Below are 56,926 nucleotides of genomic sequence, written 5' to 3'. Positions count from 1 at the left end.
TCCCATCACCTTGCAGGCACGAGACACATTTCCAAGTTCTGCAGCAAGATTGAGCAGGCCGACCTTGTGCTTGATGACATTCTGAGGAACACTACGCATGGGGTTACTCCTTGGCGCTTACGCGCTGGTTTAATAAAGATTCGCACCTCTATCAAACCGGGTAACCCCACCCTTTGGCAAGGCCTTACTGTCCGATCAAATCGGAACTACTACATATAAATATGGTAAATAAAATTATTTAAGGTTTTTCCTCGCGATTATTTTTTATCGTGATATTAGGTTCCGCATTCGAGAATATTCGAGACATGAGAAGAATAGTTTCAAAATCTCGCGAGTCTTTTCGCGTGCCATAAGTTTGAAGGGATGCAGTTACTTCGTCGATTAATTTATCTGCATTTTTTTTATTTGAAGTATTGTGCAAAATGCGCCTAACTGCATCTCGCCAAAAACTTAATTCCTTCGAATAGTCTGTGATCCGAGCAGAAGCAAGGATTTTCATTTTTCTCCATGCGTTTTCATTTTCGGAGTAACGCTCTGATAGGTCCTCCATTCGCTGCTTAGCTTCCTCTAATTTTTCTTGCAACGTATCGAGGCGTACAAGTATAAAGAAACTTGCGAGACCGACTACCAGTGCACTGATTAGGGAGGGAACGATGTACTTATCCAATATTGCCGGAGGGTGCAGATCTGACGCCGGACTAAGGCTTAATTTTAGTTCATCTGCATTGATACTGCGTATGCTCGTGGCCTCTGCTTCGTTATTAATAGGGATGAGAAGTGTTACTGACTGATGAGGTGGAAAAAGCGATAAATCGATTCTGGTCACATCACCGGCGGATATGATACTAGGTATCGAGCTAATGCGAATTGGCGCCGACGTGGTGAATTGATCTGGCTTAATAGATTTTGGAACTTGCAATTGAAGGCCACTAATCTGTTTGCCTGAATAATTCTCCACTTCAAGTGGGAGAAAGAGTTTCTGATTAATCGATATCCAATGTCCTACTCTTACGTTTCCGTCCTTTACAGAGAAGTATTCGGAAAGTCCATTTAGCGTCATTGCCAAAAAAAAAGTTACGATTGAAGCGGCTACGGTCTCAGCAAGTTTCTTCATAGAGACTCCTCTATTGCGCTAACAAAGTATACGTCTCCAGCGTTGGGATCGAATGCCCCATACTCAATTAACGGACATCCTATAATAGTGATTTCTGTTTCGTCCGCTTTGAGATATGGCGATAGCTCGTCAAAGTCTTGTTTGGTATTAATGTGGAGAGAGAAGTCTCGTCCTGTTGTCTTGTTTGTGAATTTTCCGCTTCGGTGTGCGTATTGACTGCCCCTATCAAGCGAGCGTATTGAGCCGGTGTAGACAACAGGCTCGCCGAGCTCCTTGAGGGATACCACCTTATGAAACCTGTTTGCAAGATCTCGATTAAATGTGAATGTTGTGGAATTTTTCCCAAGAAAAATTAATTCAAAATAGCTGTCACCACTGGCTTTATTTCTAACAATCCCTAAGATTTGATCCAATTCTTTGACTATCGAGCGATCACCGTATCGCCGAATAGTAGCTTTATCTGGTTGATCTACTAAATCTTTGTAAGTTCTTACTTTCAGAATTGCTCTTTCAATTTGAGTTCGGCGCATGGCAAGCTGAAAAGAGATGTCTTTCGATATGGCAACGTCTGCTTTAGCTTGTGCCACCGCATCGTCGATTGGCGCGATAATCCGAGTTAAAATTTCAGCAGCGCGGAGAGTTTCTGATGCAAATTCGAGGATATATCCACCCTCACTGGGGTCCATTACTAAGAACTCAGCGTCTTTATAGTCGGTCTTTTTCAACCTTGCATGTTTATATACATTGCCATACTTTAAATCGAGATAGGCTCTGTCAATCATATTTTGAAGGCGATCCAACGTACTTCCCAAATTTCTTAGGGAAACCCGATGATTCTTCGTTATCGGGCCATCAAAATGAATTTTCATGCGCTCGGCCATAAAATCCCTATTCAGCAGTATTGATATTTATCAAAAATATCGTATTAAGGAGTTGCAAGAAAATTAAAATTTGTCCACAAAAAATAGATATTTCTAACTCTGTCAGATTTTTAGGTAATGGCGACGATTTACTATCTGTTTTTTTATTAATTTCCCGAGATTTCTCCGAATCCCTCTACTCGAGGATATAGTGTGTCGTTCGCAATTGTTGTGAATTAAAAGCCAAAAACAATAGTTTGTCGATTTGCCCCCTTGTCATTTAACCATGACGAGCTTGGAATCTTCTTCATCTGCCGCTGGGTCATTAATCGGCAGAATCAGTGCTTACTCAATAAGTGAACGAGCTCATGTAACTTTTTTGACTACTTCCCAGGTATAGGCCGGAATCAGATGATTGATAGAATTAACGATGTTTTCATTGCTTCCCAGGTAGTTGCCTTTGGCTATCGATCGGCTACATCAACAAACTAGCGAATTTCAATACTATTGATTTGGGCCAGCAGTGTCAGATTTTTCATTGCACCATCTCGTCCATGATGAATCTCGCGATGACAGTTTGGACAGATTGCTGCTATCCAAGATGGAATATCTAATCCGTCATCTGATAATTGGCGAATGTGGTGTGCTTCCAGATACCATTTTCCGTCTTTATTTAAGAATGGCGCCGCCTTCCCGCATGATTCGCAAATACCTTTAGCACGCGCTAAAATATAAGCTTTGACGTCTTCACTCCGCTTGTATACGTTCCTTTTTGAAACCGCCGGCGCAGTGCATACTTTGTTTTCAACGGCGGCGTAAGCACGCTTTCTCATCTCGTCCAGACCGACATTTTCATAGGCAGCGACTTCACTTGATTCATCTTGGAGATGCGCAGTTAGCGCTGATGATGGCGTTAAGTGAAATTGAATTAACTTCCTCGGATTGCCATTCGTATCTGGTCCGATCTTATCGTCGTTGCATCCTGCACACAAAAACGTTCCTTTGAATCTGTAGACTCCACCTTTCTTTGTGGAGGAAAAAAGAAGTAATTCTTTCCCATCTTTGATATGGTTGCGGATCGCACGATTTCCTCTGAGGAACTGCATGGGGCCGATCTGTCCTTCTCCTGTATAGATGAACAAGCCGTTCTCGTCATAGCCATCATGGTAGCCGTGCTGTTCGCCAGCTTCGCTTGTAAAAAGAAAGATATAAGCCGCGTTCGCCGGCGTCGAGATCCCGCCCTGCTGCTGTCCGCCGAATTTCTCGTGGATATCTTTACGGCGGCTATAGAGCTTTTCGAGTTCGAATCCCACGATCTTTTTTCATTCTTGATAATTTCCCATATATTATCTTAAGGCAATTGAATTTATGCAACATTTTGCCGGCAGGCATCAAGAAAGGTTGATGGATGACACAAATCCTTGTGTGTCATTAGATTGGTTTGGGCGATCTAAAGGAATTTAGATATTAAAAAGAAAGATGCGCATGTGAGTCCATAGGACCGTGAGTGATTAGATTCCAACTTACATAAAAGGGAGTTTCATGGAGTTTCTGGAAAATATCCGTAGCGTCACAAGTGTTCCTAATAGCTGGGGATTTATCCTGGCAATTGTTATAGCTCTGGTGCTTGCACTCTATATCTGGCGTCGCACGCAATCGACGTATAGCTTGATGGCTAGATTGTGGCAACTCTTTCATGGGAAGAAAGAGTGCAAAGAAGGGCCAGTACGTGATTTTCTGGACCAACAATCGGCATTGATGCAGTTTCGCTTTACAACAGGAGTTCCTGCGCGAACGTTAAAGCAGGCACGTGAGTTAATTGAGTGGGCGGAAAAAAATAATGAGGATATGGGTGACGTGGCGGCATGCGGCGGCTATTTCGATCTGGAGAGAATCCAACTTAAGGAAGAAGATCAGCTCGCCAAGCGTTGGTTGCTCATTCTCTTGTTCGCTGCAGCGGTAACGTTAGCAGTTGTAAGTGTTGCGTCTTTGATCGGTACTACGTACGACAAGGCGATCCTTCAGATGAAGCAAAGCCGAGTCTTTTTCACGCTTTCGGTCGAATATGCCAAACCAATAAACTCGGATGTAGGCTTAAGTCGCGAGCAGTGCACTGCGGAGAGTACTGTTGTTTCATCCGGATTTAGTCAAGCGGACGCATCCATTGTCTGCAAACTATTCAAAGAGAAATCTCTTGTTCCTTACGTCATTAAGACGGTGCGGGACCAACAGATCGTATTCGCTTTTACCGCTATTACATTCGCTTGGTACTTTTGGGGAACGTTTATGTGGCTTATGCAAGGAGCGAAATCGCGCGAAATGTTCAAGCGCTTACAAAAGCCCCCAGAGCATGAGCCGCTAGCACTGGTATCCAATAATTGATGTTCCTTAGCCGCGAAACACTATTCGGAAATACAGTCTTGAGCAGTATTCGGCGATATGAACGAAGTCAACTAGCGTTAGCGCGTTATGCGCGCAGCACGGACCGGCCGCCCGCCTCAGTTCGTAGTGGTCGCGGCGGTGCACCTACTCCATTTTGTGGCTATCACCAACTCGTTTCCGCTGACAAAGCGGCTGGCATCCAACACCATATAAAAGATCGCTGCTGCCTACTATTTGCAGCTCCGCTCTATCGGTCAAGATTTGGGGCAGAATTTGAGGTTTCGGATCAATGCAACCCGAGATGATTGCGGTGATTAGACGGACTGGATTGACGCGATTTGGTGGCGTTAAAGTCCGCTAAAAAGCTCTTCCACCGTGACACCCAATGCCATAGCCAAAGCTTCTATCGCAGATAGCGAAGGGTTGCGCACCCCTCTTTCAATACCGCTAATATACGTGCGGTCAAAGCCACACATGTCGGCAAATCCCTCCTGAGAAAGACCCTGTTCTTTTCTCAGTTCTCGTACTCGTTCACCGAAGCGTATTGATAAAGATTTCACATAAGCATTAACACATTTTGTTGACTAATCGAACACGGACTAATCGTCACATGCAATAATGTAGACAAATCGTCACATATGAATTTCCCGCGCTATGTAGTGCTGACGGTCATATACAACTCTTTAGTTATGGAACAAGAATAAAAATAAGCAAGACCTTGGCAGCGACCGCATTAACGGTCGCGTCTACTACGACCTGAACACACGAAGCGATAAGGAGCATGGAATGCCACTATTTGCCTTACCAGATCCCCAGGACCTCGCCGACATCATTGCCGATCGCCTGGATGTTTTGTGCGATGAACCTCTCTCGGCAGAGACCCGGGCGCAGGTGATCGACAACTGCATCGCACCAGCGACGCTAATGATCCGAGCTGGTGAAATGATGTGCGCCGCCGGCGAGTTGGAGCAGATGGTCTTCGTCAACCTCATCGGTTCGCTGGTGGCGCAGGCCGAAACCTCGACATGGTTGAACTGACATGAATCCACTCAACGCTTACTTCCCCCTCAAAAACAAAGTAGCGGTGATCACCGGCGCAGCACGCGGCATGGCTTTACACATCGCCGGCGCACTGTCCGCCGCTGAAGCTCGGTTGGCGATTCTGGACGTGCGCGCGCAGGAAGGACATGCCGTCGCCAGGATGCTTGGCGGCGCTCAGGACCGCGCCCGATTCTGGCAACTCGATGTCAGCGACAACAATGCAGTGCGGCGGACGATAGCGGCGGTCGAAGCTTATTTCGGCCGCATCGATATCCTGATCAACAGCGCCGGCGTCCATGCCGACAATGCGTCTGCGCAGGGACTATCGATAAAACAATGGGAAAAAGCGATGCAGGCGAACGTCAACGGCAGCATCTTGTGCAGCAAGCATGTGATCGCTGCGATGGCGCGGGCTGGTGGCGGCTCTATCGTCAATGTGCTGTCGTTATGCGGTATGGACGGTGAGCGGCAGGAAGCCGCTGATCATGCGGCAAAGGCGGCGCTGCGCATGGCGAACATGAATGCGATCCGCTACGCCGCGCATAACATCCGCGTCAATTCCATTTATCCCGGTGTAGCGCGGCCGCCGGCACTGGCGGCGGCCAAGCGTAAGCAAGGCGACCTGACGCAGGCGCTGACCGACACCGCTGAATTGCGGATGATGACGAACCGGGGCGCGGCCACGGATGTAGCTGCAGGGATTTTATATCTGGTGTCGGATGCGAGCCGCTTTGTCAGCGGCAGTGAGCTGGTGATTGATGCCGGGTACGGTGGGTGGTGATGCATCGGAATCCTGCCTACCCCTGGACTGTGCTGACGCTGTCTGCACAATTGCAGCCGGCTACGGTGTTTGGTTGGGAGCAACTTATGAGCAGTTACAGCGGAGCCTGAAAATTTCGGCCTCGATCGGCGAGACAAACTGCAACAGGCCAGTTCGATTTCCGGGCCTGACCTAAGTGGCTTCGATCCAGCTACTGTCATTGCTAAATCGATGGGGCCGCACTACGAGCGATAAACCAAAATCAGAAATATAGTCGGTTCCTTGTTTTTCTTCATGCAGCAGACGGATTCTTGCCTGGTTTGTTTAATGGTGTTTCAGTACACGCAATATCTTCATCCATGCGCCATTGCGTAAGTAACGTCGCGCCGGCGGAATCGTGCGAAAGGCAAAATATGCCGAAATAGTGATATCGGGCGCCAACGTCGACAAGATAAGGCATTCCGTATTGCAGGGGCTTTGGTTCTGCCAGTATCTTTCCAGCTTGCCAGGTCTCGCCGTATTTGACACATTGGTCTGCGCTGGCCGGCAGTGGCCGCGAACCACGATCTCCAGAAATATGCCAAGCGATTTTACCCTGCATGGGTACCACGGTAACGGATCGCTGCCTTGTTCCTTTATCTTCACCAGTCATTGCGGTCGAAAAGAAACAAGGAGCGTCGTCCTTCAGAATGACCTGTGTCGTTAATTCATAGATTGCTGGCGCATCATAACCGCCAGACATTGCACCAGATTGGCTTGACATAGCAGAACCAATGACAAGCAAAATACAGGCAATCTGACGTTGCAGAAAACTGCGAAAAGGCATTTTTCAATCCTCAATATGAGTTGTTGTCGGCAACAGCGAAGTAACCGCGCTATCGTAATCCTTCGTCAAACAGTGTTTTTGCAAGTGAGCTTAGTGGATGAACGTTGAGTTTTTATTTACCGAACATGCGTTGCCATATCGACGGCTTGTCTGCATCATTTAATGGTTTATCCGTACATTTATAGCCACCCTCAGCCCACGTCGTCAGTACCGGCTCACCCTGAGCGGTACGAGAGAGGCAAAACGTAACCCGGAAACGTGCAGTTGAACCGATGTCGGCAAAATACGGTACGCCATCCTGCAATGGCATAGGTTCTTTGACTGTCACGCCTGTGCGCCAAGCCGCGCCATATTTAACGCATCGATCAATATTGGACGGGACTTGTTCCGTGCCGTGATCTTCATCGATGTACCACACAGTCTGTCCCCGATTGATGCTGACCATAATGGTCTGTCCGAATTTCGGAGGTTTTTCGTTTGCCATTGTCGCAAAAAAACAGGGCACGCCATCTTTCATGACGACTTGAGCGTCGGCGTCGTAAGGCTTCGAAGTCGCGTCGGAATTACCTGAACAGCAAAGACCGATAAATAGCATGCAGGTCGTTAAGCTATGTCGGGTATGCAGGCGGCGAGACAGGTTCATGACGTTCAATCCGAGTAGTGGTGGGAAGCAAAGAAGCATCTGATGGGTTCCTCAGAAAATCGGCGAGAATAATTTGCAAGAATGGCAGATCTGCGACACGTTTACGATGTGCATCAACTCTCACTCTGGATAAATATACTGCGTCGAAATAGTGTGAAATCAAATCGCCTTGTTGCTCCATATTAAAATCCTGCAATGCTCTGTCAGGATTTGAGGTTGCCTCATATCGATATGCGCGTGCGGTGTCTTGGCCGGCGTCAAATTGATAGCCGCCCTTGAGTAGGATCTTGAAGCCAGCCCACTTTAACCAGTATCCCAACTGATACTGCCAAACATGCGTCATCTCATGAATGAACCAAATTTTGTAAATATCGCTTTCCGCTGAGTAATCGGATTTATAGTAGTCATTTGGGAAATACATCTCACCATTTGGCGTTATTGCGTTGGCGCCAGCGCCGGGTATGTATGCCCCGCTGTGTACTTTGACTTTTGAGTAATCAACCGAGTCGCGAAACATCAGTTGGGCCATGGCAATTTCACCTGTCGTCAGCGGTCGCACTTTTTCTTTAACGACATGTTCTGTCACGGAAGAACCGACATTGTCTGCGTTGGTCTGGATTCCTTCTAACTTCACGTCGATACTCTCTTCATGTAGATCGCCGGCATTGTCCGCTTGCTTTGCACAGCAAAATATTCGCCTTGGCGTCAAATGAGCGCTGGTAATGAAGCGGCGCTCGTCACTTTCGATACGCGCTGTTTTACCTTCCGCATCGGTAATGCCCTTAATCTTTTTACCGTCATCAAGTGTCAATGTATACGCCATGCCGTCAAGTGCAGCACCCGAGCCAAGCAGAAATTTAATCTGCTCATCGTAGCGCGTTGGGTTCATGGCCTGTCCGCCTGATGCAGGCGATCGGTCAGCACTCGCCGCGCCAAAACCCGCGCCGTTCAATCCTGGGCTTGCCTGGAAGCTGGAAACCAAAGCACACCCGCATTCACTGACATGCCCATCCAAAGCCACCGGCACACCCATCACCCGGTACGACGGACATCCTTCAATAATCTGATTGACCCCATGCAGCGGACAATCGACCAAGTCCCCAATGCGTGCAACCGCCCTGCCAAGCACCTTATTTGCAGGCGAGCCTGTCATCACTTGCCCGCCAAGTACGTTTTGGTCGCCGGCCCGTATGATTCCTTTTCCAAGCACCATCATTTGTCTCTCCTCATTCCTCTTCCCGCGCGGCGAAGTTCCATTGCCTGAATTCCGGGTCATAGATCGCGATCTGATTGATAGGCAAGTCGTCCGTATGCGCCACTGTTTCCGGAAGGCAGGCGGTGGCTTGTGCCAATTCTTGGTCTAGGCGGTGCTGGTCCCATTGGCGATTGATGACTTCCAGCGTGTCGGCAAAGGCAAACAGGCCGGCGTCTGCGCGTACCTGGAGATAGGTGTCGTAGATTTTTTCATCGACGGTCAGCTCAAACGGCAGGCGGCTGAAATCGGCGGCGACAGTTTGCTGGTGCGCGATCTTTACCGGAGCGCCTTTGCGCATGACCAGGCGATGATCGGCTGCGGCGTAGCCGGTCAGGAAGAGGAAGCGGAGTTCGCCGTCAATGGCGTGGGCGTCGCGAAAATCGAAGTCGTTGGCGTGTACATTGTGACAAATCCTGGCTGGCGGCGTGGAGGCATAGGCGCCTTCTATCATCGCGTCCAGGCGTGAAAAATAACCGCAAAACGCTTTCTCGTTGCCGGAAAGGTAGAGGCACAGCGCTTCGGCATGACCCGGCGAGCCTCGCCTGGGGGCATATGAGGCCGTAAGCCAAAAGGGAGGGCTGGCATGGATGATGTGGTGACAGCTGCGGTGCGGGTCGGTGTTCAGCATGGGTCTTCAATCAAGGAACTGCTTCAGACGAATGACGGGTATTGCTTGGCGGTCCGCCGAATACCTGGCGACGATGTGGTTTGTCAGCCCGTATAATATTGTTTTTTGATTAATGTTTCAATATTGGCACGTAACATTCCGAATGAAAGCAACTGTTGGCCAAAATCGATGCGGTGCGGACAAGTCTTCCAAATCCCTATTAAAACGTAGGGTACAAGGATACTTACTGTTGACCTCGAGGCATCAAGGGATTACACTAAGTCTGCCGATTCCCTACTTTAATATCGGGTTGGAGGGGACTTGATGAAGAAAATCGAACTGATCCGAAAACTCTCTGAGCTTGATCGCCGCGGAGTGCATGTCCTGGCCCGACGCGATATCGAGAAGCTCTTTCCCGACGAAGGCGAGAAGGCGATGGAGAAGTCGTTGCAGCGGATGGTCGCCGACGGCCTCCTGCAGCGGGTAGCCAAGGGGCTGTACCTGAACCCAGCCGCGATGAGCAAGAACCGCTGGATCGCCGAGGAGATCGCCAAGGCGCTGCGCCCTGGAAGCCTCTCATACGTCAGCTTGGAGTCGATCCTGTCCGAGTATGGGGCCATCTCGCAGATTCCGATCAACCGGATGACGGTGATGACGACGGGGAAGAGCGGCGTGGTCGACACTCCCTACGGGACGATCGAGTTCACGCACACCAAGCGACGCGCCGCAGAGATCATCAAGCGCACGATGCAGGCCAAGGGCCGGCCGCTGCGGATCGCCACCAAGCGGGCGGCGATCCGGGATCTCTTGCGCGTGGGGCGCAACGCCAACATGATCGATCGAAGCGAACTCGAGGACGAGCCACAAGGAGAAGACGCATGAGCGAGGACCAACAGGATTTCAACCAGCTAGTCGACTTGGCCATGGCCAACCCAGGGCTGTCAGCGATGCGGCCGGTGGTGGAGAAGGAGCTGCTGCACTACGAGATCTTCCAGGCGCTCGACGCCGAGGGCTTGCTCAAAGGGCTGGTGTTCCAAGGCGGCACCTCGCTGCGGCTATGCCGCGGATCGGATCGGTTCAGCGAGGATCTCGACTTCGCCGGCGGCAAGGACTTTTCGGCCGACAGCATGCAGAAGATCAAGGAGTGCGTGGAGAAGCGTATCGGCGAGCGCTTCGGCCTGAAAGTCGCGGTCAACAACAAGCCGGCCAAGGTCGGCGAAGACGGGATCAAGCATGTCCGCGTCGACAAATGGTGGATCTCGATCGAGACTTCACCGGAGAATCCCGCGATGCCAAGGCAGAAGATCAAGCTGGAGATCGCGAACATTCCTGCCCACACCCGCGAGCTGGTGCCGCTTCGGGCCAACTACGACTTTCTGGCCGGCATGCCCGCGGTGCTGGTCAACGCCGAATCGCTCGACGAGATCATGGCGGACAAGGTGCTGGCCTTCCCGACCTCGCTTTTGGACAACCAAGGCCAGCCGGTGGGGCCCGACTCGGCCAAGATCCGCCACCGCGACATCTGGGACCTGGCCTGGATGGCGACGCGCGGCGCCAAGCTCGTCCCGGAACTCGTGGTCGCTAAGATCGAGGACTACGGCGTGGTGGACTACCCCGGGCTGTTGGCGGCGGCTATCAAGCAGATTCCGCAGATCGTCAAAAGCCCCGAGTTCAAGGCTCAGATGACGCGCTTCGTCGATTCGTCGACGGTCGCCAAGACGCTGGCCACCGATGGTTACACCGACTACCTGGCGATCTCTGTCGGAGGCTTATTCACCCAGATGCAAGCTGCGCTTTTCAAGAGAGGCTAAATACATGTGTTTCAAGCTGTTATAAGAAACGTCCACCCGTGCCCACTCTACGGTCTGTGCTAGCGACTACTTTTGGCGCTTTCTGCCTGACGCTCTGAAGCAAGCGGCTGCCGACATCAAAGCCGAGGCAAATTTCGTATGCGGTCGCAGCGGTGACGGCTAGCATAGCCGCAGTGTGAACACCCACTGCAGCTAGCGCCAGCATCAGCGAACCAGATGCAGTGATTTCACGCGCAGGCGTGTTTGCCATGCACAGCGGAATGAACGCCGGCGCCAGCATCAATCCGGCGCCGTGCGCGGTGGACATCATGAAGGACCAGAGCGCCAGCCCGACATGGCCTGCCGGCGTCCTGATCCGCTTGGTTATGCGGCCCGCCAGGTGATGCGCCACGACTGCCACAAGCAGCACGCCCGCCAAGACTTGCAACGTCACACGATCCATAGCCAGCCCAAACACCACCGCACCTGCCACCAGCGCGACTGATGCAGCGTGCCCGACCGCAATCGGCGCCAAAGCCCGCAACGCCTTTACCCGATCGCCCGACCGCACGCCCCAGGCAGCGGCAAACATCCACCCGGTGGCGGGGTTCAGCCCATGCAGGGCGCCGACTCCCGCCACCGCCAGCCATGGCCAAAGGTTCGACATGATGCACTCTGATAGCTACTGCTTCAGGTATGCGCACAGCAAGAAGACCCAGCCGCCGGCCCCGGCTCATAGCGGTCATGATGACGCACCCACTCCATCTTGTGCGGCACATCCCGCTCGCCGCGCCCCTCGGGCGTGAGGTCCATCATGTTGTACGCACCCATCATCACCTCCACGCCGCGGCCGTAGGTCGAATAGGTGTGGAAGATTTGGCCCGCATCATCCTTGTAGAACACGCTGATGCCGGGCGCCTCCTCCTGCGGGAAGGACTGCATGACATAGTTGTAGCTGACTCCGCCCTTGGCCCGTTCTTCCGGCGTGAAGCTGACGTTGAAGTCGTAGTTGAAATCGCTGCCATGCGAGGACACCCACCGGAACCGCCAGCCCATGCGCTGGCGGAAGGGTTCGATTTCGGCCAGCGGCGCGCGTGAAATGGCCACCAGCGTGATATCGCGCTGCGCCAGGTGGACGTTCATGCCGTCGCTGTGGTCGGCCATGAACGAGCAGCTCGGACAACCCTGCTCCCACCCCGGGCCAAGCATGAAGTGCTGCACCAGCAGCTGGCGGCGGCCGTCGAACAGTTCGGACAGCGTGCGCCGGCCCTCGGCGGTGTCGAACGCGTAATCCTTCTCGACGCGCTCCCACGGCAGCGCGCGGCGCTCGCGGGCAACCTGGTCGTGCAGGCGCATCAGTTCCTTTTCGCGCGCCAGCAGCGTCTTGCGCTCGCTCAGCCAGCGCTCGCTGGAGACGACGGGATGGTTCTTTACTTCGGGAATAGCGGTGTTCATGATGTGCTCCTTGGCTAATGGCAAAGGGTCAGGCGGTTGCCGGTTGTTCGCGTCGCATCGCCGCTTGCACGGCGGGGCGGGAAGCGATGCGTTCCTGGAATGCCTGCAGGTGCGGGAACGGCGACAGGTCGAGGCTGACGAACGCCGACCAGCGCGTCACCACAAACAGATAGGCATCGGCGATGCTGAACTGTTCGCCCTGCAGGAATGGCGTGAAGCCAAGCGTGGCGTCGATCAGCGCATAGTGCTTGCGCAGATGGGCCATGCGTCCGGCGCGTACTTCATCGCTGGTCTCTGGGTAGAACAAGGGCAGGTAGCCCTGGTGCAGCTCCGAATTGATATAGCCCAGCATCTCCTGCAGGCGGTAGCGCGCCATGCTGCCGTTGGCGGGCGCCAGCTGCGCTTGGGGTTTCAGGTCGGCCAGGTATTGCACCACGGCCGGGCCTTCCGTCAGCACGCGGCCGTCGTCCAGCTGCAGTGCGGGCACATAGCCCTTGGGATTGATGGCGAGATAATCGTCGCCGTGTTCGGTGCGTTTGGTCTTGGGGTCGACCTTCACCAGTTCGATCGGCAGGCCAAGCTCGTTGGCAATGATGTGCGGCGACAACGAACAGGCGGATGGAATGTAGTACAGCTTCATGGTCTTGCTCCTTGGACTGAGGTTGATCAGGACAGCGTTTGAACCAGACCGGCGTGCAGCGTCCCTCGGCTGCGCCGAAGAGATGGCCCTGCTCGCCGTGCTCTTGGGGTGATTACGACCCGGCGCCTTTCGGACGCCGCACGGCGCGCACCTTGCCGCTTTCGCCGCCGCCGCAGTAAAACAGGCTGGCGCCGTCGGATTCGAGCCCGCTGACGCCGGTGCCGGCCGGCATTTCCAGCCGTTCGAGCACGGCGCCGCTGTCCGGGTCGATGCGGCGGATTTCGCTTTCGTCGCCTTCCCATGTGCCGTGCCACAGCTCGCCGTCGACCCAGGTCACGCCGGTGACGAAGCGGTTGCATTCTATGGAGCGGATGATGGCGCCGGTGGCTGGATTGATCTGGTGGATCTTGCGGTCGCGGTACTGGCCCACCCACAGGCTGCCTTCGGCCCAGGTGAGCCCTGAGTCGTAGCCGTTGCCGGGCGCCGGGATCGATGCCACCACGTTGCCGTTGGCGGGATCGATCTTGTCGATGCGCTGCTCGGCGATCTGGTACAGGTAGGCGCCATCGAAGGCGGTACCGGCGTCGCAGGGGAGGTTGAGCGTGCGCGTCGGCTCGCCGCTGTCGGGATCGAAGGCGATCAGTCTGGCGCCGGTGGCGGCCCAGACGCGCTGGCCGTCGTGGGTCACGCCGGCGATCTTGCTGGCGCCGGCGAAGGGTCCGTATTCGCGGACGATCTCGGCCGCGCGCGCCTTGGTCTGGGGTTTGTCTTTGCTTGTACTGGCATTGCGGGTCATCGCTGTCTCCTTGCGGTTGTCTTGCCGCGCGCCTCGAAGCGGCGCCGTAAGACAACTTTATTCCATCTGGAGCGCGGCGGGGAGTAACAAGATTGTCGTGAATCCCGCCAGCGGCGGCGACAGCCAGCGCTGCGTCCGCGCCCGCCCTATGGAGCGCACCCGCCCGCCGGCCTCCAGCTCGGCCAGCGCGCGCTGGACAGTGCGCTGGCTGGCGCCCAGGGCCAGCGCCAGGGCCGAGGTCGACCAGGCCGCGCCGTCGGCCAGCAGCGCCGCCAGCGATGCCTGGTCGCCGGCTATGGGCGGCGCCAGCACGACCACGGCGCGCTCGACTAGCGGCTTGAGCACGAAGCCGCGTGCGGTGGCTTCGATCTGCGTCAGTTCCTTGACGAGCGCCCGCAGGCGGCCGATTTCGACCCGCAGGCGCGCCCGGTGTGTGTCGTCGGGATGGCGTGTGTTGAATGCCGCCGCAATCAAGGTTTCCCGGTCGACATCGCCAGGCCACGCCTCGGCCAGCGCGCGCACCAGGGCGAACAGCACCGGCCGCCGCGCCAGCGGCTGCCAGGCATTACTGGTGCCGACCCCCAGCCCGCGACGGCAGGCATCGACCACCAGTGCATCGGAAGCCAGCAGCGCAGCAACCTCGTCAAGACGCAGCGCCTGCTCGCAGCCGGCAGAGAGGCGCCGGGCAGCGGGACGCTCGAGCGCGGCCAGCGCCTCCGCCACCTCGGCCAGCAGCGCCGGCACGCGCGCGCGACCGGCTGCCTCGTGCGCACGGGCCAGCGCTGCCCGTGCCGGGGCTACGCGCAGCGAGCGCAGCGCCAGTTCCGCCGCAGCCAGTTCGGCTACCGCCGCCAGCGACGGCGGCAGGCTATGTCCATTGAGTTGCGTCAGCGTCGCTTCAGCTTCGTCCAGGCGGCCAAGCAGCAACAGCCTGCGCGCCGCGATCAGCCGCGCCTGCAGCGCGTTGGCGTGATCGCCGTGCGCCTCCAGCGTGGCCAGGGCCGCCGCCAGCGCGCGCGGCGAACTGCCGAGATCGCGCACGGCCAGCGCCACCTCGGCTTCGGCGACCACACAGCGCGCGCGCGACAGCTCCTCATGGGCGCCGAAACCGCGGGCGGCACGCCGCAGCAGTTCACGGGCGCGCGGATGTTCGCCCAGCTGAGCCATGGCGATGCCGCGCAAGGCCAGCGCCGGCGGATCGTCGCGCAGGGCGACACGCTTGAGTGCGCCGAGCGCATCGCCGGCGGCGAGAGCCCGCGCAGAGGCGGCTATCAGGGAATCCATGGCGACAGGATACACTGCAACGCCGGTGGCGCGGCGCTTGTGGGCGGGAGAAACAGGTCAAGGATCTTGTTCTGGAATCCTGGGCGGAACCGGCTATTCTTCAAGGCCGAAACGCTGTACCAGCAGATCGATCACGCTGCGTAATTTTGCCGTTGGACGGCTATCCTGCGCGTAAATCAGATACATTGGCGTGGACCTGTATGACCAGGCCGGCAGTACCGGCATCAAACGGCCTGCTGCCAGGTCGTCGGCCAGCAGCACTTCAGGTTGGAGCACGATGCCGGCGCCATGCAGTGCAGCATTGCGTAAGGCGCCGCCTTGGTTTGCGCTGAACCGGCCTTTTACCGCCACGGCACACACTTCACCGCCAGGCCCCACCAAATGCCAGCGATCATGGTGGCGCCAGTACGACAGGCCGAGGCAACTGTGCGCGTTCAATTGTTCCGGATGTTCCGGCTGCCCATGCTGGGCCAGATAGCCTGGCGCTGCCGCCAGTATCCTGCGATAGGGACGTAGCGGCCGCGCAACCAGCCCGGCTGTGTCGATGTCGCCGATATGCAGGCCCAGCTCGTAACCTTCATTGATCAGGTCAGGCACGCGATTGTCCAGCGTCAGTTCTACGTTGACTTCAGGATGGCGGGCCAGGTAGTCGGCCAATACAGGAACCAGGCTCTGGCTGCCAAAGCTCACCGGAGCAACCAGCCTGACCAGCCCGCGCGGACTGGCCTGCAGCTCTGAAGCGCTAGCCTCGGCCAGCTCCACTTCGGACAGCACACGCTTGCAGCGTTCGTAATAGAGCCGGCCCACTTCAGTCAGTTGTTGCCGGCGCGTGGTGCGGTGGAGCAAACGCGCGCCGAGCCGTTGTTCAATCGTCCTGACATGTTTCGCAACCATGGTGGGAGAAACGCCGCTGGCGGCCGCCGCGACAGTGAAATTGCCGCTTTCCACCACGCGCACAAACATTGCCATGCCAGCCAGTTTGTCCATGATTAAGAACCTGTAGGTTTGAAATGACTGAAATTATTGCATATTTATCCTTGTCCAGAACTGAGTGACACTGAGGGTGTTGGCGCCCTATCCGGGGCGTCGCTCATAGAGGAACTGCCATGCCTATCTTACGTTTGGAAATGCACCCCGGCCGCACGCTGGAACAAAAGCGCGCCTTCGTTCTCGAAGCGACCCGCGTTGCCGTCGAAACTTTGGCTTGTCCGCCGGAAAGCGTGGATATCGTGATCAGCGAAGTGCCGCGTGAAAATTGGGCAAAGGCTGGCAAGCTGATCGCGGATAAGCAATAAACAATAAGCAAAGGGGCCTCAGCGAAAATCGTCCGTGCGCGATGGCTGAGGCCGTCTCAGATATCTGTTATATCTGTTCCGATGAATACTTGGACAATCGGATCAAGCTGATTTGAGATGAAATCATGCCGCTCAAAATCGGGTTGAGTCTGAGCTAGTACAGTTAGATCGCCGTCATTTGCATTTATTTTGTGAAACAGATCCACCCAAATCGTAACAAGGCGCCGGTTTAATGCGATCCAGATAGACGCGTCTTTCCTGTGCCGGAATATCTGATTGTCGTCTTTTCGTTTTTTCGTCTGCAAAATTGCCGCTGGTGAAAATTTGTTTTCCGGTTAGGTAGTTAACGCTGAGAGTCCTGTCAGTGTCGCGTGCGGCAAAGCTGGCATCGAGTCCGATCAGGCGAAACTGCCCATCTTGATAGCGAAAGACGAACTTGCTATCGCCGCCAGTGCCGCTGCCGCAGGCGAACTCATGGTGCAACGAGACTTGAAGCTGCTTGCGAAGCACCTGAACATCCTGGATGCTCCAAAACGTGCATTGATCGCCTTCCTGGTTCTGGCTGGGTAAGAAACGGTCCGTTTCTACAACCTTCCGGTATCCCGACGCGGTATGAAACAGGACCAGCAAGCGCCTGGCGTTGAGATTCGCTCCCCCGCCGGAATTGCCGACTGGATTTTCTGTGCGTTTCTTCGGGTTATCCTCTTCCAGAACGAGTGCGGCATCGTCCGAGCCGCCCTGATTTAACTCCCCTGTCGCGCCGGCGAGTATTTTCCATCCGGCTGGCACCCATGCTTGCCACTTGGTTTCATCGAATTTTTCCCCACCGAATGCGACGCCGCTAACTGACAGAAGCAGGCTAAGTGCGAGTATTGTCCTGAGCATGGTTTTATTAATGCTTAACAAGTTTAGCTGTTGATCTTTTGAAGCAGCCAGACAGTCTCGGTTGACGCAACTTTCCCCTTCAATCCGCCCGCCACGTCCTTGACCTCAACCGGCGTCAATTGGTAAGCGGCGCCATAGTGCTGCCTTACTTCATCCTCGATCACTGAAAACGGCGGGCCATCGATCTTCGATTGGTCGTACACGTAAGAAATCAGCAGCTGCGGCGCCGCGCCGGTTATTCGCATCAGGTGCGAGGCATATTGCTTTCGCATGTCTGCCGGCAGCGCGACCAAGGCGGCGCGATCGTATATTGCATTTATGGGGCCAAGATGCTCCGCAGACACGTCGAAAATATCGCCCACCCATATGTCGATATCGTCAGCGCTGTAGCGGGTCAATTTCCCCGCTTCGGATATTGTCGGCGCCAAGCCGAGCTCCTTGAACAATTCGTTAATTGCTTGTCCGCTCAACTCTGCGCCGGCAACGCGATAACCGCTGGCAAGCAGCCATGCAATATCGCGTGTCTTGCCGCACAACGGCAGGAACACACGGCTGCCCTTTGCCAGGTTTAATTTTTCAAAATGCACTGTCAGCAAGGGGTTTGCTTCGCTTTGATGGAAATTGATTTCGCCCCGTTTCCATTTTTCATGCCAAAAACTTGCTTCCATATCGGCTCCTTGAATTTTTCATATATAGCATCCGGGCAATTTAACGGATTAAGTCACGCGCTAAATTGTATGCAGCGCAAGGATACGAGTTAAAGCTTACTTTAAGTCAAGCCTTATTACTGCAGATGAAATAATGGATATCACTGAAGACACAACGAGAACAAGCAAGATAGACGATTTTCTTGCAGAAGATGCGACGCTGCACGAGATAACCGCCGTGGCCATTAAACGTGTGATTGCATGGCAAATTGCAAGTGAAATGAAAGGACAAAAAATAACCAAGACTGCACTGGCCAGCAAGATGCATACCAATCGCGCTGCTCTAAATCGCTTGCTCGATGAGAGCGACACAAGCTTGACCCTGACTACGCTGGCGGGCTTAGCGGCGGCATTAGGCAAGAAAATCAAGATAGAACTGGTTCCGGCCTGATTTCAAGCATGACTATGCCGGGGATAGCATGTAAAGCCCTCTTCTCCCCGGCAAACCACTCCTTCCGCTACCCCACCTTGGTGAACTTCCAGCTCTGGTTACCCCCGCCATTGTCATCCCACAGCGTAATCGCAGAGACATTGGTGGCGCCGTAGCTGGTAGGCGAGGTGCCCGAATTGTTATCGTCGATGACGCGCCCGCTTTGCACACCCTTGATCCCGTAGCTGACGCCATCCGGCCGCGGCACCAGCGCGAACTGCTGGTTGGCGCCGCCGTTGCCTTGCCAGATTTCCAGCGCGGTGCCGTTGTCGGTCTTCTGGCCGGTCACGTCCATCACCAGGCCGCTCTTGATGTTGGTCAGCTGCCAGTTGCCGCTGGAAATGGTCAGCCGCCATTGCTGTTCCTGGCCGCCGGTAGCGGCGGCGATGCCGAGCCGGGTGCCGGCCGCCGTGCCGCCCTGGTAGACACCCAGCAGCAGGCTGCTGATGGCGCTGGTGATGGTGTAGACGCCGTTGTTAACGATGGCCGGCAAGAAGCGCCACTGCTGGCTGAACGGCCATTGCTGGCTGGGGTTGTCGGCCGGGTTGATGACGATGTTGGCGGATGCGCTGGTGGCGGAGATCGACGTCGGCGCCTTGGATGCGCCGTTGATGTCGAGCAGCAGCTGGCTTTGCTTGCCGGCCAGGGTGTAGATGCCGGTGCTGACGCCGGCTGCTTTCCAGCTCTGGTTGGCGCCGCCGTTGGCCGCGTACAGGATCACCGAGGAACCCGCCGCCGTGCTGTTGTTGGCGACGTCGAGCGCCGCGCCGGTGCTGGCGTTGACGATCTTCAGGTTGCCGAAGCTGTCGGTGCTCACTGTCCACCCCTGCGTCGCGGCGGCGCTTAGCGGCTGCACGCCGGGATAGGTGTAGGCTGATCCCGCCACCGCCGGCATCACGTCCAGGTACAGGCCGCTGTTGACGTTCTGCAGGAAATAGGTGTTGGCGGCAGGCGGCGGCACCGCTGCCGTGCTGGCCGGGCCGGTGATATTCTGCGGCATGCCGCTCGCGCCGTAGAAAGCCAGGCTGCCTGCGCTGCCCTGGATGAACTCGAACACCACGATCGTATTGCTGCCGCTGGCCAGCCACACGCCGGGACAGTACAGCCGCTTCTGCGGACCGGCGGCAGTCCAGTAGCGGCCCAGGTTGTAGCCGTTGACGAAGACATAGCCGCTGCCCCAGGCGGACATGTCGATATACATGTCTTGCGGCGTGGCGATGTTGACCGTGGCTTTGGCGAAGAATGGCTGGCTGCCGGCAGGCGCCGCGGCGCTGAAGGTGAGCGCCGCGACCTGTGCCGCCGACAGGGGCGCGAGCGCCATGCTCCAGTTGACCAGCGCGGTACCGTTGGCGTAGACGTTCAGCGACAATCCCTTGCCCTCGGCATTCATGCCGCCGGCGCCGAAGTTGACCCGTCCGAACGGCATGCAGACGATCTGCAGCGTGGCGTTCGGCGCGGCGTTGCTGATCGTCAGCGATGTAGTCGGAGACAATGCACCGTTGGATGCCGTACTGAGCACCTGGCTGGAAGCGCGCACGCCGTTGACGAACACCAGCGCATAGTCGGGAGCGCGGTCAAAGGTAAGGGTGAAGTTGCCGCCGGATGCCGGCAGCGTGGTTTGGTAAACCGCCACGCCGGAGGGGTACACGCCAGCGCTGGCCGGCTGGCTCTTGTTCAGCGCCAGCGCCATCGCTTCCATGGTTTGCGGCAGCCGGTTCTGGATAGCCAGGTTGAGGCCGGGCAGCAAGCCGCAGTAAGTCAGTTGGCTGCTCGGCACCGCCGCGATATCGCCATCGTTGATATGCGGGATGCCGGCCGGCGTGGCGGCGAACGGCACGCTATACGACGCGTTGGCGACATAGGCGGCCTGGATCGGCGAGAAATTCGGATTGGCGCCGCCGGATTCCGAGACCGGCGCGCCGTAGTCGTAGGAGGTGATGGTGCCCTGGCTGCTGGAATCGCTGACGCCGTTGGAGCCGGCGGTGAACCCGAAGTTGGTGCCGCCATGCGCCACATACAGCACAAACGAACACTTCGACGTGGTCAGCGCCGTGACCTGGCTCACAAAATCCCCGACATGCAGGGTCTGGCTGGCGTCTCCCCAGTGGCAGATCCAGCCCGGATAACACTCCGCGCCGAACGCGCCTACGCCGTAATTGCCGGCGGCGGTCGCATAGTTGCCGGCCGATGCGCCGTCCGCGGTCATGCCATAGGCAGTGTTGGCTGGCAGGGTGATATGGTTGTTCTTGAAGCCGTTGGCGTAACCGTCGCACACGCAGAATTTTTCCGCATAACCGAGCGCCGTCCATTGCTGCGCGATCGCGTTCGGATAGGTGCCGTCATCGGGCGACCAGGAGGTGTATTCATTCTCCACCGCCACCAGCATGATAGGACCGCCGGCCGCCAGGGTCCGGCCCTTCACCACATTGTTGTAGAGCGCGGTGTTCCAGCTGTTGACGGCCGCCATGTAGCTGGCGAAATTGCCGCGGATCTGCAGGTTGCCGGCGCTGTCCCTGAACTGCGGATCGGCCAGCATGCGCGGCGGCAGGCCGCCGAAATCCCATTCGGCGCAGACGTAAGGGCCGGGACGCAGCAGCACCCACATGCCGTTCTGCGCGCACAGGTCGATGAAGTGGCCCATGTTCTTGTCGGGCGAGCTGAAGTCGAACGAGCCGTCGGACAGTTCGTGGAAATTCCACATGAGGTAGATCGAGATGGTGTTGCAGCCGAGCGCCTTGATCATCTTGATGCGATGGTCCCAGTATTGCGAAGGGACACGCGCCGGATGGATCTCGCCGCCGAAGAACTGGAACGCCGAACCGTCCATGAACCAGTTGCCGCTGCTGTTCCAGGAGAGCGCGTGGCTGCCGCCGCTGGCGAACACGGCGTTGGTGGTGTTGCCGGCAGCGGCAAACGATTTTGCGCTCGGGGTAACGGTTGCCGCGCCGTCCTCGCCGCCGACACCGCAAGCCGCCAGCAGCGGCGTCACTACTGCATAGCCCAGGAAGTCTCTTCTTTTCATGACCTGTCTCCTTTTTATTAATTTGTCGTGGTTTTTTTGAAGCTACGTCACCTGCTGTGAAAAATTTTGGGGATGGTTTTGTTGCGGCAGCACGTATCGGGAGGGTGGAATGGCGGTGCGCCGGATTAATGATGCGCCGATTGTATGAGGCACCACGGCAGATATCCAATGAAGTTTCGCATGGCATCGATACCGTATTGGGTATTGATTGCGTGGCTTGTGCGGCGTGTGTTCAGGCGGGATTGGCGGGGAATTGAGGATGGCGGATGTGAAAGGATATCTGCCGATGATGTGTGCGGGTTTGTGCACATTCGGTAGCCTGCATTGCAGGTATATTTAACATTTGACCTGTGGCGAATGTCAAATTACATGACGCCGGAAAAACAAGATGCAGGGCCACATGATCGAATATGTGATGCGCTATTTTCTGGAAATTCCTACGCTTATGCATGTTCCACTATTACACCAGACAGAAACGCATACTTTCTTTTGCTGCCATTCATATACCTCGTCGCCAAAGTCAAAGCTGCCATAGTCCGACGGAGTTCCAGCAATGGCCTTGATTTTTTCAATGGACATTCCCACAAAACGGTCGGGATCTGAAAATTGCGCTAAAAGAGTGGCCTCATCCTTCGCGCGCAGATGCCATGTGTCGTCGGTATCCATCCTGACGCATTTGTCATTGAAGAAGTAGGCAGTGACTGCAGGAATATTGGTTCCCCACATCATGCAGTAGTGCCCATCTATCCTCCAACTCGTATAAGACAGTCCGAGCTGGCTTCTTGCGTAACTGCGCGTTTTCCCCAAAAAATCATCCACATTAATCGCCCGCCGTGTGGGCTCGGGGAATTTTGTGAAGTCATCACCTTTTCGCCAAAGGAGCAGGCCAAGTAATGCCAGGCTGACGTTGCGCAGCAAAGAGATAAACAGGCTCAGCAGCAGGGCCAATATCGACTCCAAAGAAGGCACGGAACAGTCTCAAAGTTTATCTTTGCCATTAGCGATCTTCCTTGTAGGGGCCGTTTTCTTTTCGTATCAGTTTTCCGTCGTGCAGGACATAGAGTACGGACTGAGGCTGATCGCTACCCTTGTGGTATTCGAGGATTTCGTAACCGGTTTGTCCATTGCTATGAATCATTCTGTAGGAACCTGCCATTCATTTCGCTCGATCTTAGTGCCGTTCGACGTAAACCTTATTCCATATCGCATCCAGATATTTTTTGTACATTGCGTTTTCCGGTAACAGCAAAGATTTATCGTAGGTTTTTTCGCCACCGTACGGTTCCTGACCTTGAATGACGATTTGAGATTTGCCTCTGATCGCGAATTTCTCCTTGCCTTTCCGCATAATCACTTTAACAGTGCTAGGATCAATGCCGCCGCCGCAAAACATCTTGTACGGAACAGTAATTTCGGCGATTCCGTCGTTGTTCAAGTCGGAAAATTCCACATTCTTTACAAAAAAAGACGCGCTGAAATCCAGACCGGGACAATCAACAAAATCAGCAATAGACCATTCTTCAATCCAACCGGTAGTCTGCTTCGCATAAAAAAACGCTTGTAAATCGATGCGCTCATTTCTAGTACTGTTCTTTATTGTTTTCGACGGCCCAATTTTCTTTGTCAAAACCAGCACGTGTTGTCCAATTCGATCTTGTACTCCGAACACAGAGACTAAGTCTCCATTTAACTTGATATGTTCCTGTGCGAGAAATTCTTCATCAACTTTTGAAGTTCTTATTTCTGCAGAAAGAACGTTACCGAAAGCTGCAGAAATAAGAAAAACAACAGGAAGCATCACCTGTGAAATATTCACTTTCATAGCTTAGCGATCTTCCTTGTATGGGCCATTTTCTTTTCTTACTCTGAACGCGATGAGTTCCTTTGCTAGTTCCAACGCTCGGTATGAAGTATGTAAAACTGAAAGGATGCAATTAATATCGTGCGCAGCAAAGGTATTGCATTCAATAAGCCTGCGACCCGATATCCAACCCCACCTTTTTGATCTATCTGTCTCTTGAACTTATCCATGGCCGTTGCAGAAATTGGCAGTAGCGGCGAGGGTAATAGTATGTTGATAAATTTCATCACCAGCCAAGCAAGGTCTTGGCTGCCTTCCAGTTATCTTCGATAGCCTTGGTGCCGTCGTCAACCGCCTTGCCGACTACGTCGGATGCATGCTGAGCGCCCTGTTGCGCTTGTTTCGCAAGATCGGCAGCTTTATTTTTTGCAGCGTCGTACGCCGATGACGTTTCCTTCTTTGCTGTGTCATATGCCGAGGATGCTTCTTTCTTTGCCGTGTCATATGCCGATGACACTTCCTTTTTCGCAGCATCGTATGCTGAAGACGCTTCTTTTTTTGCCGTATCAATCGAAGTGACGATGAATTTTTCACCTTCTTCTATTTTTGTGATAACTACTTTTTTGCTGGTTTGATATACCTCCACCGCGTATTTTTCTCCAGCCTGGACGGTGTCGACCACGAATTTCTCTCCGACCTTATAGGTCTTGGTCGCAATCAGCTTGCCCGCCTGCCAGGTTTCGACAACGACGCCTTCGGCATTGTTGTAAATCTTGATGACTCCTTCCTTCGCCGCTTCTACATTCTGATCTAGCCACTGCATGCCTTGGGCCAATACATTGTGGCTGGATTCGGTCATCCCGCGTGGGCGGAAATAACTGAACGGCTCGATGCCATATATAAAGCCGTATTTTGAATCGTGTACGTAGTTGGCTACTAACGTCACTATTGCTGGGCTGGCAGTGCTGTCCCACGCCTGCAGACGCCAAGCTTCTGGACTCACAGTTTGTCCATATTCTGTTCCAACGAATTGCAAGGTTTCTGGCGAATTCGAAGTTTCGTGTTTCAATGAGCTACGTTTAGACATACGACTGCGCAAGGCTTTCACCTCATGTTCCATGCTCTCGTAGCCGGTCAATGCATGCCCTAGGTCCCATTTTTGATTGGGTGTTTTGATTCCTTTGCGTGCCATAGTTCCGTATGCCGAATACAAAGCTTTCATATGCGCAGTAACAACTTGTTCCGTCGTGCCGTTTGGGGCCACTGCGCCCATATAATCTTTATACGCAATTTCGGTTTTTGGTTCTATTGCGTAACGTTCGGAAAAAAGAGCTTTTACGCTCGCATCTTTTTCCAGATCGCTGTACGAACGCATACGCACTCCGGCTTTAACTGCTTCAGCCATCATGTCGCGCATCGGAATGCGGGCATAGTTGTTGGTTAGGCCCTGATCGACTGGCTCATAGCCGCCACCGACATCGGAATGCACGCCAGGATAGACAGTTTCCGTCCAATTCGACATTAGCTTCCCATGCTGGCGAATTAAGTCTGACGGAAAGGAAAAGCGTATTTCGTGTGCTGCTACGTAGTGCACGCAACGTTCCACTTGGCCGGGTACCTTGAGATTCTTTTCTGTGAACAGAGAATCCATGTTTCCAGCCGGTACACCGAACGATGCAACCGTGTCAAACAATCCCATAAAGTGAATGCGGATCGGAAAACCGTGATAAGTCAACTGACCGGACTTATCCGTCTCGCATTTCCCCAAAATATCGTTGCTGAATGCACGGCCCAACGCTGCCCCGCGAGAAAATCCAAAAATGGACAGATTTATCATCTTGATCAGGCGATGTTCAGATAGCGCTTTACTTAGTTCGCTAAAACTTTCGTTCTTGCTTTTGTCAGCATAGGCTTTCGTCGTCGAATTCAATTTTTTTGCGTTGTCGAGCAACACGCGCCGCAGCGTTTCGTTGACGTTACTTTGTCCGAATTCTGTACGGCGGGCTCCGCCTGCACCGCCAAAATTCCCCGGCACGGTATCTTCTGCTGGAAGCCATAACTTATCCAGCCAACCGGTTGCAGTACCGTTAAAAGGTGTGCCGACACCGGAAACATAAATAGGGTAATTGGGCTTTCCTTCACCAAATAAGAATTGGGCCGAACGCCACATCCGCGCCGGGTTGCTCCATTTTTTTGGTTTTTCATCGTCATCTTTGTTATTGCCAGTTCCATCAAAAAACACACTGATGTTGACAACATCCGAGCAATCTTGTTTTGAACTCGGCGGATCTGCTGGGACATCCCGATTACTGGATAGTGCCGATTCAAGTTGCTCATTTGCCATGGCGCTTACTCTCCTCGATGATGTGATGTCCTCGTGAGGTTGTCTCCGGCATATGTTCGCTGAAAGTGAATTCTGCGGTATGGTCCGGATAAATATGAACACCTAGATAGCGCGAGCCTGGTGTAATTTGATTTTGAGCAAGGTTTAAGGAATTCTTGACGGTGAATGCCTCTCCGGAACCCGCGTCGCGCCAAGTCAGAGTTTGCGATCCTAGGGGGACCGAGACGCTGGTGACGATACCCGTTCCGCCATAGGAATTTGCGACACCTAAATCAGTTCCGTTTAAATAGATGTCGAATATCGGACGATTCAAATAGCTGTAGAGAACGACATCCAAGACGATTTCTTTTTTCATAAATAAACTTCCCTTTTGTTTTCCTTCTCCGCAAGCGAAGAGTGGAACAAGCAATCCAAGTGCCAGCATGTTGCCAAGTATCTTGCGACGAGTGATGAGTTTCATTGTTAATTCCAGCGTGCGGTATGAAATATGTAAACCTGAAAGGACACGATTGATGTCGTGCACAGCAATGGTATGGCATTCAACAAGCCTGCGATCCAGTACCCCGTTTCACCTTTTTGATCCATTTGACGCTTGAATTTAATCCAGCTGACGACTGAAAGCATTACGCCAGCTGGGGCAAGCACAAACATCGGGATGACCTGGAACGTCAAGGCGACCGATAAAACACCAAGGGCGATTGCCACACCATGTTGCGCCTTATAGTCTTTGCCGAGTTTTTTGGATAAAAACCAGGTAAGGATGACCGACGGAGCGCACACTAGACACAAGACAGACAATATTCCCAGAGCCTGCCCTAATGTTCCGATTTCTTCGCAGGCCGTCAAAAAAAGCGCAGCGCCAAGCATCAAGGAATAAGTCCGAGCCTTCTTGCCAGGCCAGGATTTCATGGAAACTGCTCCAGTGCATCTGTCAAACTGATCTCCCCAGCCTTGACCTGCGCCAGTAATGCCTCAATGGCACCATCCTGCCGCAGCCGATCGCCGTAGATCAATGCCGCGCAAATATAATTGAGCATGTCTCTCATGCCGAATAAATGCAATTTACGCGCTTCCAGCAAATGTTTCTCAACGTGCGAGTATTGCTCCTGTTCCGGCACATCGATCAACAGCTCAGGTTTGTTTTCTTTGATATAGCCAAGAAGGTGATCCGGCACGCTGGCTTCTACCAGCATTTCCACCTGGGCTTCTATTAACCTGAGCGGCAGTTTGGTGTCATTCGGGGCAAACTCGCTGCCTGAACCTTTGATCTGATGCAGTCCGCCGTTGCGTCCCCAATACCACCACGCGCTTATGCCTTCCAGCAGCTTTGCGCATTGGCGCACAGTCAGTACCGGACCGGCTAGATGCAAAGTGGCGTCATCCTTCTGTCCTACCAAAGTGCCGAGAATTGCCGGATCCCAGAATGCGAAAATCATCTGATCCTTGTCTGGCAGGATGACTTCGGTAAATTGATGTAAATGCGCGTAAAGCGCATCGAAGTGCAGCGGACTGGCGATGATGCTGACGCTTGCAGGGTGCTGCGGCGCATAGCTGAACAGCAGTGGCCATATGCCTTCATCGTTCTCCTCAAACGGCGGCAGCGTCGCCAGATGGGGAGCGGCTGCCTCCAGATCCGGGCCTTGCACATGCGTCAACAGGCATTGACTACGCGTGTTCGGAGTTGTCTTATGAAACATCGCTGGCAGCTGCGGATCCTGTGCGGAATCGGCCAGCACATAAAAATGCAGATTTGGTGTAGCCGAAAAAGCGCGTAACTGCCTTTTAAAATCTTCCAAGCTCATGCTCAGCCTCCCTTATTAACCAAAGCCGAGCGATGCGTGGCTCTTTTTAATAAGCATTCGATGCAAACGTCTTTCGGGAAAAAGGGCACGGGAACCGGCAAATTTTTCTGCCCTGGCAAACTGTGTGTAGCTGCATGGGCGACATAAATGCCGTTGGTGCCATGCTCGATGCCAGCAGCGTTGTACTTGACGTAACTCCCGCCGCCGTTGATCAGCACTTCTTCCTTGGCAGTGATGGTGATGCGGTTGGCTGTGTGCGTGATATTCAGCTTGGCCAGTATATTCATGCTGCTCGCCAATGCCTGCATATCAATATCGCCTGCCGCTGCAATCATTTTCATGCCGGCTTTATGCACGAACAACCGGAATGTCTGGCTAATGCTGGCAAACAAGCTGTCGCCACTGGCGATGGACAAGCTCTTGCCGGTAGTGATCGCCGTATCTTCACCGCTCGCAATATGGGTCGATTGTGCAGTCGTGGTCTCAATACCCGCAGGACTGGCCAGAACAAGATGCGGTGCCGACAATTCCGGAAAACCGCCATCGCCGCCAGCACCGCTACCCTTGATAGCATCATTCTGCGCCTTCAGGATTTTTGCAATATCGACTTGCTGCCCTTGCTTTTCCTGCGCCCCCGCCTGCTGCGCCATGTCGGCCAGCGTTTCATGCTGGTCGCGCGCAGAGGTGAGGCGCTGCACGGTCTCGCCCATGTCTTTCATATGCGAAGCGGCGCTGCCGCGCGCTTCGGTGGTGATCAGCATGCCCTTGGCCGAGCGCACCACGCCGTGCCCGTCGGTCCGCAATTCCCACCCTTCGCCGCGCGCATCCTTGCGGCCCGCATTGTCTTCGATGCGGGTGATATGCCCCAGGCTCAATTGGCTATGCTGATGATCGCTCTTGAGCTGCGCCTGGATTTTTCCGTTGGAGTCGTCCAGGATCAGGTGATTGCTGCGGCCGCCTGGCTGGTTGCCGCCGTCGGGCGTCAGTTCGCGGCTCCTGAAGCCCATCAGCGGCTGCTGGGTCGCCAGTTTCCAGGGCGGCATGTTGCGCTGGTTGTACACGCTGCCGGTGACGATAGGCCGGTCCGGATTGCCGTCCAGCCACTGGACGACGCATTCCGATCCCACCCGCGGAATCGATTTGGCGCCGAGCTCGCCGCCGGCCCATGAGCTGGCGACGCGCACCCATGCCGAGCTCTTTTCATCGTTATTGCCGATGCGGTCCCAATGGAACTGTACGCGGATGCGGCCGTATTCATCGGTATGGATGCTGCCCTGTCCTGACGGGCCGACCACCGTGACGGTTTGCGGCGACAGGATCTTGGTGGCGGTGCTGTTGAAACCGCGGCCCGGCCGCCATGGGATGCTCTTGCGGATGCAGGTCAGGCGGTTGCTGTAGTCGGCTTTCTGGTCGGCCTGCTGCAGGTAATTGTTGCTGGCGATGTGATGGACGGACAGGATCAGGAATTCGCTCTTGCCTGCTTCTTCATTGCTGCCGAAAGGATTGAAGGCAAAGTGGCCGGTCAGCCGGTACCAGCGTCCAGGCAGGACCGAGCGGTTATTGCCCGCTGCTTCAAAGTGCTTGCCTGACGCTTCGATTTCTTCCATGCGCAAGCGCGACAGCTTGTCGGCATCCTGCGCGTTCTTGACGCCGTAGGCGCCGACATATTCATAGGATTCGATGTCGAGCACATTGCCTTGCTTGTTCAGCGTCGGCACGCCGGCGTTGATCGGCACCGGGCTCTTGAAATTGAATGCCGACAGCGATACCGAGCCGGGCACGATCTGCCGCACCGGCGAAAACTCGCCGATGCCGTCTTCCTCGATGGCGCCGCCGTGGCGCTGGAAGCGGATCTCGGGGCCGCCGTCGATCGCCGCTGCCTGCGTCGAGTCGTCGGTGACGATCAGCTTGTGGCCTTGCGCGGTGTGTTCGTAGTAATACAGCAGGCCGGCAGCTTCCAGGCGGCGATGCACGTAGTTGCTGTCGGATTCGTTGAACTGGAAGGCGTCGGTCATGGCCGGGTCTTCGCCGTTGACGCGGAAATCCCAGTCGGGCAGCGTGCCGTAGTCGCTGAAGATGCTGTCGAGCTGCTGGTGCAGGGTCTTGCCGTGGAAGATGTAGTTGTCCTTGCGCAGGTGCAGGTACTGCAGCCAAGGGCCGAGCCTGGCCTGGTAGAAGCTGATGCTGCCGTCGGTTTTCATCAAACGGAATTCAAAGCAGTAGCCGCTGAAGTAGCGCAGGCTGCCGTCGGCGCGCACCAGTTCCACGGTAAACAGCTTGCCCTGCAAATCCTTGAGCGCCAGGCTGGCATCGTCCGACAACAGTTCTACCGTGAATGCAAAATCGCGCGACAGGCTTTCCACGGCATCGAGCTTGTTGACCAGCAGCTGCGCCTGCGGACCGTCGTCGTGCGGGAAGGAGAGGCGCAATATACGGTCATGCTGCCGGCCTTGTATCAAGGCCGGCAGGGATTGAAGCAGGCTGCTCATGAGGGATTCCCCGAAATGAAATTGCTACCAGTGGAATATTATTTTAACAACATATCATGCTGGTATATCAATTGATAAATATCCCACAATCATACCTGTTGCCATGCTTAATTGCTAAGGGGAAATGTCTGGAGGCGGCCGATTTTGCAAGAGTTAACACTCTTGTTGCCTATCCGGCCGCGGGCGGCGCTTGCCTGGAAAGACTGGCATGTTGCTCTGCACACAGCTCCGGAAATATTATTCATTTTGCCTGGTAACGCTATCAGTTCCAGGGCTGCTAGAGCACCGGTTCAGTTTCCCGGCCAAAACCCGGTTACCTGTCAATACTGTCAGTTGATTTCACGTATTCCTGCTCATATGCTGCATTACAGCAATATTTTGTAGCAGACTACAGCCGCTCAATTTGGCGCCAACAGAACGGCATTCGCATCAATACCATCCCGGCCGGGCGGGACGTCTGGCTCAGCCGATACCGGACCAAACATCGATAGGACCAGGATTGTCCAGCCGTCATGCGGCCTGGCATGACTTGCTGACGCTGACGTATTGCCATTGGGAGCCAAGAAGAATGCAACATGCGACGCCGTGCCAGGCCATGGACAAGATGCCGAAGCCGTTTGTGCGCCGCGCGGCCGCAGGGCCCGGTCGCCCATGACCGGGCTGCATGTGCCGCCCTCTTTCCCATCACATTCAGACAAAGGATTCCGGCAGCTCCGTTTCCCGATTCCACGCAGGGGAGCGATCGCAACAGTTTTCGAACAGATGCAAAGAAAGGAGAAAAAATGAACCCCAGCCATCGCCAGGTAAGTGCGTTGACCTGCTCCACTACCTGGGTCAAGGGCGTGGCAGAGATGTTCAAGAATGTCGGCCTGGATGTCCCGGCGCTGTTCGCCGAAGCAGGCATGGATATCGCGATACTGAATGATCCTCACGCCAGTTATGCAACGGAAAAACTGTGCGCCCTGTGGAAAGTCGCCGCCCTGCGTTCGAATAACCCGGCGATCGGGTTGTCGGTTCCCGAGGTGACCACGCCTGCCATCTTCGACGTGGTCGGCTACGCCATGATGTCCAGCGAAAACCTGTACGCCAGCCTGGAGCGGCTTATCTGCTACCTGCGCCTGGTGACCGATGCCGCCACCATCGAGCTCGCTGAATCAGACGGCGGCTACTGGTTTACGCTGGCCATCAACGGCGACATGCAGAAAAACGTGCCGCGGCAGCGCTTTGATTTCAACCTGATCACGCTGGTCACGTTCTGCCGCTGGGTCACCAAGCAGGACATCAGGCCGCTGGCGGTCGAATTCACCCACCCGGAGCCGGACGACCGGGCGCCGTACGAAGACGCCTTTCGCTGCCCGCTGCGTTTCGGGGCGGCAGCCAACCGCATCTTTCTTTCAAAGACAGATATGTCCACGCCCCTGCCGTCATCCAATCCATCGCTGGCAAGCTTGCATGACAGGTACGCCAGCGAGCGCCTTGGCCGGCTCGACCAGCACCGCATCCGCGCCAAGACGCAGGACCTGATCATGCGCCGGCTGGCGGACGGCGAGCCGCTAAGGGCCGACATCGCCAGCGCGCTATGCATCAGCGAACGCACCTTGCAAAGGCGCCTGCAGGACGAAGGCACCAGTTTCCAGGAGCTGGTGGAGCATACGCGCTACAGCCTGGCGCAACAGTACCTGGGGCAGCATCAGCTGCCGATTTCGGAAACGGTTTTCCTGCTCGGCTTTACTGATCAGAGCGCGTTGTTCCGGGCCTGCAAGCGCTGGTTCAACATGTCGCCCAAGCAGTACCGCGACCATCTGCTGCTGTCGAGGTGATGCGCCGCATTGCCCGGGCTGCGTGGTCATGTCCTGGCTGTTCTCAGGCGGCCCTGGCGCGGGTCGTCAGGAATGCGCGGGCGGCGTCGATCACTTCCGGCGCCTTCAGGATCCGGCGATGGCCCAGGCCGTCGAAGCGGAGCAGCTGGGCGCCTTGCCAGGCCTCGGCGATTTCCACGCCAAGCGACACCGGCACCACGCGGTCGTCGTTCGAATGCACGATCAGCACCGGTTGCTTGAGGCTGGCGGCGGCCTTCGGCGTATCGACGTCGGCGACATCGACGCCCTGTTCTTTCAGCACGGCGATCATGGCCGCCACCTGGTGCCGGTCCAGGCCGGCCTGGACGCCGAAGCCGACGGCGTAATCGAAGTAGCGCGCCGGCGGTGCGACCAGCACCAGGCGCTCGACCTGCAGGCCGTGCCGCACCGCTTCCACGGTGAGGGCGCAGCCGACCGAGTGGGCGATGGCGGCATACACCGGACCGATCAGGTCCTGGAATTTCAGCAGCGCGGCGGCGCAGGCCGGGATCGACGAGGTCGTTCCTTCGGACTCGCCATGCGCCGGCAGGTCGACCAGCACCACGCGGTAGCCCGATTCAAGCAGCGGCCGAATGAACGGTGCCATGTCGCTGGAGCGGCCTTCCCAACCGTGGACCAGCAATACTGTCGGGCCCCGGCCGGCTTGCCAGGACACCAGCTTGCCGCTCGGGCCATTGGTCTCTACCCGGCTGGCGCCTTCAAAACCGGCCGTGGCCGGGGTCCGCTCATCGGTCCGCGGCGTGAGGAACGCCTTGGCGACGGATTCGGGGGTGGGCGCTAACTGTTCGGCGGGGGTGCTCACGATGGCGGTCTCCTGTTGGTATTGTGGTTTGCGGCCTGGTGCTGTTGCATGGCGCCGGCGCGGTCACGCCGATTTCACCAGGGTGGGCGGCAGCACCTGGGTTTCCTTTTGCAGCAGCACGTCGAGGATCTGGCGCGCGGCGATCGATGCCTGGTCCACCGCCAGGTGGATGAACACAGCGTCGTTGTCCCAGTTTGCCTGCGCCTGCTGGCAGATATACACGTCTTCCGCGATGGTGGTGCGCAGTTCCTTGGCGATGGCGTCCGACAGCGGCTGGCTATCGATGCCGAAATCGCGGTAGAGGCCGGCCCAGAGATGGCAGGTGGTCTCGGTTTCCGGGGTAAAGATGCCCAGCGTCGAGATGCGCATGTTCATGCCTTCCGGCTGGCCCGGCGGATGCGCGGTGGTGTCTATCCTGGTGTTCCCGACCGGGAAGAAGATCGCATCCTGGATGCGGTCGATATGCTCGAGGTTCATCATTTTCTTGAGCAGCGGCGAACTCTTCTCCATGCGCAGGATGCGGCGTACGCGCACTTCGCTTGGCGTCACCATGATCTCCGGCGAGGCTTCGGTGACCGCTTGCGACATCACGGTGCTCAGGTGCACGAAGGACACATGCGATGGATCGAGGAAATTGTCGATGCCGAGACGGTAGTCGGTATTGGCGTGGGCGTAGAACATCTCGCCGGCGTGGCGTGGCGAGGTGCAGACGGAATGGTCCGGGATCAGCGCTTCGTCGCACAGGTCGCGGTCGCCCATCCAGATCCATGCGAAGCCGTATTTTTCCACCAGGGGAAAAGACTTGACGCTGGCGCGCTGGGGGATGATTTTCTGGCTGGGTATGTGGACGCAGGTGCCGCCCGCATTGAAGCGGATGCCGTGGTAGGCGCACTGCACCTGGTCGCCGACCAGGCAGCCCTTGGACAACGGCACATGCCGGTGCGAGCAGCGGTCTTCCAGAGCCGCCAGTTTGCCGTCGGAGGTGCGGTACATCACGACGTGCTTGTTCAATACGGTGCGCGGGAACAGCTCGGCCTTGATGTCGGACGCCAGCGCCGCGACGTACCATGCATTATGAATAAACATAGTGTTTTCCATTTCTAGTGGTATCGATGACAACCTGCAAGCTGACTGGCGGCGTCCGGAAATCTTACCGCCGCCGCAGGATTCCGACATCCTGTCAAAGTTGATAGGTTCCCATGCGGTTGTGGCAACGCTATTGGTGCAACTGGTGCTATTGATGCAATTGCCGCAGCTTAAAATTCCACCATGGTGAAATCCTCTTTCTTGACGCCGCACTCAGGGCAGCTCCAGGTGTCCGGGATGTCGTCCCAGCGGGTGCCCGGCGCCAAGCCCTCGCTGGGAGCGCCATCCTTTTCCGAATAGATCCAGCCGCACACCAGGCACATCAGTGTCTTGAATTCAGTTTCTGTTTCAGTCATTGCTAGGTTCCAGGCTAGTTGAGGTCAGATGGGATTCGCTGATGAAGCGAGTGATCAGTTCCTTGACCGGGGCGGCCGACAGTATCCGGCTATGCCCAAGGCCGGAGGTCTGTTCCAGGCGGACGTTTTTCAGGCTGCGCATCAGCCTCTGGGCCTCGGTCAGCGGCACCACCGGATCATGCTCGTCGTGCACCACCAGCACCGGCACATCCATGGCCGCGCCCAGCACGCTGATATCCCAGTGGCTGACCGGGACGCCGTTCTGCACGTGCAGGCGGTCGTAGATCTTGCCGATCACGGCCGGCGGCAGCTGCTGGCGCTGGTTGCTCGACCAGCGTTCCAGCACGGTGGCAAGCGACACCGGGGCGGCGATCAGCACCATGCGCTTGACGGCTTCCGCATGCCTTGGGCTGGCGTGGGCGATGGCGGCCACCGAGGCAATCGAGCCGAGCGAGTGGCCGACCACGATCTGCACGTTGTCGAGCGACTTGATGGCCGCGCCGACCGCTTTGACAAAGCGCGTCATGGTGGTCTTGTTGCCGGCCGATTCGCCATGCGCCGGCGCATCGAACGACGCCACCTGGAACCCGAGCGCCAGCAGCGGCTTGACGAAGCCGATCATGCTGCTGCTGTCGGAGCCCCAGCCGTGCACCAGCAGCACGGTAGGCCCCTGGTTTTTCCAGAGATAGCCGTGGCGTACGTCTTCATTGCCGGCGATCTCGAAGGTTTGCGCGCCCAGCGGCATCCTGAACAAGGTGCGGCCGCCTTTCGAGCGCGAACGGCCGAAGGCGTCGGCCGCAATCCGTCCGGCCAGTCCGGGCGCCAGCATGCCGCCCAGCTGGTAGCCCGCCTTTGCCAGGCTGGCGCCGATGCCGAGGGCCGGCGCTGCCGCCGGCTGTTGCGACAGCGGCGGCGATGGTGAAGTGATGTCAGTCATATCGTCAGATCCTGCGGTTGGCCCGGCGAGGGTTGATGAAGGATCAGGTATTCGGAACCGAGGTGGCGCCGCCGTTGACCACGGCACGCTGTTCCGCCGAATCCTTGTAATAACCCGAATCGAGATCGTAGAAATGGCAGTTCTTTATGACCCACAGCAAGTCGCCGAAGCTGAAATTCTTTTCCCTGATCATGCCCGGATAAGCCTGCTTCAACGCCGTCTGCGCTTTCTGCAGGTTATAGAACGGCACCACCGGCGCCACATGGTGGGCGGTATGGATAGAGATGTTGTGGGTCAGGAACAGCAGCCATTTCGGATAGCGGTAGTCGGTGGTGACCAGCATGCGGCTAGCGTTCGGCGTCCAGTGTTCCGAGGTCAGGAACGGGATGTCGGCCGAGGTGTGGTGCATCAGCGTGGTCACGCTGAACCAGGTATGGATCGCGATCCACGGCGCAAAGAACAGCAGGAAGAAGCCTGCGATGCCGGTAAAGTAGATGAGCGCGGAAAAATACACAATCGACGCCAGCACGACGAAAGCGATCGAACGTTTGACATCGCTGCGCATGTCCTTCTTCGGGAAAAATCCTGGACGAAAGCCCGACACGATCCAGTAATTGATGGTGCCGGCCCAGAACAGCCAGGTCCGGGTGCCCATGTAGACGAAGCGCTGGCCGAACGACATGCGTTTGTACATGTCGCGCGGGATCGGCCGCCAGTCGGTATCGAGCTCAAGGTTGTTGGTGTGGAAGTGATGCAGGTTATGCACATGCTTCCATGAATAGAACGGATACAGCAGCGGCAGCAGCGACAGGTGGCCGATGGCGATGTTGAGCTTCTTGTTGCGCGAGAACGAATTGTGCCCGCAGTCGTGCGCGATGCAATGCAGGCCCCATCCGCCCAGCCCGGCGACGATGTACAGGGGGATATAGAAGCCCCAGTGCGGCGCATAGGCGACGCCGACAATGGCGCCGATATACAGCGCATAGCTGATGAAGAAGCCGGCCAGGCCGCGCCAGGCTTGCGGTTCGAAATACGATTTAGGGATCGCTTCGGCCAGGCGGGCGCCTTCCAGGGTCTTGCTCTTGTCCAGGAACGCCTCGAATTCGGGTCCCGGCGATGAAGGGTAACTAGTTGCGGACGGCATTGATTTCTCCCAGATTATGCGATGGCGTTGAGCCCGAGTTCGGTGGCCAGGTGAGCGCTCAGCTCGTCGATGCTTGGGTGTTCGAACAGCAGCGCCGGCGACAGGCGCTGCTCGACCAGTTTTTCCAGGTCGCCCGAAACCCGCACCGCGACAATCGAATCGAGGCCGTACAGCTCGAACTTCTTGGCGGTGTCGATCGCGCTCGGGTCGACCTTCACCTGCTTGGCCAGCCGCTTGACCAGCCACTGGCGGATCACTTCTTCGCTTAACGGCTCATTGCTTTGGACTTCCTCTCCGCCTTTGCGGAAGAAGCCGAACAGGCCGCCCGACTTGTTTTCTTGAGACATGGTTTCTCCTGGGATGAATGTGAATCAGATATGTGTTTGGGTTTTGCAGCGTTCAGCGGGCGCGCATCCGCATCTTTTCAATCGCTTTTTCGTCAGGCGAGCGCAGGTTCCAGACCACGCCGATTTTTCCCAGCCCGGCCAGCAGCCAGCCGCTCAGGTCCGGCTCCCACCATTTCACGCCGTGCCGGTACGATCCCGGGAATGCATGGTGGTTGTTCTGCAAGCCTTCGCCGAAGGTGAGGATGGCGACGGTCCAGTTGTTGGCGCTGTTGTCGTCGGTCTTGAACGGTTTGCCGCCGATCATGTGGCACACCGAGCCGACGCACCAGGCAGCCTGGTTGGCCAGGAAAATCCGCGCCAGCCCGCCGAACAGGAAACCGCTGAACGCCGCATCCCAGGTGCCGCCGACCGCGCCGCCGATGGCCGCCGGCAGCGCCAGGCCGAGCATGATCCAGAGGCCGTAGGTGCGGTGATAGAAGAACAGCTTGCGGTTGGCGAGGATATCCGGCGCAAAGAAATTCCAGCCCGACACGTCCCTGGCCAGCATCCACGGCATGTGCGCGTACCAGATGCCGCGCAGGCGGCCGAGCAGCCCCGGGCCGTGCAGGTTGGGCGAATGCGGATCGCCGTGCTGGTCGCTGTAGGTGTGGTGGCGGCGGTGGGTGGTGACCCAGAACATGATCGGCCCCTGCGCCGCCATCGAGCCGCTGATCAGCAGCAGTCCCTCGAAAAAGGGCGAGGTGCTGAATGTCTTGTGCGCCAGGTAGCGATGGAAACCCATCGTGATGCCGCCCATGTGGAGGAAATAGAAGACGCCGAACAGCACCACGTCGATGGTCGACATGCGCCCTTCCAGCGCGCGCTGCAGCGCCACCGCGAAGCCGGCCAGCGGCACCAGCATGACCACCAGCGCGGTGACCTGCTTGATGGTGGCGCCGGTGCCGGTGAGCGGTGCGACGCCCGGCCTCAGTGCAGGACCGGCGGCGCTCGCCGGCTTGGGAGGTAAGACATTGGTTTGCGTAGTCATGGCGTTTTCCCGACGTTAATCGTTATTGAAAAGTTTCTGGTCCAGCGGATCGGCGCTCTGGCGTTGCCGGATATCCCATGCCAGGCCGACCAGGCCCAGGAAGCGGATCACCCAGGCCGTGGTGTCGATCTGCCAGAAATGGAAATCGTTGTGCGCCAGCGCCGGATTGGCGTGGTGGTTGTTGTGCCAGCCGCCGCCGGCGGACACCAGCGCCAGCCAGCCGATGTTGCCGCTGGTGTCCCTGGTCTGGTTAGGCCGCTTGCCGAAGGTATGGCCGATCGAGTTGACCGCCCAGGTGACCTGGTCCAGCAGGAAGATGCGGGCCAGGCCGCCCCACAGCAGGCCGCCCACCGCGCCTTCGATGCCGCTCAGCGCAGCGCCGGCCGCGGTCGGTATCGCCAGGCCGAGGAACACCCAGATCAGGTAGTGCTGGTTGACGAACAGCACCAGCTTGCTGCCGAACAGGTCCGGCACGTAGGTGCTCCAGTTGCTGCGCTTGACGGTAAACAGCCAGCCCACATGGCCGTGCCACAACGCCTTGATGCGCCCGCGCAGGCCGGGCGACAGCACCCGCGGCGAATGCGGGTCGCCGTCCTGGTCGGTGAAGACGTGGTGCATGCGGTGCGTCGCCGCCCAGAACAGGATCGGGCCTTGCGCCGCCATGCAGCCGAGGATGCCGATGGCCGCGGTCACCACCGGTCCGGCCTTGAAAGCGCGATGCGAAAAGAAGCGGTGCAATCCGCCCTCGACGCCGAACGAAGTCAGGAAATACATGACGCCGAGCAGCACCATGTCTTGCTGCCTGAAGCCGAACTGGATCGAATACCAGAGCGCGCCGACAAAACCGGCGGCGGGCGTCAGCACCGTCAGGTAAGCCAGCCTGCGCGCCTTGGTATCGCCGTCCCTGAGCGCTTGCACTTTCTCGCCAGGCACGGTGGCCGCCGGAGTTTTGGTATTGGTCACTGCTTACCCCTGTTGGAAAAGTGTGGTGCTGTCGGTTTCGGTTCCGGCTACCGCTGCTGCTGCTACTGCTACTGCCGATGGCGCGGGGCGGGCCTTGGCATACGCCAGCGCGCCGGCATTGAAGGCGTCGCGGCAGGCGCTGCGGCGCACCTTGCCGCTGGTGGTCAACGGAATCGTCGATACCGGCGCCAGGTGTACGGTGTGCGGCGCCAGACCGTGGCTGCGGGTGATGGCGGCGGCAATCGCGTCTTCGACGTTTTCCAGGTCTTCGCCGCTGAGCTTGGCTGAACGCAGGATCTCGGCCACCACCACCAGCTGTTCCGCGTCGTCCCGGGTCACGGAGAATGCCGCCACGCCGTTGGTGCGGATCGCCGGGTGGCTGGCCTGGGCGGCGGCTTCGATGTCCTGCGGATAGAGATTGCGGCCGGCGAAAATGATGACGTCCTTGATGCGGCCGGTGATATACAGCTCGTCATCGAGCACGAAGCCGAGATCGCCGGTGCGCAGGTAGGGGCCGTCCTGCGGGTCGCCGGCGATGAAGGCATTGAATACTTCGGCGCTGGCCTCGGCCTGGTTCAGGTAACCTTGCGCCACGCTGGCGCCCTTGAACCAGAGTTCGCCTACCGCGCCTGGCGGCAATTGTTGCCGGGTATCGGGATCGACCACCGCCATGACGTGGCCGCTGGCCACCGTGCCGCAGCTGATGACCGCGGCGGCGGGCGCATCTGCGCTGGCCGGGCGGGCCAGGCCGCCGGCCAGCGATTCCTGGTCCAGCAGCAGCGTCCTGGGCGTGGCGTCGCGGTCCGATTTGCCTGAAATGAACAGAGTGGCTTCAGCCAGGCCGTAACACGGTACAAACGCCGCGCTGGAAAAGCCGGCCGCCTTGAATTTTTCCGTGAAGCGGTCAAGCGTGGCTTGCCGCACCGGTTCGGCGCCGCAAAACAGCATCTTCAGCCTGCTCAGGTCGAGTTCGGCGATTTCTTCATCGGTAATCGTATCGACGCAGAGGTCGAGTGCGAAATTGGGCGCCACCGAGGTGGTGACCTGGTGCGTCGACAAGCCTTTCAGCCAGCGCAGCGGGCGCTGCACGAAATGCGCCGGAGTCATCACCACCAGCGTGAATCCGCTGTAGATAGACAGCAGCAGCGCGCCCATCAGGCCCATGTCGTGATAGGGCGGCAGCCAGGTAAAGCCGATATGTTTTTCCGCCGACCCCAGCCGGATGTCGAGCACGCGGCTGTTGCTGATCAGGTTGGCGGCGGACAGGATCACGCCCTTGGGATTGCCGGTGGAGCCGGAAGTGTATTGCAGCAGCGCCGGGAACTGTTCGCCGCTGCGCGCAGCGTCATCCGCCTGCGCAGGTATTTGCTGCGTGTCCTGCGTCTCGAAAAAATCGCTGCCGACAAACAGCCATTCAGGAACATTTCCCTCGGCCGAGAGCGAAGCATTGAGGCGGTCGACCGAGGCCTGCAAGCTGCCTTCGGCGATCACCAGCTGCGCATTGCAGTCGTTGCAGATGCTGGCGAAGCGCGAGACGGCGCGGGTTCCGACCGGCGGAAACGACGGCACCGCGGTGGCGCCGGCCTTGAAAATGGCGAACAGCGCCGTGATGTAGTTCAGGCCCGGCTCCAGCACCAGCAGCACCCGGGCGCCCGGCGCCAGCTGCTGTTGGAGCTGGCGGGACAGGCCGGCGGCGCGCAAGTCGAGTTGACGATAGGTCAATTCGGCGATCTCGTCCTCGCCGTTTTTCAGGAAACGCAGAGCGACCTCGTCCGGCGTTGCCGCGGCGCGCCGGCGCAGGATCGCGTCCATGTCGATATCCTGCGCGGCCAGTTCCTGAACCAACAATGCCGCTTCGCTCTTGCTCAAGCTGGATGTCATTCGATACTCCGTTATTTGATTGCCGGGGAAACGCTGCGCGGCGAGGGCAGGCCGGCGTTGCGCCGTTGCACACGGCCGCTCGATCTACGAGACGACTATATGGATTACGTTGTGCCGTGTCTGTTGCGGCGGCGGCCAATTTGATTGCTGCGCGAGACAATTTGCTGCAGCGCACTGCCGCACGTATATCGATCTGCGCATTATTCATATGGCGCGGAGCGGGGCCATGCGCTCCTTGCCATATCGACGCCGGTTTACCGAACGAACTGTCGATACCCGGCAAGCCCGCCCTGCCGCAACCGCTAGACGACTTCGACGCCGGCTTCACCCATCCTGCTGTCTATGGGCGTGGCGTTGCGCAGGTCGAATTCAACGATGCCCCGCTCGCGCACGCCCGCCTCCTGCTGCCGCAGGTCGGCCAGCATGCGGCGCGCAGCCGCGGCCGCCTGGTCGACCGCGAGGTGGACGATGGGCGCGCTCTGCTTCCAGTTCTGCTGCAGGTGTTCGGTGACGTCCTTGTCTTCGAGCACGGTCTTGACCACCTCTTGCAGGATCATCTGCGTCAGCGGCTGGTTGTCGAGCGCAAAGTCGCGATGCATGCCGACCCAGATATGGCTGCTGTCGACCGTTTCCGGCGTGAAAATCGACGTAGTGAACAGGCGCAGCGCGGGACCGTCCGCTTCGCCGGGCGCGCGTGCGGTGGTTTCGACCCGCGTGTTCCCGACCGGCCAGAAAATCACTTCCTGGGTACGGTCGATATAGTCGAGTCCCATCATTTTCTTGAGCAGCGGTGAATTTTTTTCCTTGCGCAGCACCCGGCTCACACGCACTTCGCGCTCGCTCACGGTGATAGCGGGCGGCGTCTCGGCCACCGCTATCGAACTGATGGTTTCCGTATGCACGTAATTGATGTGGGTCAGGTCGAGCAGGTTGTCGATCGCCAGGCGGTAATCCGTCAGCACGTGGGTGTAGCACATTTCGCCGGCGAACTGCGCCGAGCTGCATACCGAGTGATCGGGAATCAGCGCCTCGTCGCAGAGCGCGGGTTCGCCCATCCACAGCCACACGAAGCCGTATTTTTCGGCGGCCGGATACGTCTTGACGCAGGCGCGCTGGGGAATCAGCTGCTGGCTCGGGATGTGGATGCATTTGCCCTTGGCGTCGAACTGCAGGCCGTGATACCAGCAGACCAGCGTGTCGCCCTGGAGCCGGCCTTTCGACAGCGGCACCTGGCGGTGCGGGCAGCGGTCCTCGAGCACCGCCAGCGTACCGTCCGAGGTGCGGTACATGACGATGTTTTCGTTCAGGATTTTGCGGGCGAACAATTCGGTCTTGATTTCAGACGACAGTGCGGCGACATACCAGGAATTTCGAATCAGCATAGTGCGCTTTCCAAGTTGTTTTGTGGCGCGGCAGCTGCGAAACCAGGTGCGCAGGCGAGCCGGCCCGGGCCGTACGGCAAGTGCAGTACGGCCGGCAGGAAAACGGCGGCGGGCTGGTTTCGCAACAGCCTCGGTGTTGTGAATGCGAGGCTTTGGTTGAGAGAGCTTGCGGTGGTTTTATTTACCCCATTCCCGTACGTAGACGGGAAGTTCGGCGTTCAATTCCAGTTTTACTTTTTTCGTGATGTCGTCGCTCAGGACTTCTTCACGGCCGAACTCGATGGCTTCCAGCGTTTGCCGGACCACTTCTTCCGGTTTGGTCTTAGGGCCTTCGACGTGCTTGGCCATGTCGGTGTCGATATAAGCCGCATGCACGGCGACCACCAGCGTGCGGTTGCCCCGCAACTCGTTGCGCAGGCCGTTGGTCAGCGCCCATGCGGCGGCCTTCGAGGCGCAATAGGATCCGATCGGCGGCAGGTTGAGCCAGCTCAGCACCGACAGCACATTGACCATGGCGCCGCCGCCGTTCTCGTGCAGGACCGGCGCGAATGCCTGGGCCATGGCCAGGGTGCCGAAGAAATTGGTTTCCAGCTGCCGGCGGCTGGCTGCGGCGCCGTTCTCGCCGAGGAAGGCGCCGGGCGCCAGGATGCCTGCGTTGTTGATGAGTATATTGGTGTCCGCGGCGATGGTCGCCGCAGCCAGTACGTCGTCCGGATTGGTGATGTCGAGCTTGACGGTCTGCACGCCCGGTATTGAAATCGTTGCCGGATCGCGCGCGCCGGCATACACCTTCCTGGCGCCGGCGGCCAGCAAGCCGTGCACGAACGCCAGGCCGAGGCCGCGATTGGCGCCGGTCACAAAAACTACAGAACCTTTGATATTCAATTCATTGCTCCTTTGTGTGGTCACTGACTGGCGAGGTTGTACGGTCAGTCAAACCTTCGGAGTGACTATAGGTACTTAGGCGATCCATGTATGTTGCGCGGGCGGCCAATTTTATTGCTGGCCGGGACAATCGCGTTACGTAGGTCTTGCAGGGTGCCGATTGTCTCCGCCAGCAATAAAATTGGCCGCCCGCGCAACATACACAGCTGCGCTTAATACCTATAGTTTCCTGCCGGTTTGGCATCAACGGGAGATTCAATGGATCACGACATGAGCACAGGATCGAAAATCGACGCGCTGGAACGCGCAGCGCTCAGCGGCAGGATCGGCCGCCGCGATTTTCTTGCGCGTTTGCTTGCGCTGGGCGTCAGCGCAAGTTCGGCCGGTTTGCTGGCGATGCACGCCGAGGCCGCCAATCGCAACCAGGCCGCCCAGCGTGCGGCGCTGCGCGACGAATATGACTATATTATCGTCGGCGCGGGATCCTCGGGATGCATACTGGCCAACCGCATTTCGGCCAGCGGCGCCTCGGTGCTGCTGGTCGAGGCAGGCGGCGCCGACATCGGCCAGCCGAAGATTGCGCAGGCCCAGCTGTGGCAGCAGAACCTGTTCAGCGACACCGACTGGGGACGCACCAGCATTCCGGAGCCGGGCCTGGGCAATCGCCGGCAGGCGGCGTCAGGAGGAAAAATCTGGGGCGGATCCGGCAGCATCAACGCCATGATCTGGCTGCGCGGCGATGTCCGCGATTACCTGCACTGGGCGGAACAAGTCGGCCCGGAATGGAACCTGCCGGCGCTGCACCGCGCCTACCTGCGGCTGGCGACGCCGCTGCCGAGCGCGCGACCCTTGCGTTCGCCGGCCGGCACCGGCCCGATCACCTTCGGCCGCTATGCGCCGCAGCATCCGCTGACGCCGGCTTACCTTGCCGCCGGAAGTGAATTCGGCCTGGGCGAAATCGAACTGAATGCGGGCGGTTTGCTGGACGGCATCGGCGTCGCGGAAGTCAACGCGACTGCGGACGGCCGCCGCTCGGGGCCGGCGCAAGCCTACCTGGTGCCGGCGCTGACGCGTCCGAACCTGACAGTGCTGTCAGATACGCTGGTGACCAGGCTGGAGCTGCAGGGAGACAGATGCCGCGGCATCAGCATCGTCGTTGACGGCGTCCCGAAGACCATTACCGCCGCGCGGCAAACCATCCTCTGCGCAGGTGCTTTCGAATCGCCGAAATTGCTGATGCTGTCGGGACTCGGCTGCGCCGACCAGCTTGCGCCGCTTGGCATCCCGCTGCTGCATGAGATGCCCCATGTCGGGAAAAATCTGCAAGACCATATCCTGCTGCTGAACATCCTGTTCAAGTCGCAGGCTGTCTTGCCGCCGCCGGTCTCGAACGGCGCTTCCGCGTTCGCCTACTTCAGCAACCGGTCGCGCCTGTGGGCGCCGGATGTCCAGGTAATGTGCCTGCAGAGCCCGTTCCTGACCAATGCCTTGCCGGTTGGCGCCGGCTTCAGCATTGCGCCCTTCCTGGCCAAACCGCGCAGCCGGGGCGCCGCCAAGCTGGTCAGCGCCGATCCGCGCAAGGCGTTGCGCATCGATCCGCGCTACCTGCAGGAACGGGTCGACCAGGACAACATGATCCTCGGCCTGGAACGCGCCATCGACATCGGCAACAGCCGCGCCCTTAAATCGTTCTCGGCGGGACTGAACACCCCGTCGGCGCTGAATACGCGCAGCGAGAAACTGGCGTTCATCGCGCAAAACGGCGGCGCCGGTTTCCACTATGTCAGCACCTGTTCGGCCGGCAGCAATCCCGGCAACAGCGTGGTTGACGCGCGTTTCAGGGTATGGGGCGTCGAGCGGCTGATGGTGGTCGACGCTTCGGTGATCCCGGAGGTCACGGCGGTCAACACCCACGTAGCAACCATGATGCTGGCGGAGCTTGCCGCCGAACAACTGGGCATGGCGCCCCAGGTTTAGGGATTTGTTTTCAATCCCCTAAATCTATCAACGCTGCCAGCGGCACTCCCTCCGGCGCCTCGTAAAGCGCAATCACCCAGGCTTGCGCCGGATCGGCTGCCGCCTGGTTGAGCGTCTTGACGACAAAATTGATGGAGGCCTTGTCCAGCCCGGCAAACGGATCGTCCAGCAGGTTGAGCCGGGCGCCGGCGGCAAACGCCGCCGCCAGCCAGACTTTCCGTTTGCTGCCGGTGGACAGCATGAACAGCTTCTTGTCCAGGTGCGGCGTCAGCGACAAGCCTTCAGACAGGCCGGGCAGCTGCGTATCGTCAAACCCGGGATAAGCCGCGTGCAGCGATGCAAAATATTCGCGCGCCGTCATCTGGTCGAATTCTTCAGAACGCGGATCCATCCAGAATACCTGCCGCCGGTAGTGCTCCGGCTGTCCGGCCAGGGATACCCCATCGATAAACAAGTTGCCGGCCTGGGCCGGCAGCGCCCCGGCCAGCAAGCGCAGCAGGCTGCTCTTGCCCCGCCCATCGCCGCCGCGCACCAGCGTCACGCCGGCGGGAATGCCGGCCGACCAATCGCTGAACAATTCCCGTTCGGGATAGTGGAAAGTCAGGCCGGCGGCCTGGAGGATGACTGTGGAGGGTTGTTTCATCGGTGTGGTTTTCCGGTTTCCATGCTGGGCTGTTGGTACCGCGATTGTAGAGGAAAGCATTTGTGTATAAATAATTTGCCGGTCCATGGCCCTTTTTTTTGTTTCGCTGGGCAACCCTGATGAGAATCAGAGAAAGAGTCTCGTCGCCGTGATGCGCGGTTTGGTACGAGATCCATCCGTAAGAACCGGTATCACCTACCGTTCCCGCAGGAACAAGCAAGGCCTCATAAAGGAATCTCGGCAATGAATATGCATACCAGGTACACATGTAGCGGTTTGTTCGTCTTGTCGCTGGCTTTCGCAGCAGCATCCGCAGCGGCGGCAGACCAGCCGGCCGTCCCGGCCAATGCTCCCAAGGCAGGCCCGGGAGCCCAGAACCAGGCCAGGCGCCCTGGCGACGGCGTCGAGATGGTGGAAACCGCGCCTTCGCCGCTGGTCGCGGTGAAAGGAGCGGACGGCCGTGTCGTGGTGCAGCACTCCAACGACACGGTAGCGCCTCAGAAGAAGAACGAGGTGCGCTGATGAGAAACCTCGCTTGCAGTGCCGGGCTTGTCGTCCTCCTTGCTGGTTTGCCGGCGGCGCACGCCGCCGATTTTGTCCTGGTTAACCAGGATGCGCCCGGGGCGGGTCTGAATGACCTTACCGCGGCGTCGCCGGTGGGCGGCAATCCCGGGAAGACCCTGGGCGAACAGCGGCGCCTGGTCTATCAGTTTGCGCTCGAAATGTACGGCGCGCTGCTCAACAGCGCAGTGCCGGTGCGAGTGCAAGCGTCGTTCGCTTCGCTCGGCCAGAATGCCGCCGGCAACAATATCCTGGGCCAGGCCGGTCCGATCAGCAGCTATCGCGATTTCGCCAATGCTCCGCTGGCCAATACCTGGTACAACGCCGCGCTGGCCAATGCCTTGCGCGGCGCCCAGAACAACCCGGGCAAAGACGATATCCAGTCGCAGTTCACCACCGACATCGATGTCGGCGGCGCCGGCCAGGGCTGGTATTACGGGCTGGATGGACGCACGCCCAAGGGACAGACCAATTTCCTCGATGTGGTCACCCACGAAATCGGCCACGGGCTGGGTTTTACCGGCGACAATTCCACCGTGCGCGCCGCGGCAGACCCGAGCCGGATCTACAACCGCTACATGCGCAGCGCCGGCGGCCTCGACTGGAATGCGATGAGCGACGCCCAGCGCGCCGCCGCCCGCATCAGCGACAACCTGGTGTGGACCGGGCCGCAGGTGACGACGGAAGTGCCGATCAAGCTGCAGCCGGAAATCGCCCTGCACATCTCGGCGCCGGCCGCGGCCGCAGGTTATAACCCGTTCGCCACCGCGGATTTCGGTTCGCCCGCCAGCAGCGCGGCGTTTACCGGCAACCTGGTGCAAGCCACCTATACCGATGCCGGCAACGTCATCCATACCGACGGCTGCCTGCCGGTCACCAACGGCGCGGCGCTCGCCGGCCGCATCGCCCTGATCGACCGCGGCGTCTGCAATTTCTCGCAGAAGACGCTCAATGCCCAGCAGGCCGGCGCGGTGGCGGTGGTCATCGCCAGCAACAAGCCTGACGCGCTGGCGCCGATGGCCGCCGGCGACGCCAACGTGGCGGCGCAGATCACCATCCCGACTGTGCTGGTGACGCAAGCACTGGGCAACCAGCTCAAGGCCAACCTGCAAGGACTGGCTGCGGCGGGCATCGGGCCCTATGCGGACCGCCACCTGGCTGCCGTGCTGGCGGATGGCGTGGATGCCAACGGCCAGGCTGTACGGCGCGTCAAGCTCTATGCGCCGCCGGGATTCTTGCCGGGATCGACCATCTCGCATTTCGACCAGTTGACGGTGCCTACCGCCTTGATGGCGCCTAGCGCCAGCGCCACCGTGATCGCCCAGGCCGACCTCGACCTGACGCCGGCGCTGTTCATGGATATCGGCTGGAGCGTCAACCGCGGTCCGTTGAGCCTGCTCGATTGCGCCACCAGTGTGCCGATCTCCTCCCCGGGCGGCCTGATCCCGGGCGCCAACGCCTTGACCAACCTCAAGCTGTGCGCCAAGACCTCGGCCACCGTCGGCGACTATCGCGACTGTACCGGCCGCTACGTGCAATCGCGGCTGGAAGCCAAGCTGTTCAAGCCGGCGCAGGCGCAGAGCCTGAAGATGTGCCTGGTCGGCAGCAAGGCCGACGCGCAGTTCGCAGCCTGGCACTGACTCCTGCCTTCCTTTACTCTAGCCTTGGGAATTTCCGATGATGAATAACCGCAAATGTGGAAGAGACGGCGTACCTGGTTTTGCGCTGTTGCAAATGAGCGTGTGCATTGCTGCGCTGGGCTGGCTACCGGTAGAGGCCGGCGCACAGGCTGTGCCTGCATACTTTCAGGCCAAGGGCTTGAACGACGGCACCGATGACGCCAAGGCCACGGGCGCCGATGCCGTGGCTGCCGGCAGCAGCAGCGTGGCCTCGGGCGCCCAGGCGACGGCCTTGGGCACAGGCGCCCTGGCCAGCGACGGCAACACTACCGCTGTGGGCGCTTATGCGGCGGCCGCCAAGGCCAACGCGTCGGCTTTCGGCGCCAACAGTTTTGCCGGCGAGACCGGCAGCACGGCGCTGGGAGCGAACGCCAATGTGTTTGACGTCAACGGCACGGCGCTAGGAGAGTCGGCGCTGGTCAATGGCAAGAACAGCACCGCGCTGGGCCGGCTGAGCCGGACCAACAGCGACAACAGCGTGGCGCTTGGCGCCAATTCGGTGGCCGACCGCGCCAATACCGTTTCGGTGGGCAGCGCGCAAAGCGTATCGGACAGCAGCGGTGTCGTCACCGGGCCGTTCCAGCGCCAGATCACCAACCTGGCGGCGGGCACTGCCGATACCGACGCCACCAACCTTGGACAATACCGCGCCGTGGTGTCGGCGCTGGGCGGCAATGCCTCCATCAACGCTGCCGGCGGGCTGGTGGCGCCGTCTTATGTGATCCAGGGCGTGGCTTCCTCCAAGGTCGGTGACGCCTTCTCCGCCGTCGATGTCTGGATGACCGGCATGCGTTCTTCGTTCACCACGCTCAATACGCAAGTGGGCGTGATCGACAATCGGGCGACCAAGCTGGAGCAGGCAGTCGGTTCCGGCAATACGGGCGCCGCCGGCAGCAACGGCGCTGCCGGCAACCCGCCCCAATACAACAGCGGCGGCACCGCCCTGGTGTTGAATGCCAACGGCGGCAACGGTACGGTGATCAATAACGTCGCTGCCGGCACCGCGGCTACCGATGCGGCCAACGTCGGCCAGCTGACCGACATGCAGAAGGCGCTGGTGTCCTTGTTCAACAGCGGCGCTTGCCGTGTCGGCGCCGGCGGCGGCATTGCCTGCGGCAACGGCGTCAGCGCCAAGGGCGCCAATGCTGTCGCCCAAGGCAACAACGCCAGCGCCGATAGCGACAACACGGTTGCCGTCGGCGCCGGCGCTACCGCCAGTTTTGCCGGCTCGGTGGCGATCGGCGCCGGCGCCAAGGCGATTGCGGATCCGGCCACGGCGGTCGGCAACAATGCGATCGCCAGCGGCAACAATTCGGTTGCGCTGGGCGCCAATGCGGTGGCTTCCGCTGCCAATTCGGTAGCCTTGGGACAAGGTTCGGTTGCGGCGCGGGCGAATACGGTGTCGGTCGGTTATGCCGGCGGCGAGCGCCAGGTCAGCAATGTCGCAGCAGGCACCGAAGGCACCGATGCCGTCAACCTCAACCAGATGAAGGCTGCGGCGCAGGATACGCTGAACCAGAGCAAGAGTTACGCTGCGCGCGCCACGGCGCAAGCGATGGCCATCCCGCATGTGTATATGGCGCGCGGCGACAGCAGCGGCATCGCGGTCGGCACCGCCAGCTATGGCGGCTACGGCGCGCTGGGGGTGGCTTTTGCTTCCAGCGTTTCGCAGCATACGCAGCTGGCGGTGGGCGCCAGCGCCGCCAACGGCGGCAAGATGGCGATCCAGGGCAGCGGCAGCTTCTCCTGGTGATCAGGCGACCACGGTGAAAACAACCGGCCCGGCCAGTTGTTCCGCATAAGCGTCGTTGGCAAGGAACCAGGCTTTGTACGAGCCGGGCGCAAGCTTGCGGATATCCAGGGTGACCTGGCCGCTGAGCGAGGATGCGTATTGGTACACGCTGTAGGTTCTGTAGCCTGCCTGGTCGGGCGCCGCGCTGCTTAACGGGAATATGCCGATCCAGTTGCGGCTGTTCAGTTTCTGGATCGGCGTGCTGTAGTCGAAGACGATTGTGCCGCCCTGGCGCACGACCGGCGTCGATGTCGACAATCTTGACGGCGCCACGACGCCGATCTGCGGATCGGTCCATGCCGGCCAGGGGCTTTCCACGTGGCCTGCCAGCCGGCGCCAGAAGCTGGCGTCGGCATCGGCTTTCACGCTGAAGTCGTACCAGCCCTTGGCGGCCCACACCGGCATCGGTATGCTCAGCGCCTGTCCGGCTGCCACTGTATAGCGTCCCGGCACCTTGGCGAACGGACCTGAGTTGTGCGTGACGGTGAAGGTGCAGGGTTTGGACCCTGCCTGGTTGGACAGCGTCAGCACCAGCGCGGCGCGGAAAAAGTCGTCATGGGCGCGCACCTCGGGCGAGCCGTTGTTTGCGTTCAAGAAGCTGCCGCGCATTTCCCTGAAGAATCCGTTTGGTCCGTGCACGCGCAGTTCGTAGCCATTGCTCGTCCAGTTGCCGATACTGGCTTCAGGCAGGCTCTTGCCCGCTTCGACTGCGTAATGCCACGGCCCGTCGGTGCGCAGGTTCGAGTAGGCGATGAAGGCCGCGCCGCTGCGGCCGGTGTTGCCGAACTTCAGCGTCAGTTCCCGGTGTCCCGAGGATGCCGCGATCTTGCCGTCGACGCAAAGCTGGTACGGCAGCGGGCAAGCCGGACGCGGCCTGAGGCCGGTTTCCTGCTGCGGCAGCGTTTGTTGTGCCGGCGGCATCGCATCTACCGGCGAATTCACTTCGTGGTAAGGCGGCGCCGGCGTGATCTGCGGCCATGCCTTGTTGGGATTCTTGAAATCGAAGGCGGACGTCAGGTCGCCGCACACTGCGCGGCGCCATGGCGAGATATTCGCGCAACTGACTTTTTCCCTGTCGAGGCCCTTGCCTGCCGCCAGCCACTCCTCAAGGAAGCGCAGCACCGAGGTGTGGTCGAACAGCTGGGAACAGACGCGCCCGCCTTTGCTCCACGGCGAAATCACCATCATCGGCACGCGCGGCCCCAAGCCTTTCGACTCCTGGCCGTAGAGTTCGCCTTTGGTCGGATCGGCTAGCGTGGTCAGGCCTTTGTCGGCACTCAGCGGCGGGATGTTGGACGGCACGTGATCGAAAAAGCCGTCGTTCTCGTCGTAGTTGATCAGGAAAACCGTTTTCGACCAGACTTCGGGATTGCTGGCGAGCGCATCCAGCAGGCGCGATGAGAGATCCTCGCCGGCATTGGGCGAGGCTTCGGGATGTTCGCAGTATTCATACGGAGCGAAGATCCACGATACCTGCGGCAAGGCGGTCTTGCCGTCGGCGCCGTCGATGTCGCGCTTGAATGCCTGGACCAGCAGGTCGCCCTTGGTGCCGGCGGTGTTGCCTGCGGTCGAACCAGGGATCAAGGCCCGTCCCTTGAGATACAGGGGCGAGGTCGGTTTTAACCTGCTGCCGTCGCTTTCGACGCGGAACTGCTTGAAATAGGCCAGGTAGTTGTCGCCGTAGTTATCGAATTCCTGGTAAGCCTTCCAGCTGACGTTGTTGGCTTCCAGCACCTCTGCATAAGTCTTCCAGTTCGGTGCGCCGGCGATGGTTGCGGGGCTGATGTCGTCGTTGTTGATATCGCCGTTGTAGATCGGGCTGGCGTTGTAGAGGCTGCCCTGGTTCAGCCCGGTGATGTTGTCGCCGGCGGTGCCGGACAAGGCGTAAAAGCGGTTCGGATCGGTCGGCCCGAAGATCGAACAGTGGTAGGCGTCGCAGATGGTGAAAGCGTCAGCCAGCGCATAGTAGAAAGGCAGGTCGCCGCGGTCGAAGTAGCCCATGGTCTTGGCGCCCTTCTTGGCGATCCAGGCGTCCCAGTTCTTCCAGGTGTTTTCGGATCCTTTCCAGCTGTGGTTCAGGCCGACCTTGGTGGCGTTGGTGCCTTGCGCGTCGAAATGATAGGGCAGCACGTAGGAAGCGCCTGCCGGCGTTGGCTGGTACCAGACCGGCTTGCCGCCGGGCAGGGAAATGGCGCGCGGATCGCCGTAGCCGCGCACGCCGGCCAGCATGCCGAAGTAATGGTCGAACGAGCGGTTTTCCTGCATGAAGATGACGACATGCTCGACGTCTGCAATCGTGCCGGTGCGGTTGTTGGCGGGCACGGCCAGCGCTTTCTGGATGGCGTCGGGAAGCGCGAAGGTGGCGCCGGCTGCGGCTGCGGCGCGCAGGAAATTACGTCTCGCTCTTGAATCCATCATCGTCCCTCAGTTGGTCTGAACACCAGGATTGATTTGAGCGCATCGCCTTGGCCGGATAGGCAAGGTCGCGCATCAGCGGCGTTGAGTCTAACGGGGGTTTGTTACTGCCTGATGACGATGCAGGGGGCGCTGCGCGCCAGCGGTGCATGCTGGCGGCAGGATTGGATCTCAGATGAAAGGAAGATCAGGGTTCGACGAGTGTTGCAATTCAGGCGGCCTGCAGCCTGCGTATGATCGCTTCGGTGAATTCGCGGGTAGATGCCTTGCCCTTGAGGTCGCCGGTAGCCACATGGTCTTTGTTGAGCGTATCGGTGATCGCGGTGCGCAGGCGCAGCGCCAGGTCCTTGTGGCCGACATGGTCCAGCATCTGCCCCGCTGCCAGCAGCAGGGAAATCGGGTTGGCGATGCCCTTGCCGGCGATGTCCGGCGCCGAGCCGTGCACCGCTTCGAAGATCGCGCAGTCGTCGCCGATGTTGGCGCCCGGCGCCATGCCCAGGCCGCCTACCAGGCCGGCCATCTGGTCGGACAGGATGTCGCCGAACAGGTTGGTGCACAGGAGCATGTCGAACTGCCAGGGATTGAGCACCAGCTGCATGGCGCAGGCATCGACGATCATGTCGTTCATCTGTACCTTGCCTTCATATTCGCGTGCGATTTCCCGCGCGGCTTCGAGGAAGATGCCGGTGAGCGCCTTGAGGATGTTGGCCTTGTGCACCACGGTGATTTTCTTGCGGCCGTTCTTGAGCGCGTATTCAAAGGCGAAGCGCGCAATCTTCTTGCAGGCGTCGCGCGTGTTGATGCCGGTGGAAACCGCTACCGCGCGCGGATCGTCGCCGACCGGGATGTAGTACTCGTGCGCGACATAGAAGCCGCCGATGTTTTCCCGCACCAGCACGATGTCGATATCTTCAAAGCGGCCCGGCACGATGGTCACCGCCGGGCGCACATTGGCGTACAGCTGGAATTCCTCGCGCAGGCGCACGTTGGAGGAACGGAAGCCCTCGCCTATCGGCGTGGTCAGCGGGCCCTTGAGGGCCAGCTTGTTCTTGCGGATGCTGGCCAGCGTGGCTGCCGGCAGCGGATCGCCGGCGCTGGTGACGCCGGCCACGCCCGCTTGCTGTATATCCCAGGAAAACGGCGACCCAAGCGCCTCCAGCACCTTGACTGTGGCTTCGACTACTTCCGGTCCGATGCCGTCGCCGGGAATCAGCGTGGCGGGGATTTGCTTAGGTATTGGGCTATTCATGGAATCCTCTTGAGAACGCATTCATGGAACGGGACAGTGAGACCGATAATATTAGCACCGCGAAGCTTTCGGGCAGTTTACAAAAGGGGTCGCGCAGGGAAAAGCCCCGCGGCATTGCTGTCGCGTTGCGTTTCAGACAAACATGGGAGCAGAGGAGCCCGCCGTAGCGTTTTGTGCCAGCCGCGGAACCGGGCTGGCGCAAAACGCTACGGCAGGTTGGTTACTTCTTAGGCAGCGACAGTTTCGGCTGCAGCGGCGGCATCTTCTTCATCCGACACCGAACTGCGGATCAGGTGGTCGAATGCGCTCAGCGACGCCTTGGCGCCCTCGCCGACCGCGATCACGATCTGCTTGAACGGCACGGTGGTGACGTCGCCGGCGGCGAACACGCCCGGGATCGAGGTCTGGCCTTTGGCGTCGACTTCGATCTCGCCATGGCGCGACAAGGCAATCGTGCCCTTCAGCCATTCGGTGTTCGGCACCAGGCCGATTTGCACGAACACGCCTTCCAGCTCCACCGTGTGCACGGCATCGGTCTTGCGGTCCTTGTAGACCAGCCCGTTGACCTTCTTGCTGTCGCCGGTGATTTCGGTGGTTTGCGCCGACGTGATCACGGTGACGTTTTTCAGGCTGTGCAGCTTGCGTTGCAGCACGGCGTCGGCGCGCAGCTCACCGCCGAATTCGATCAGCGTCACATGCGACACCAGCCCAGCCAGGTCGATCGCCGCTTCCACGCCGGAATTGCCGCCGCCGATCACCGCCACGCGCTTGCCCTTGAACAGCGGGCCGTCGCAGTGCGGGCAGTAGGCGACGCCGTGGTTGCGGTATTCGCGTTCGCCCGGCACGTTGATTTCGCGCCAGCGGGCGCCGGTAGCCAGCACCACGGTCTTGCTCTTGAGCGAGCCGCCGTTGGCCAGCTTGATTTCGATCAGCTTGCCCGGCACCAGCGCCGAGGCCAGCTGCACGTTCATGATGTCGACTTCATAGCTCTTGACGTGCTGCTCCAGCGCGGTGGCGAACTTCGGTCCTTCGGTTTCCTGCACCGAAACGAAGTTTTCGATCGCCAGCGTATCGAGCACCTGGCCGCCGAAACGTTCCGACACCACGCCGGTGCGGATGCCCTTGCGCGCTGCATAGATGGCAGCTGCCGCGCCGGCAGGACCGCCGCCGACGATCAGCACGTCGTAAGGCGCCTTGGCGCTCAGTTCGACCGCCTTGCGGGCGCCGGCGCCGGTATCGAGCTTGGCGAGGATTTCCTCGACGCTGGTGCGGCCCTGGCCGAACACCTCGCCGTTGAGGTAAGTGGTAGGCACCGCCATGATTTCGCGTTTCTCCACTTCGTCCTGGAACAGCGCGCCGTCGATGGTGGCCTGGCGGATGCGCGGATTGATCAGCGCCATCACGTTCAAGGCTTGCACTACTTCCGGGCAGTTCTGGCAAGACAGGGAGATATAGGTTTCGAATACGTAATCGCCATCCAGGTTGCGGATCTGCTCGATCACGGCTTCATCCAGTTTCACCGGGTGGCCGCCGACCTGCAGCAGGGCCAGCACCAGCGAAGTGAATTCGTGGCCCATCGGAATCGCGGCAAAGCGGATGCCGGTATCGACGCCTGGGCGGTTGATGGAGAAAGACGGCTTGCGTTCGTTGTCGTCGCTGCGCTCGATCAGCGTGATGCGATCCGACAGCGTCGCGATTTCCTGCAGCAGCGATTGCAGTTCACGAGACTTGTCACCGTTGTCCAGCGACGCAACGATCTCAATCGGTTGCACGATTTTTTCCAAATAGCTTTTCAATTGGGTTTTGAGATTTGCATCCAGCATGGCGGTTCCTTGCATTCGTGACGATAAATAGGGGTACGGCTCGGCCCGAGCCCATGCAGGGCTCGAACCGTAAAACACTTGCGGGTATTAGATCTTGCCGACCAGGTCCAGCGATGGCGTCAAGGTTGCTTCGCCTTCTTTCCACTTGGCTGGGCAAACTTCACCTGGGTGCGATGCGACGTATTGCGCTGCCTTGACCTTGCGCAGCAGTTCAGAAGCGTCGCGGCCGATGCCGTTGTCGTGGATTTCGTACAGCTTGATCAGGCCTTCCGGGTTGATCACGAAAGTGCCGCGCAGCGCCAGGCCTTCTTCTTCGATCAGCACTTCAAAGTTGCGCGACAGGGTTGCAGTCGGGTCGCCAACCAGCGGGTAGTTCACTTTCTTGATGGCGTCCGATGTGTCGTGCCATGCCTTGTGGGCGAAATGGGTGTCGGTCGACACGCCGTAGATTTCCACGCCAAGTTTCTGGAATTCGGCGTAGTTGTCGGCCAGGTCTTCCAGTTCTGTCGGGCAGACGAAAGTGAAGTCAGCCGGGTAGAACACGAATACCGACCACTTACCCTTCAGGGTTTCCTGGGTGACGGGCACGAACTTGCCGTTATGGAGAGCAGTTGCAGAGAATGGCTTAACTTGGGTGTTGATCAAAGACATAGTGTTTTCCTTACTAAGGCTGGGGTTGAAGAATTCTAGGTAGCAACGATAAACCAGGTTGGTTCATTTGTATAATTGATTTAATTTTGTGTTTCGATTCAAAATAACTATCGACAACGAGTGAAATCCTCCTTTGAATACGGTTTTGCCTTGGTACAAAACATGCTTTCCAGGCAATCAATAGAAAACGGGCCCAGAACTGAATGGACGTTTAATCGGGCAATTAGTTTAAGCAAACTGTCTCGATCCGTCATGCCGCGATTCGTGCCGCGATTCATGCCGAAATAACGGTTGTAGAACAAAACCCTGCCGGCGCGCAAGGCGCCGGCGCATGTAACGTAATGTAATGATCAGGAAATATTTCCAAAATATAATTTCCGCCCGGAACGCCCCAAAAGCGCGTAACAGTGGCGCCAGCTTCTTATCAAGACAAGCCCCGACAATATTTCCGAAAGTTCCCATGCATAAAAAGATGTGCCTGACCGCCCTCGCCGCCTTGGCAGTTTCCGCCTGCGGCAGCAATGGCAGCAGCAACCTCGGCGTCAATAGTCCCGACAGTGCGATTCCCGAGGGAACGGTACTCAAGCTCGGACTACTGGAGACTACCGACATTCACCAGAACGTGCTGAGCTACGACTATTACGGCTTGAAAGCCGACACCAGCCTCGGCCTTGAACGCACTGCAACCCTGATCAAGGGCGCGCGCCAGGAAAATCCCAACAACCTGCTGCTGGACGACGGCGATGTCATCCAGGGCACGCTGCTCGGCGATTACCAGGCGGTTGCCGCGCCGGTGACCTGCAGCGGCACGCTGGCGGTGCACAAGGTGATGAACGCCCTGAAGTACGACGGCGCCGGCATGGGCAACCACGAATTCAACTACGGCCTGGATTTCCTGAGCCAGATCACCAATACCGACTTCGGCGTGCCGGGCGTGCAAAAAGGCAGCAGCTGCGGCGCCCCCAACTTCCCGCTGGTGCTGTCCAACGTGGTCGGGGTATCGTCCGGCAAGCCGATCTTCAATCCCTATGCCCTGATCGCCAAGCAGTTCACCGCTACCAAGCCTGACGGCGGCAGCATGAACGTGACGCTGAACGTCGGCATCATCAGCTTCGTGCCGCCGCAGATCATGGACTGGGACCAGAAAAACCTGGCCGGCAAGGTAATGGTCAACGGCGTGCAGGAATCGGCGCTCAAATATGTGCCGGAAATGCGCAGCAAGGGCGCCGACCTGGTGGT

53 protein-coding genes and 1 pseudogene (2 of these 54 only partly in view) are annotated in these 56,926 nt (G+C 58.4%); 13 read left to right on the top strand and 41 right to left on the bottom strand.

The window, feature by feature from the left end; genetic code table 11:
• The 4 genes and pseudogenes from AC07RZ_RS09580 to AC07RZ_RS09565 form a co-directional block, all read right to left on the bottom strand.
• Positions 1 to 99: pseudogene (locus AC07RZ_RS09580) on the bottom strand (helix-turn-helix domain-containing protein); its annotated part reaches 30 nt to the left of the window's first position; the annotation flags it as partial.
• A gap of 139 nt (positions 100 to 238) precedes the next feature.
• Positions 239 to 1,114: a hypothetical protein gene (locus AC07RZ_RS09575; RefSeq protein WP_494667790.1), complete on the bottom strand. Its 876-nt coding sequence runs from the start codon at positions 1,112 to 1,114 to the stop codon at positions 239 to 241.
• Positions 1,111 to 1,983, bottom strand: coding sequence for a hypothetical protein (locus AC07RZ_RS09570; RefSeq protein WP_494667789.1), 873 nt, complete (start codon positions 1,981 to 1,983; stop codon positions 1,111 to 1,113). The genes AC07RZ_RS09575 and AC07RZ_RS09570 overlap by 4 nt, the downstream gene beginning before the upstream one ends.
• Positions 1,984 to 2,462: 479 nt before the next feature.
• Complete coding sequence (locus AC07RZ_RS09565; protein ID WP_494667788.1) at positions 2,463 to 3,287, bottom strand: SRA domain-containing endonuclease; 825 nt, start codon at positions 3,285 to 3,287, stop codon at positions 2,463 to 2,465.
• A gap of 229 nt (positions 3,288 to 3,516) precedes the next feature.
• Between AC07RZ_RS09565 and AC07RZ_RS09560 the strand changes: the two genes are divergently transcribed.
• Complete coding sequence (locus tag AC07RZ_RS09560) at positions 3,517 to 4,356, top strand: DUF6216 family protein (RefSeq protein WP_494667787.1); 840 nt, start codon at positions 3,517 to 3,519, stop codon at positions 4,354 to 4,356.
• 347 nt (positions 4,357 to 4,703) lie between these two features.
• Here the strand turns inward: AC07RZ_RS09560 and AC07RZ_RS09555 are convergent, their stop codons facing one another.
• Positions 4,704 to 4,916, bottom strand: coding sequence for a helix-turn-helix domain-containing protein (locus AC07RZ_RS09555; RefSeq protein WP_494667786.1), 213 nt, complete (start codon positions 4,914 to 4,916; stop codon positions 4,704 to 4,706).
• 226 nt (positions 4,917 to 5,142) lie between these two features.
• Here AC07RZ_RS09555 and AC07RZ_RS09550 point away from each other — a divergent pair, with 226 nt between their 5' ends.
• On the top strand, positions 5,143 to 5,394 hold the full coding sequence (locus AC07RZ_RS09550; protein ID WP_494667785.1) for a hypothetical protein: 252 nt from the start codon (positions 5,143 to 5,145) through the stop codon (positions 5,392 to 5,394).
• A 1-nt stretch (position 5,395) separates the two neighbouring features.
• Complete coding sequence (locus tag AC07RZ_RS09545) at positions 5,396 to 6,178, top strand: SDR family NAD(P)-dependent oxidoreductase (RefSeq protein WP_494667784.1); 783 nt, start codon at positions 5,396 to 5,398, stop codon at positions 6,176 to 6,178.
• 271 nt (positions 6,179 to 6,449) lie between these two features.
• Here AC07RZ_RS09545 and AC07RZ_RS09540 read toward each other — a convergent pair whose 3' ends face one another.
• The 4 genes from AC07RZ_RS09540 to AC07RZ_RS09525 all read right to left on the bottom strand — a co-directional run bounded on the left by AC07RZ_RS09540 (position 6,450) and on the right by AC07RZ_RS09525 (position 9,509).
• Positions 6,450 to 6,983, bottom strand: coding sequence for a hypothetical protein (locus AC07RZ_RS09540; RefSeq protein WP_494667783.1), 534 nt, complete (start codon positions 6,981 to 6,983; stop codon positions 6,450 to 6,452).
• A gap of 112 nt (positions 6,984 to 7,095) precedes the next feature.
• Positions 7,096 to 7,626 carry a hypothetical protein gene (locus AC07RZ_RS09535; protein WP_494667782.1) on the bottom strand — a complete coding sequence of 177 codons (531 nt, stop codon included), beginning with the start codon at positions 7,624 to 7,626 and terminating at the stop codon, positions 7,096 to 7,098.
• Positions 7,592 to 8,842: a PAAR domain-containing protein gene (locus tag AC07RZ_RS09530; RefSeq protein ID WP_494667781.1), complete on the bottom strand. Its 1,251-nt coding sequence runs from the start codon at positions 8,840 to 8,842 to the stop codon at positions 7,592 to 7,594. The genes AC07RZ_RS09535 and AC07RZ_RS09530 overlap by 35 nt, the downstream gene beginning before the upstream one ends.
• Positions 8,843 to 8,852: 10 nt before the next feature.
• Positions 8,853 to 9,509 carry a hypothetical protein gene (locus AC07RZ_RS09525; protein ID WP_494667780.1) on the bottom strand — a complete coding sequence of 219 codons (657 nt, stop codon included), beginning with the start codon at positions 9,507 to 9,509 and terminating at the stop codon, positions 8,853 to 8,855.
• 303 nt (positions 9,510 to 9,812) lie between these two features.
• On the opposite strand from AC07RZ_RS09525, the gene abiEi reads away from it, so the two are divergent.
• Together abiEi and AC07RZ_RS09515 are read left to right on the top strand one after the other, a co-directional pair.
• Positions 9,813 to 10,370: a type IV toxin-antitoxin system AbiEi family antitoxin gene (gene abiEi, locus AC07RZ_RS09520; RefSeq protein WP_494667779.1), complete on the top strand. Its 558-nt coding sequence runs from the start codon at positions 9,813 to 9,815 to the stop codon at positions 10,368 to 10,370.
• Positions 10,367 to 11,299 (top strand): nucleotidyl transferase AbiEii/AbiGii toxin family protein, encoded by a 933-nt coding sequence (locus tag AC07RZ_RS09515; protein ID WP_494667778.1) that lies wholly within the window; start codon positions 10,367 to 10,369, stop codon positions 11,297 to 11,299. The genes abiEi and AC07RZ_RS09515 overlap by 4 nt, the downstream gene beginning before the upstream one ends.
• Before the next feature lie 19 nt (positions 11,300 to 11,318).
• Here the strand turns inward: AC07RZ_RS09515 and AC07RZ_RS09510 are convergent, their stop codons facing one another.
• The 6 genes from AC07RZ_RS09510 to AC07RZ_RS09485 form a co-directional block, all read right to left on the bottom strand.
• Entirely contained in the window at positions 11,319 to 11,945 is a 627-nt protein-coding gene (locus tag AC07RZ_RS09510; RefSeq protein WP_494667777.1) for a hypothetical protein, read from the bottom strand.
• 23 nt (positions 11,946 to 11,968) lie between these two features.
• Positions 11,969 to 12,733, bottom strand: coding sequence for a DUF899 domain-containing protein (locus AC07RZ_RS09505; protein WP_494667776.1), 765 nt, complete (start codon positions 12,731 to 12,733; stop codon positions 11,969 to 11,971).
• 28 nt (positions 12,734 to 12,761) lie between these two features.
• Positions 12,762 to 13,373, bottom strand: a complete 612-nt coding sequence (gstA, locus tag AC07RZ_RS09500) for a glutathione transferase GstA (RefSeq protein WP_494667775.1) — start codon at positions 13,371 to 13,373, stop codon at positions 12,762 to 12,764.
• 112 nt (positions 13,374 to 13,485) lie between these two features.
• A complete protein-coding gene (locus AC07RZ_RS09495; protein WP_494667774.1) occupies positions 13,486 to 14,169 on the bottom strand; it encodes a Vgb family protein in 684 nt (227 codons plus the stop codon).
• A 57-nt stretch (positions 14,170 to 14,226) separates the two neighbouring features.
• The gene (locus AC07RZ_RS09490; RefSeq protein ID WP_494667773.1) at positions 14,227 to 15,453 is read right to left on the bottom strand and encodes a helix-turn-helix domain-containing protein; all 1,227 of its coding nucleotides are present in this window, start codon (positions 15,451 to 15,453) and stop codon (positions 14,227 to 14,229) included.
• A 93-nt stretch (positions 15,454 to 15,546) separates the two neighbouring features.
• Positions 15,547 to 16,440 carry a LysR family transcriptional regulator gene (locus tag AC07RZ_RS09485; RefSeq protein ID WP_494667772.1) on the bottom strand — a complete coding sequence of 298 codons (894 nt, stop codon included), beginning with the start codon at positions 16,438 to 16,440 and terminating at the stop codon, positions 15,547 to 15,549.
• Between the two features lie 89 nt (positions 16,441 to 16,529).
• On the opposite strand from AC07RZ_RS09485, the gene AC07RZ_RS09480 reads away from it, so the two are divergent.
• A complete protein-coding gene (locus AC07RZ_RS09480; RefSeq protein WP_494667870.1) occupies positions 16,530 to 16,748 on the top strand; it encodes a 4-oxalocrotonate tautomerase in 219 nt (72 codons plus the stop codon).
• A gap of 174 nt (positions 16,749 to 16,922) precedes the next feature.
• Here AC07RZ_RS09480 and AC07RZ_RS09475 read toward each other — a convergent pair whose 3' ends face one another.
• Entirely contained in the window at positions 16,923 to 17,654 is a 732-nt protein-coding gene (locus AC07RZ_RS09475; RefSeq protein WP_494667771.1) for a hypothetical protein, read from the bottom strand.
• A 2-nt stretch (positions 17,655 to 17,656) separates the two neighbouring features.
• A complete protein-coding gene (gene tmpT, locus AC07RZ_RS09470) occupies positions 17,657 to 18,301 on the bottom strand; it encodes a thiopurine S-methyltransferase (protein ID WP_494667770.1) in 645 nt (214 codons plus the stop codon).
• Between the two features lie 139 nt (positions 18,302 to 18,440).
• On the opposite strand from tmpT, the gene AC07RZ_RS09465 reads away from it, so the two are divergent.
• The gene (locus AC07RZ_RS09465; RefSeq protein ID WP_494667869.1) at positions 18,441 to 18,731 is read left to right on the top strand and encodes an XRE family transcriptional regulator; all 291 of its coding nucleotides are present in this window, start codon (positions 18,441 to 18,443) and stop codon (positions 18,729 to 18,731) included.
• 67 nt (positions 18,732 to 18,798) lie between these two features.
• Here the strand turns inward: AC07RZ_RS09465 and AC07RZ_RS09460 are convergent, their stop codons facing one another.
• From AC07RZ_RS09460 to AC07RZ_RS09425, 8 genes are all read right to left on the bottom strand, one after another.
• Positions 18,799 to 21,792: a beta-galactosidase gene (locus AC07RZ_RS09460; protein ID WP_494667769.1), complete on the bottom strand. Its 2,994-nt coding sequence runs from the start codon at positions 21,790 to 21,792 to the stop codon at positions 18,799 to 18,801.
• A 420-nt stretch (positions 21,793 to 22,212) separates the two neighbouring features.
• Complete coding sequence (locus tag AC07RZ_RS09455) at positions 22,213 to 22,740, bottom strand: hypothetical protein (protein WP_342829758.1); 528 nt, start codon at positions 22,738 to 22,740, stop codon at positions 22,213 to 22,215.
• 223 nt (positions 22,741 to 22,963) lie between these two features.
• Positions 22,964 to 23,614, bottom strand: coding sequence for a M949_RS01915 family surface polysaccharide biosynthesis protein (locus tag AC07RZ_RS09450; RefSeq protein ID WP_494667768.1), 651 nt, complete (start codon positions 23,612 to 23,614; stop codon positions 22,964 to 22,966).
• A gap of 265 nt (positions 23,615 to 23,879) precedes the next feature.
• A complete protein-coding gene (locus tag AC07RZ_RS09445; RefSeq protein ID WP_494667767.1) occupies positions 23,880 to 25,937 on the bottom strand; it encodes a T6SS phospholipase effector Tle1-like catalytic domain-containing protein in 2,058 nt (685 codons plus the stop codon).
• Positions 25,927 to 26,397: a hypothetical protein gene (locus AC07RZ_RS09440; RefSeq protein ID WP_494667766.1), complete on the bottom strand. Its 471-nt coding sequence runs from the start codon at positions 26,395 to 26,397 to the stop codon at positions 25,927 to 25,929. The genes AC07RZ_RS09445 and AC07RZ_RS09440 overlap by 11 nt, the downstream gene beginning before the upstream one ends.
• Before the next feature lie 2 nt (positions 26,398 to 26,399).
• Positions 26,400 to 26,846 (bottom strand): hypothetical protein, encoded by a 447-nt coding sequence (locus AC07RZ_RS09435; RefSeq protein WP_494667765.1) that lies wholly within the window; start codon positions 26,844 to 26,846, stop codon positions 26,400 to 26,402.
• Positions 26,843 to 27,739: a DUF4123 domain-containing protein gene (locus AC07RZ_RS09430; protein ID WP_494667764.1), complete on the bottom strand. Its 897-nt coding sequence runs from the start codon at positions 27,737 to 27,739 to the stop codon at positions 26,843 to 26,845. Before AC07RZ_RS09430 ends, AC07RZ_RS09435 begins: the two co-directional genes overlap by 4 nt.
• 2 nt (positions 27,740 to 27,741) lie before the next feature.
• Positions 27,742 to 30,228, bottom strand: a complete 2,487-nt coding sequence (locus tag AC07RZ_RS09425; RefSeq protein ID WP_494667763.1) for a type VI secretion system Vgr family protein — start codon at positions 30,226 to 30,228, stop codon at positions 27,742 to 27,744.
• A 782-nt stretch (positions 30,229 to 31,010) separates the two neighbouring features.
• Between AC07RZ_RS09425 and AC07RZ_RS09420 the strand changes: the two genes are divergently transcribed.
• Positions 31,011 to 32,048, top strand: coding sequence for an AraC family transcriptional regulator (locus tag AC07RZ_RS09420; RefSeq protein ID WP_494667762.1), 1,038 nt, complete (start codon positions 31,011 to 31,013; stop codon positions 32,046 to 32,048).
• A 43-nt stretch (positions 32,049 to 32,091) separates the two neighbouring features.
• Here AC07RZ_RS09420 and AC07RZ_RS09415 read toward each other — a convergent pair whose 3' ends face one another.
• From AC07RZ_RS09415 to AC07RZ_RS09365, 11 genes are all read right to left on the bottom strand, one after another.
• Positions 32,092 to 32,889, bottom strand: coding sequence for an alpha/beta fold hydrolase (locus AC07RZ_RS09415; protein ID WP_494667761.1), 798 nt, complete (start codon positions 32,887 to 32,889; stop codon positions 32,092 to 32,094).
• 63 nt (positions 32,890 to 32,952) lie between these two features.
• Positions 32,953 to 33,975: a Rieske 2Fe-2S domain-containing protein gene (locus tag AC07RZ_RS09410; protein WP_494667760.1), complete on the bottom strand. Its 1,023-nt coding sequence runs from the start codon at positions 33,973 to 33,975 to the stop codon at positions 32,953 to 32,955.
• A gap of 170 nt (positions 33,976 to 34,145) precedes the next feature.
• A complete protein-coding gene (locus tag AC07RZ_RS09405; protein WP_494667759.1) occupies positions 34,146 to 34,331 on the bottom strand; it encodes a rubredoxin in 186 nt (61 codons plus the stop codon).
• Positions 34,324 to 35,268, bottom strand: coding sequence for an alpha/beta fold hydrolase (locus AC07RZ_RS09400; protein WP_494667758.1), 945 nt, complete (start codon positions 35,266 to 35,268; stop codon positions 34,324 to 34,326). Before AC07RZ_RS09400 ends, AC07RZ_RS09405 begins: the two co-directional genes overlap by 8 nt.
• Positions 35,269 to 35,311: 43 nt before the next feature.
• Entirely contained in the window at positions 35,312 to 36,412 is a 1,101-nt protein-coding gene (locus AC07RZ_RS09395) for a fatty acid desaturase (protein WP_144740855.1), read from the bottom strand.
• A 14-nt stretch (positions 36,413 to 36,426) separates the two neighbouring features.
• Positions 36,427 to 36,759, bottom strand: coding sequence for a phosphopantetheine-binding protein (locus AC07RZ_RS09390; RefSeq protein ID WP_144740858.1), 333 nt, complete (start codon positions 36,757 to 36,759; stop codon positions 36,427 to 36,429).
• Positions 36,760 to 36,811: 52 nt separating this feature from the next.
• Positions 36,812 to 37,786: an acyl-CoA desaturase gene (locus AC07RZ_RS09385; protein ID WP_494667757.1), complete on the bottom strand. Its 975-nt coding sequence runs from the start codon at positions 37,784 to 37,786 to the stop codon at positions 36,812 to 36,814.
• A gap of 15 nt (positions 37,787 to 37,801) precedes the next feature.
• Positions 37,802 to 38,749, bottom strand: coding sequence for an acyl-CoA desaturase (locus AC07RZ_RS09380; protein ID WP_494667756.1), 948 nt, complete (start codon positions 38,747 to 38,749; stop codon positions 37,802 to 37,804).
• A gap of 3 nt (positions 38,750 to 38,752) precedes the next feature.
• The gene (locus AC07RZ_RS09375; RefSeq protein WP_494667755.1) at positions 38,753 to 40,630 is read right to left on the bottom strand and encodes a fatty acyl-AMP ligase; all 1,878 of its coding nucleotides are present in this window, start codon (positions 40,628 to 40,630) and stop codon (positions 38,753 to 38,755) included.
• Between the two features lie 302 nt (positions 40,631 to 40,932).
• Positions 40,933 to 42,012, bottom strand: a complete 1,080-nt coding sequence (locus tag AC07RZ_RS09370) for a Rieske 2Fe-2S domain-containing protein (protein ID WP_494667754.1) — start codon at positions 42,010 to 42,012, stop codon at positions 40,933 to 40,935.
• 177 nt (positions 42,013 to 42,189) lie between these two features.
• Positions 42,190 to 42,897 carry an SDR family oxidoreductase gene (locus tag AC07RZ_RS09365; RefSeq protein ID WP_494667753.1) on the bottom strand — a complete coding sequence of 236 codons (708 nt, stop codon included), beginning with the start codon at positions 42,895 to 42,897 and terminating at the stop codon, positions 42,190 to 42,192.
• A gap of 270 nt (positions 42,898 to 43,167) precedes the next feature.
• Between AC07RZ_RS09365 and AC07RZ_RS09360 the strand changes: the two genes are divergently transcribed.
• Entirely contained in the window at positions 43,168 to 44,874 is a 1,707-nt protein-coding gene (locus tag AC07RZ_RS09360) for a GMC family oxidoreductase (protein WP_494667752.1), read from the top strand.
• A gap of 10 nt (positions 44,875 to 44,884) precedes the next feature.
• Here AC07RZ_RS09360 and AC07RZ_RS09355 read toward each other — a convergent pair whose 3' ends face one another.
• Positions 44,885 to 45,517 (bottom strand): ABC transporter ATP-binding protein, encoded by a 633-nt coding sequence (locus tag AC07RZ_RS09355; RefSeq protein ID WP_494667751.1) that lies wholly within the window; start codon positions 45,515 to 45,517, stop codon positions 44,885 to 44,887.
• A 243-nt stretch (positions 45,518 to 45,760) separates the two neighbouring features.
• Here AC07RZ_RS09355 and AC07RZ_RS09350 point away from each other — a divergent pair, with 243 nt between their 5' ends.
• The 3 genes from AC07RZ_RS09350 (at position 45,761) to AC07RZ_RS09340 (ending at position 49,510) form a co-directional block, all read left to right on the top strand.
• Positions 45,761 to 46,039 (top strand): hypothetical protein, encoded by a 279-nt coding sequence (locus tag AC07RZ_RS09350; RefSeq protein WP_494667750.1) that lies wholly within the window; start codon positions 45,761 to 45,763, stop codon positions 46,037 to 46,039.
• Positions 46,039 to 47,718: a PA domain-containing protein gene (locus AC07RZ_RS09345; protein WP_494667749.1), complete on the top strand. Its 1,680-nt coding sequence runs from the start codon at positions 46,039 to 46,041 to the stop codon at positions 47,716 to 47,718. The genes AC07RZ_RS09350 and AC07RZ_RS09345 overlap by 1 nt, the downstream gene beginning before the upstream one ends.
• A gap of 94 nt (positions 47,719 to 47,812) precedes the next feature.
• Positions 47,813 to 49,510 (top strand): YadA family autotransporter adhesin, encoded by a 1,698-nt coding sequence (locus tag AC07RZ_RS09340; RefSeq protein WP_494667748.1) that lies wholly within the window; start codon positions 47,813 to 47,815, stop codon positions 49,508 to 49,510.
• Here AC07RZ_RS09340 and AC07RZ_RS09335 read toward each other — a convergent pair whose 3' ends face one another.
• From AC07RZ_RS09335 to ahpC, 4 genes are all read right to left on the bottom strand, one after another.
• On the bottom strand, positions 49,511 to 51,967 hold the full coding sequence (locus AC07RZ_RS09335; RefSeq protein ID WP_494667747.1) for a phosphocholine-specific phospholipase C: 2,457 nt from the start codon (positions 51,965 to 51,967) through the stop codon (positions 49,511 to 49,513).
• Between the two features lie 208 nt (positions 51,968 to 52,175).
• The gene (locus AC07RZ_RS09330) at positions 52,176 to 53,213 is read right to left on the bottom strand and encodes an isocitrate/isopropylmalate family dehydrogenase (RefSeq protein ID WP_144740893.1); all 1,038 of its coding nucleotides are present in this window, start codon (positions 53,211 to 53,213) and stop codon (positions 52,176 to 52,178) included.
• Between the two features lie 227 nt (positions 53,214 to 53,440).
• Positions 53,441 to 55,036, bottom strand: a complete 1,596-nt coding sequence (gene ahpF / locus AC07RZ_RS09325) for an alkyl hydroperoxide reductase subunit F (RefSeq protein ID WP_494667746.1) — start codon at positions 55,034 to 55,036, stop codon at positions 53,441 to 53,443.
• Between the two features lie 87 nt (positions 55,037 to 55,123).
• Positions 55,124 to 55,687, bottom strand: a complete 564-nt coding sequence (ahpC, locus tag AC07RZ_RS09320; RefSeq protein WP_144740899.1) for an alkyl hydroperoxide reductase subunit C — start codon at positions 55,685 to 55,687, stop codon at positions 55,124 to 55,126.
• Between the two features lie 460 nt (positions 55,688 to 56,147).
• On the opposite strand from ahpC, the gene AC07RZ_RS09315 reads away from it, so the two are divergent.
• A protein-coding gene (locus tag AC07RZ_RS09315; protein WP_494667745.1) for a bifunctional 2',3'-cyclic-nucleotide 2'-phosphodiesterase/3'-nucleotidase crosses the window boundary here: on the top strand, positions 56,148 to 56,926 show its 5' end (the start). 1,318 nt of this gene lie beyond the right edge of the window; the window shows 779 of its 2,097 coding nt (coding positions 1–779); its start codon is at positions 56,148 to 56,150; its stop codon lies beyond the right edge, outside the window.

The organism is Collimonas sp. GW821-FHT07E08, from assembly GCF_059418905.1.
The sequence above is the reverse complement of the archived record's forward strand: the minus strand, read 5'-3'. Positions and strand labels throughout refer to the sequence as shown.

Bases quoted from the DNA above. Each gene is read 5' to 3' on its own strand.
- ahpC (WP_144740899.1), bottom strand. From the start codon at position 55,687: ATGTCTTTGATCAACACCCAAGTTAAGCCATTCTCTGCAACTGCTCTC.
- AC07RZ_RS09405 (WP_494667759.1), bottom strand. From the start codon at position 34,331: ATGACTGAAACAGAAACTGAATTCAAGACACTGATGTGCCTGGTGTGC.
- AC07RZ_RS09360 (WP_494667752.1), top strand. From the start codon at position 43,168: ATGAGCACAGGATCGAAAATCGACGCGCTGGAACGCGCAGCGCTCAGC.
- AC07RZ_RS09490 (WP_494667773.1), bottom strand. From the start codon at position 15,453: ATGGATTCCCTGATAGCCGCCTCTGCGCGGGCTCTCGCCGCCGGCGAT.
- AC07RZ_RS09530 (WP_494667781.1), bottom strand. From the start codon at position 8,842: ATGATGGTGCTTGGAAAAGGAATCATACGGGCCGGCGACCAAAACGTA.
- AC07RZ_RS09400 (WP_494667758.1), bottom strand. From the start codon at position 35,268: ATGACTGACATCACTTCACCATCGCCGCCGCTGTCGCAACAGCCGGCG.
- tmpT (WP_494667770.1), bottom strand. From the start codon at position 18,301: ATGGAAGCAAGTTTTTGGCATGAAAAATGGAAACGGGGCGAAATCAAT.
- AC07RZ_RS09535 (WP_494667782.1), bottom strand. From the start codon at position 7,626: ATGAACCTGTCTCGCCGCCTGCATACCCGACATAGCTTAACGACCTGC.
- AC07RZ_RS09440 (WP_494667766.1), bottom strand. From the start codon at position 26,397: ATGAAACTCATCACTCGTCGCAAGATACTTGGCAACATGCTGGCACTT.
- AC07RZ_RS09390 (WP_144740858.1), bottom strand. From the start codon at position 36,759: ATGTCTCAAGAAAACAAGTCGGGCGGCCTGTTCGGCTTCTTCCGCAAA.
- AC07RZ_RS09425 (WP_494667763.1), bottom strand. From the start codon at position 30,228: ATGAGCAGCCTGCTTCAATCCCTGCCGGCCTTGATACAAGGCCGGCAG.
- AC07RZ_RS09515 (WP_494667778.1), top strand. From the start codon at position 10,367: ATGAGCGAGGACCAACAGGATTTCAACCAGCTAGTCGACTTGGCCATG.
- gstA (WP_494667775.1), bottom strand. From the start codon at position 13,373: ATGAAGCTGTACTACATTCCATCCGCCTGTTCGTTGTCGCCGCACATC.
- AC07RZ_RS09430 (WP_494667764.1), bottom strand. From the start codon at position 27,739: ATGAGCTTGGAAGATTTTAAAAGGCAGTTACGCGCTTTTTCGGCTACA.
- AC07RZ_RS09410 (WP_494667760.1), bottom strand. From the start codon at position 33,975: ATGTTTATTCATAATGCATGGTACGTCGCGGCGCTGGCGTCCGACATC.
- AC07RZ_RS09495 (WP_494667774.1), bottom strand. From the start codon at position 14,169: ATGACCCGCAATGCCAGTACAAGCAAAGACAAACCCCAGACCAAGGCG.
- AC07RZ_RS09355 (WP_494667751.1), bottom strand. From the start codon at position 45,517: ATGAAACAACCCTCCACAGTCATCCTCCAGGCCGCCGGCCTGACTTTC.
- AC07RZ_RS09435 (WP_494667765.1), bottom strand. From the start codon at position 26,846: ATGAAATCCTGGCCTGGCAAGAAGGCTCGGACTTATTCCTTGATGCTT.
- AC07RZ_RS09550 (WP_494667785.1), top strand. From the start codon at position 5,143: ATGCCACTATTTGCCTTACCAGATCCCCAGGACCTCGCCGACATCATT.
- AC07RZ_RS09450 (WP_494667768.1), bottom strand. From the start codon at position 23,614: ATGAAAGTGAATATTTCACAGGTGATGCTTCCTGTTGTTTTTCTTATT.
- AC07RZ_RS09330 (WP_144740893.1), bottom strand. From the start codon at position 53,213: ATGAATAGCCCAATACCTAAGCAAATCCCCGCCACGCTGATTCCCGGC.
- abiEi (WP_494667779.1), top strand. From the start codon at position 9,813: ATGAAGAAAATCGAACTGATCCGAAAACTCTCTGAGCTTGATCGCCGC.
- AC07RZ_RS09460 (WP_494667769.1), bottom strand. From the start codon at position 21,792: ATGAAAAGAAGAGACTTCCTGGGCTATGCAGTAGTGACGCCGCTGCTG.
- ahpF (WP_494667746.1), bottom strand. From the start codon at position 55,036: ATGCTGGATGCAAATCTCAAAACCCAATTGAAAAGCTATTTGGAAAAA.
- AC07RZ_RS09485 (WP_494667772.1), bottom strand. From the start codon at position 16,440: ATGGACAAACTGGCTGGCATGGCAATGTTTGTGCGCGTGGTGGAAAGC.
- AC07RZ_RS09370 (WP_494667754.1), bottom strand. From the start codon at position 42,012: ATGCTGATTCGAAATTCCTGGTATGTCGCCGCACTGTCGTCTGAAATC.
- AC07RZ_RS09395 (WP_144740855.1), bottom strand. From the start codon at position 36,412: ATGCCGTCCGCAACTAGTTACCCTTCATCGCCGGGACCCGAATTCGAG.
- AC07RZ_RS09340 (WP_494667748.1), top strand. From the start codon at position 47,813: ATGAGCGTGTGCATTGCTGCGCTGGGCTGGCTACCGGTAGAGGCCGGC.
- AC07RZ_RS09445 (WP_494667767.1), bottom strand. From the start codon at position 25,937: ATGGCAAATGAGCAACTTGAATCGGCACTATCCAGTAATCGGGATGTC.
- AC07RZ_RS09385 (WP_494667757.1), bottom strand. From the start codon at position 37,786: ATGACTACGCAAACCAATGTCTTACCTCCCAAGCCGGCGAGCGCCGCC.
- AC07RZ_RS09510 (WP_494667777.1), bottom strand. From the start codon at position 11,945: ATGTCGAACCTTTGGCCATGGCTGGCGGTGGCGGGAGTCGGCGCCCTG.
- AC07RZ_RS09560 (WP_494667787.1), top strand. From the start codon at position 3,517: ATGGAGTTTCTGGAAAATATCCGTAGCGTCACAAGTGTTCCTAATAGC.
- AC07RZ_RS09345 (WP_494667749.1), top strand. From the start codon at position 46,039: ATGAGAAACCTCGCTTGCAGTGCCGGGCTTGTCGTCCTCCTTGCTGGT.
- AC07RZ_RS09420 (WP_494667762.1), top strand. From the start codon at position 31,011: ATGAACCCCAGCCATCGCCAGGTAAGTGCGTTGACCTGCTCCACTACC.
- AC07RZ_RS09545 (WP_494667784.1), top strand. From the start codon at position 5,396: ATGAATCCACTCAACGCTTACTTCCCCCTCAAAAACAAAGTAGCGGTG.
- AC07RZ_RS09375 (WP_494667755.1), bottom strand. From the start codon at position 40,630: ATGACATCCAGCTTGAGCAAGAGCGAAGCGGCATTGTTGGTTCAGGAA.
- AC07RZ_RS09525 (WP_494667780.1), bottom strand. From the start codon at position 9,509: ATGCTGAACACCGACCCGCACCGCAGCTGTCACCACATCATCCATGCC.
- AC07RZ_RS09350 (WP_494667750.1), top strand. From the start codon at position 45,761: ATGAATATGCATACCAGGTACACATGTAGCGGTTTGTTCGTCTTGTCG.
- AC07RZ_RS09575 (WP_494667790.1), bottom strand. From the start codon at position 1,114: ATGAAGAAACTTGCTGAGACCGTAGCCGCTTCAATCGTAACTTTTTTT.
- AC07RZ_RS09540 (WP_494667783.1), bottom strand. From the start codon at position 6,983: ATGCCTTTTCGCAGTTTTCTGCAACGTCAGATTGCCTGTATTTTGCTT.
- AC07RZ_RS09505 (WP_494667776.1), bottom strand. From the start codon at position 12,733: ATGAACACCGCTATTCCCGAAGTAAAGAACCATCCCGTCGTCTCCAGC.
- AC07RZ_RS09570 (WP_494667789.1), bottom strand. From the start codon at position 1,983: ATGAAAATTCATTTTGATGGCCCGATAACGAAGAATCATCGGGTTTCC.
- AC07RZ_RS09335 (WP_494667747.1), bottom strand. From the start codon at position 51,967: ATGATGGATTCAAGAGCGAGACGTAATTTCCTGCGCGCCGCAGCCGCA.